At 42.7% G+C, this 56,911-nt stretch carries 57 protein-coding genes, 2 pseudogenes and 1 riboswitch (2 of these 60 cut by a window edge); of the genes and pseudogenes, 17 read left to right on the forward strand and 42 right to left on the reverse strand.

Annotated features, from left to right (window positions below):
- Positions 1–199: the start of an alpha-hydroxy-acid oxidizing protein gene (locus tag AC3ZVC_RS02360; protein ID WP_490066095.1), read on the reverse strand. It extends 911 nt beyond the left edge of the window; 199 of the gene's 1,110 nt are visible here — the first part of the coding sequence; its start codon is at positions 197–199; its stop codon lies off the left edge, out of view.
- 281 nt (positions 200–480) lie between these two features.
- Here AC3ZVC_RS02360 and AC3ZVC_RS02365 point away from each other — a divergent pair, with 281 nt between their 5' ends.
- Both AC3ZVC_RS02365 and AC3ZVC_RS02370 read left to right on the forward strand, forming a co-directional pair.
- A complete protein-coding gene (locus tag AC3ZVC_RS02365; RefSeq protein ID WP_490066096.1) occupies positions 481–852 on the forward strand; it encodes a PaaI family thioesterase in 372 nt (123 codons plus the stop codon).
- Between the two features lie 81 nt (positions 853–933).
- Complete coding sequence (locus AC3ZVC_RS02370; RefSeq protein ID WP_490068793.1) at positions 934–1,143, forward strand: DUF2512 family protein; 210 nt, start codon at positions 934–936, stop codon at positions 1,141–1,143.
- Here AC3ZVC_RS02370 and AC3ZVC_RS02375 read toward each other — a convergent pair.
- Together AC3ZVC_RS02375 and AC3ZVC_RS02380 are read right to left on the reverse strand one after the other, a co-directional pair.
- Positions 1,140–1,277, reverse strand: coding sequence for a hypothetical protein (locus tag AC3ZVC_RS02375; protein WP_490066097.1), 138 nt, complete (start codon positions 1,275–1,277; stop codon positions 1,140–1,142). The two genes, AC3ZVC_RS02370 and AC3ZVC_RS02375, sit on opposite strands and share 4 nt — an antisense overlap.
- Before the next feature lie 71 nt (positions 1,278–1,348).
- Entirely contained in the window at positions 1,349–1,768 is a 420-nt protein-coding gene (locus AC3ZVC_RS02380) for a CHRD domain-containing protein (RefSeq protein ID WP_490066098.1), read from the reverse strand.
- A 175-nt stretch (positions 1,769–1,943) separates the two neighbouring features.
- On the opposite strand from AC3ZVC_RS02380, the gene AC3ZVC_RS02385 reads away from it, so the two are divergent.
- Together AC3ZVC_RS02385 and AC3ZVC_RS02390 are read left to right on the forward strand one after the other, a co-directional pair.
- Entirely contained in the window at positions 1,944–2,345 is a 402-nt protein-coding gene (locus AC3ZVC_RS02385; RefSeq protein WP_490066099.1) for a VOC family protein, read from the forward strand.
- A gap of 217 nt (positions 2,346–2,562) precedes the next feature.
- Positions 2,563–2,982 (forward strand): DUF2269 domain-containing protein, encoded by a 420-nt coding sequence (locus AC3ZVC_RS02390; protein WP_490066100.1) that lies wholly within the window; start codon positions 2,563–2,565, stop codon positions 2,980–2,982.
- Between the two features lie 27 nt (positions 2,983–3,009).
- Here AC3ZVC_RS02390 and AC3ZVC_RS02395 read toward each other — a convergent pair whose 3' ends face one another.
- Positions 3,010–3,963, reverse strand: a complete 954-nt coding sequence (locus tag AC3ZVC_RS02395) for an alpha/beta hydrolase (RefSeq protein WP_490066101.1) — start codon at positions 3,961–3,963, stop codon at positions 3,010–3,012.
- Between the two features lie 172 nt (positions 3,964–4,135).
- Here AC3ZVC_RS02395 and AC3ZVC_RS02400 point away from each other — a divergent pair, with 172 nt between their 5' ends.
- A complete protein-coding gene (locus AC3ZVC_RS02400; protein ID WP_490066102.1) occupies positions 4,136–4,690 on the forward strand; it encodes a GNAT family N-acetyltransferase in 555 nt (184 codons plus the stop codon).
- A gap of 128 nt (positions 4,691–4,818) precedes the next feature.
- Here the strand turns inward: AC3ZVC_RS02400 and AC3ZVC_RS02405 are convergent, their stop codons facing one another.
- From AC3ZVC_RS02405 to AC3ZVC_RS02425, 5 genes are all read right to left on the reverse strand, one after another.
- Positions 4,819–5,601 (reverse strand): TerC family protein, encoded by a 783-nt coding sequence (locus tag AC3ZVC_RS02405; RefSeq protein WP_490066103.1) that lies wholly within the window; start codon positions 5,599–5,601, stop codon positions 4,819–4,821.
- A 14-nt stretch (positions 5,602–5,615) separates the two neighbouring features.
- Complete coding sequence (locus AC3ZVC_RS02410; RefSeq protein WP_214729187.1) at positions 5,616–5,741, reverse strand: FbpB family small basic protein; 126 nt, start codon at positions 5,739–5,741, stop codon at positions 5,616–5,618.
- A gap of 323 nt (positions 5,742–6,064) precedes the next feature.
- On the reverse strand, positions 6,065–7,060 hold the full coding sequence (locus AC3ZVC_RS02415) for a hypothetical protein (RefSeq protein ID WP_490066104.1): 996 nt from the start codon (positions 7,058–7,060) through the stop codon (positions 6,065–6,067).
- A 204-nt stretch (positions 7,061–7,264) separates the two neighbouring features.
- Entirely contained in the window at positions 7,265–7,471 is a 207-nt protein-coding gene (locus AC3ZVC_RS02420) for a twin-arginine translocase TatA/TatE family subunit (RefSeq protein WP_490066105.1), read from the reverse strand.
- A 16-nt stretch (positions 7,472–7,487) separates the two neighbouring features.
- Positions 7,488–9,242, reverse strand: a complete 1,755-nt coding sequence (locus AC3ZVC_RS02425; RefSeq protein ID WP_490066106.1) for an alkaline phosphatase D family protein — start codon at positions 9,240–9,242, stop codon at positions 7,488–7,490.
- A 312-nt stretch (positions 9,243–9,554) separates the two neighbouring features.
- Here AC3ZVC_RS02425 and AC3ZVC_RS02430 point away from each other — a divergent pair, with 312 nt between their 5' ends.
- Positions 9,555–9,875: a hypothetical protein gene (locus tag AC3ZVC_RS02430; protein ID WP_490066107.1), complete on the forward strand. Its 321-nt coding sequence runs from the start codon at positions 9,555–9,557 to the stop codon at positions 9,873–9,875.
- A gap of 360 nt (positions 9,876–10,235) precedes the next feature.
- Here AC3ZVC_RS02430 and AC3ZVC_RS02435 read toward each other — a convergent pair whose 3' ends face one another.
- The 9 genes from AC3ZVC_RS02435 to AC3ZVC_RS02475 form a co-directional block, all read right to left on the reverse strand.
- Positions 10,236–10,361 (reverse strand): FbpB family small basic protein, encoded by a 126-nt coding sequence (locus AC3ZVC_RS02435; protein WP_110067014.1) that lies wholly within the window; start codon positions 10,359–10,361, stop codon positions 10,236–10,238.
- Between the two features lie 87 nt (positions 10,362–10,448).
- A complete protein-coding gene (gene purU / locus AC3ZVC_RS02440) occupies positions 10,449–11,315 on the reverse strand; it encodes a formyltetrahydrofolate deformylase (RefSeq protein ID WP_490066108.1) in 867 nt (288 codons plus the stop codon).
- 150 nt (positions 11,316–11,465) lie between these two features.
- A riboswitch (glycine riboswitch) is annotated at positions 11,466–11,567 on the reverse strand.
- A 215-nt stretch (positions 11,568–11,782) separates the two neighbouring features.
- Positions 11,783–12,973: an MFS transporter gene (locus AC3ZVC_RS02445; RefSeq protein ID WP_490066109.1), complete on the reverse strand. Its 1,191-nt coding sequence runs from the start codon at positions 12,971–12,973 to the stop codon at positions 11,783–11,785.
- 136 nt (positions 12,974–13,109) lie between these two features.
- The gene (locus AC3ZVC_RS02450; RefSeq protein WP_490066110.1) at positions 13,110–13,748 is read right to left on the reverse strand and encodes a glycosyltransferase; all 639 of its coding nucleotides are present in this window, start codon (positions 13,746–13,748) and stop codon (positions 13,110–13,112) included.
- Between the two features lie 523 nt (positions 13,749–14,271).
- Positions 14,272–15,636 carry an aspartate kinase gene (locus AC3ZVC_RS02455; protein ID WP_490066111.1) on the reverse strand — a complete coding sequence of 455 codons (1,365 nt, stop codon included), beginning with the start codon at positions 15,634–15,636 and terminating at the stop codon, positions 14,272–14,274.
- Between the two features lie 259 nt (positions 15,637–15,895).
- Positions 15,896–18,643, reverse strand: coding sequence for a dynamin family protein (locus AC3ZVC_RS02460; protein ID WP_490066112.1), 2,748 nt, complete (start codon positions 18,641–18,643; stop codon positions 15,896–15,898).
- A gap of 289 nt (positions 18,644–18,932) precedes the next feature.
- Positions 18,933–20,084 (reverse strand): MFS transporter, encoded by a 1,152-nt coding sequence (locus AC3ZVC_RS02465; protein ID WP_490068794.1) that lies wholly within the window; start codon positions 20,082–20,084, stop codon positions 18,933–18,935.
- Positions 20,085–20,370: 286 nt separating this feature from the next.
- A complete protein-coding gene (locus AC3ZVC_RS02470; protein ID WP_490066113.1) occupies positions 20,371–20,655 on the reverse strand; it encodes a hypothetical protein in 285 nt (94 codons plus the stop codon).
- Positions 20,656–20,733: 78 nt separating this feature from the next.
- Entirely contained in the window at positions 20,734–21,498 is a 765-nt protein-coding gene (locus AC3ZVC_RS02475; protein ID WP_490066114.1) for an alpha/beta hydrolase, read from the reverse strand.
- A gap of 373 nt (positions 21,499–21,871) precedes the next feature.
- On the opposite strand from AC3ZVC_RS02475, the pseudogene AC3ZVC_RS02480 reads away from it, so the two are divergent.
- The 3 genes and pseudogenes from AC3ZVC_RS02480 (at position 21,872) to AC3ZVC_RS02490 (ending at position 24,998) form a co-directional block, all read left to right on the forward strand.
- Positions 21,872–23,562, forward strand: a pseudogene (locus AC3ZVC_RS02480) (glutamine--tRNA ligase/YqeY domain fusion protein).
- 635 nt (positions 23,563–24,197) lie between these two features.
- Positions 24,198–24,548, forward strand: a complete 351-nt coding sequence (locus AC3ZVC_RS02485; protein WP_214726090.1) for an ASCH domain-containing protein — start codon at positions 24,198–24,200, stop codon at positions 24,546–24,548.
- A gap of 9 nt (positions 24,549–24,557) precedes the next feature.
- Entirely contained in the window at positions 24,558–24,998 is a 441-nt protein-coding gene (locus AC3ZVC_RS02490; protein ID WP_490066115.1) for a hypothetical protein, read from the forward strand.
- A 237-nt stretch (positions 24,999–25,235) separates the two neighbouring features.
- On the opposite strand, the gene AC3ZVC_RS02495 is transcribed toward AC3ZVC_RS02490, so the two are convergent.
- On the reverse strand, positions 25,236–25,964 hold the full coding sequence (locus AC3ZVC_RS02495) for a glycerophosphodiester phosphodiesterase (protein WP_490066116.1): 729 nt from the start codon (positions 25,962–25,964) through the stop codon (positions 25,236–25,238).
- Between the two features lie 211 nt (positions 25,965–26,175).
- Between AC3ZVC_RS02495 and AC3ZVC_RS02500 the strand changes: the two genes are divergently transcribed.
- The 4 genes from AC3ZVC_RS02500 to AC3ZVC_RS02515 all read left to right on the forward strand — a co-directional run bounded on the left by AC3ZVC_RS02500 (position 26,176) and on the right by AC3ZVC_RS02515 (position 30,607).
- The gene (locus AC3ZVC_RS02500) at positions 26,176–27,618 is read left to right on the forward strand and encodes a TerD family protein (protein ID WP_490066117.1); all 1,443 of its coding nucleotides are present in this window, start codon (positions 26,176–26,178) and stop codon (positions 27,616–27,618) included.
- 257 nt (positions 27,619–27,875) lie between these two features.
- Positions 27,876–28,694, forward strand: a complete 819-nt coding sequence (locus AC3ZVC_RS02505; protein ID WP_490068797.1) for an MBL fold metallo-hydrolase — start codon at positions 27,876–27,878, stop codon at positions 28,692–28,694.
- A gap of 113 nt (positions 28,695–28,807) precedes the next feature.
- Positions 28,808–29,152: a hypothetical protein gene (locus AC3ZVC_RS02510; protein WP_214726085.1), complete on the forward strand. Its 345-nt coding sequence runs from the start codon at positions 28,808–28,810 to the stop codon at positions 29,150–29,152.
- A 492-nt stretch (positions 29,153–29,644) separates the two neighbouring features.
- Positions 29,645–30,607, forward strand: a complete 963-nt coding sequence (locus tag AC3ZVC_RS02515; RefSeq protein ID WP_490066118.1) for a D-2-hydroxyacid dehydrogenase — start codon at positions 29,645–29,647, stop codon at positions 30,605–30,607.
- A gap of 57 nt (positions 30,608–30,664) precedes the next feature.
- Here the strand turns inward: AC3ZVC_RS02515 and AC3ZVC_RS02520 are convergent, their stop codons facing one another.
- Positions 30,665–31,342, reverse strand: a complete 678-nt coding sequence (locus AC3ZVC_RS02520) for a DUF421 domain-containing protein (protein ID WP_490066119.1) — start codon at positions 31,340–31,342, stop codon at positions 30,665–30,667.
- A 118-nt stretch (positions 31,343–31,460) separates the two neighbouring features.
- Entirely contained in the window at positions 31,461–32,384 is a 924-nt protein-coding gene (locus AC3ZVC_RS02525; protein WP_490066120.1) for a DMT family transporter, read from the reverse strand.
- A gap of 169 nt (positions 32,385–32,553) precedes the next feature.
- Here AC3ZVC_RS02525 and AC3ZVC_RS02530 point away from each other — a divergent pair, with 169 nt between their 5' ends.
- Positions 32,554–33,123, forward strand: coding sequence for a CBO0543 family protein (locus AC3ZVC_RS02530; RefSeq protein ID WP_490066121.1), 570 nt, complete (start codon positions 32,554–32,556; stop codon positions 33,121–33,123).
- Positions 33,124–33,197: 74 nt separating this feature from the next.
- Positions 33,198–33,887 (forward strand): ribose-5-phosphate isomerase RpiA, encoded by a 690-nt coding sequence (rpiA, locus tag AC3ZVC_RS02535; RefSeq protein WP_490066122.1) that lies wholly within the window; start codon positions 33,198–33,200, stop codon positions 33,885–33,887.
- A 33-nt stretch (positions 33,888–33,920) separates the two neighbouring features.
- Here the strand turns inward: rpiA and AC3ZVC_RS02540 are convergent, their stop codons facing one another.
- The 10 genes from AC3ZVC_RS02540 to AC3ZVC_RS02585 form a co-directional block, all read right to left on the reverse strand.
- Positions 33,921–34,202 (reverse strand): cupin domain-containing protein, encoded by a 282-nt coding sequence (locus AC3ZVC_RS02540; RefSeq protein WP_490066123.1) that lies wholly within the window; start codon positions 34,200–34,202, stop codon positions 33,921–33,923.
- Positions 34,203–34,255: 53 nt separating this feature from the next.
- The gene (locus AC3ZVC_RS02545) at positions 34,256–35,545 is read right to left on the reverse strand and encodes a TRAP transporter large permease (RefSeq protein WP_490066124.1); all 1,290 of its coding nucleotides are present in this window, start codon (positions 35,543–35,545) and stop codon (positions 34,256–34,258) included.
- Positions 35,542–36,018: a TRAP transporter small permease gene (locus AC3ZVC_RS02550; RefSeq protein ID WP_490066125.1), complete on the reverse strand. Its 477-nt coding sequence runs from the start codon at positions 36,016–36,018 to the stop codon at positions 35,542–35,544. Before AC3ZVC_RS02550 ends, AC3ZVC_RS02545 begins: the two co-directional genes overlap by 4 nt.
- Before the next feature lie 78 nt (positions 36,019–36,096).
- Positions 36,097–37,125 carry a TRAP transporter substrate-binding protein gene (locus tag AC3ZVC_RS02555; protein WP_490066126.1) on the reverse strand — a complete coding sequence of 343 codons (1,029 nt, stop codon included), beginning with the start codon at positions 37,123–37,125 and terminating at the stop codon, positions 36,097–36,099.
- Positions 37,126–37,161: 36 nt separating this feature from the next.
- Positions 37,162–37,791, reverse strand: coding sequence for a bifunctional 4-hydroxy-2-oxoglutarate aldolase/2-dehydro-3-deoxy-phosphogluconate aldolase (locus AC3ZVC_RS02560; RefSeq protein ID WP_490066127.1), 630 nt, complete (start codon positions 37,789–37,791; stop codon positions 37,162–37,164).
- Between the two features lie 26 nt (positions 37,792–37,817).
- Positions 37,818–38,375, reverse strand: coding sequence for a 6-phospho-3-hexuloisomerase (gene hxlB, locus AC3ZVC_RS02565; protein ID WP_490066128.1), 558 nt, complete (start codon positions 38,373–38,375; stop codon positions 37,818–37,820).
- Positions 38,372–38,995, reverse strand: a complete 624-nt coding sequence (hxlA, locus tag AC3ZVC_RS02570; RefSeq protein WP_490066129.1) for a 3-hexulose-6-phosphate synthase — start codon at positions 38,993–38,995, stop codon at positions 38,372–38,374. Before hxlA ends, hxlB begins: the two co-directional genes overlap by 4 nt.
- Before the next feature lie 9 nt (positions 38,996–39,004).
- The gene (locus AC3ZVC_RS02575; protein WP_490066130.1) at positions 39,005–39,958 is read right to left on the reverse strand and encodes a sugar kinase; all 954 of its coding nucleotides are present in this window, start codon (positions 39,956–39,958) and stop codon (positions 39,005–39,007) included.
- A gap of 24 nt (positions 39,959–39,982) precedes the next feature.
- The gene (locus tag AC3ZVC_RS02580) at positions 39,983–40,984 is read right to left on the reverse strand and encodes a LacI family DNA-binding transcriptional regulator (RefSeq protein WP_490066131.1); all 1,002 of its coding nucleotides are present in this window, start codon (positions 40,982–40,984) and stop codon (positions 39,983–39,985) included.
- 375 nt (positions 40,985–41,359) lie between these two features.
- Entirely contained in the window at positions 41,360–41,590 is a 231-nt protein-coding gene (locus AC3ZVC_RS02585) for an excisionase family DNA-binding protein (RefSeq protein WP_490066132.1), read from the reverse strand.
- 221 nt (positions 41,591–41,811) lie between these two features.
- Here AC3ZVC_RS02585 and AC3ZVC_RS02590 point away from each other — a divergent pair, with 221 nt between their 5' ends.
- Positions 41,812–43,470 (forward strand): PAS domain-containing sensor histidine kinase, encoded by a 1,659-nt coding sequence (locus AC3ZVC_RS02590; RefSeq protein ID WP_490066133.1) that lies wholly within the window; start codon positions 41,812–41,814, stop codon positions 43,468–43,470.
- Between the two features lie 211 nt (positions 43,471–43,681).
- On the opposite strand, the gene AC3ZVC_RS02595 is transcribed toward AC3ZVC_RS02590, so the two are convergent.
- From AC3ZVC_RS02595 to AC3ZVC_RS02605, 3 genes are all read right to left on the reverse strand, one after another.
- Positions 43,682–44,857, reverse strand: a complete 1,176-nt coding sequence (locus tag AC3ZVC_RS02595; RefSeq protein WP_490066134.1) for a toxic anion resistance protein — start codon at positions 44,855–44,857, stop codon at positions 43,682–43,684.
- Positions 44,854–45,510 carry a 5-bromo-4-chloroindolyl phosphate hydrolysis family protein gene (locus tag AC3ZVC_RS02600; RefSeq protein WP_490066135.1) on the reverse strand — a complete coding sequence of 219 codons (657 nt, stop codon included), beginning with the start codon at positions 45,508–45,510 and terminating at the stop codon, positions 44,854–44,856. The genes AC3ZVC_RS02595 and AC3ZVC_RS02600 overlap by 4 nt, the downstream gene beginning before the upstream one ends.
- Positions 45,511–45,833: 323 nt before the next feature.
- Positions 45,834–46,937, reverse strand: a complete 1,104-nt coding sequence (locus AC3ZVC_RS02605) for an SH3 domain-containing protein (RefSeq protein WP_490066136.1) — start codon at positions 46,935–46,937, stop codon at positions 45,834–45,836.
- Positions 46,938–47,221: 284 nt separating this feature from the next.
- Here AC3ZVC_RS02605 and AC3ZVC_RS02610 point away from each other — a divergent pair, with 284 nt between their 5' ends.
- Positions 47,222–49,138: an alkaline phosphatase family protein gene (locus tag AC3ZVC_RS02610; RefSeq protein ID WP_490066137.1), complete on the forward strand. Its 1,917-nt coding sequence runs from the start codon at positions 47,222–47,224 to the stop codon at positions 49,136–49,138.
- 187 nt (positions 49,139–49,325) lie between these two features.
- On the opposite strand, the gene AC3ZVC_RS02615 is transcribed toward AC3ZVC_RS02610, so the two are convergent.
- The 8 genes and pseudogenes from AC3ZVC_RS02615 to AC3ZVC_RS02650 all read right to left on the reverse strand — a co-directional run.
- Positions 49,326–50,786, reverse strand: coding sequence for a PAS domain-containing sensor histidine kinase (locus AC3ZVC_RS02615; RefSeq protein WP_490066138.1), 1,461 nt, complete (start codon positions 50,784–50,786; stop codon positions 49,326–49,328).
- Between the two features lie 260 nt (positions 50,787–51,046).
- Positions 51,047–52,425, reverse strand: a pseudogene (gene rlmD / locus AC3ZVC_RS02620) (23S rRNA (uracil(1939)-C(5))-methyltransferase RlmD).
- A gap of 267 nt (positions 52,426–52,692) precedes the next feature.
- Positions 52,693–53,628: a diacylglycerol kinase gene (locus AC3ZVC_RS02625; RefSeq protein ID WP_490066139.1), complete on the reverse strand. Its 936-nt coding sequence runs from the start codon at positions 53,626–53,628 to the stop codon at positions 52,693–52,695.
- Positions 53,629–53,867: 239 nt separating this feature from the next.
- Positions 53,868–54,485 (reverse strand): TetR/AcrR family transcriptional regulator, encoded by a 618-nt coding sequence (locus AC3ZVC_RS02630; protein WP_490066140.1) that lies wholly within the window; start codon positions 54,483–54,485, stop codon positions 53,868–53,870.
- A 60-nt stretch (positions 54,486–54,545) separates the two neighbouring features.
- Positions 54,546–55,094, reverse strand: a complete 549-nt coding sequence (locus tag AC3ZVC_RS02635) for a GNAT family N-acetyltransferase (RefSeq protein WP_490066141.1) — start codon at positions 55,092–55,094, stop codon at positions 54,546–54,548.
- Between the two features lie 18 nt (positions 55,095–55,112).
- Entirely contained in the window at positions 55,113–55,376 is a 264-nt protein-coding gene (locus AC3ZVC_RS02640) for a hypothetical protein (protein WP_490066142.1), read from the reverse strand.
- 314 nt (positions 55,377–55,690) lie between these two features.
- A complete protein-coding gene (locus tag AC3ZVC_RS02645; RefSeq protein WP_490066143.1) occupies positions 55,691–56,077 on the reverse strand; it encodes an anti-sigma factor in 387 nt (128 codons plus the stop codon).
- Between the two features lie 238 nt (positions 56,078–56,315).
- A protein-coding gene (locus tag AC3ZVC_RS02650; RefSeq protein ID WP_490066144.1) for a class I SAM-dependent methyltransferase crosses the window boundary here: on the reverse strand, positions 56,316–56,911 show its 3' portion. It continues 196 nt past the right edge of the window; only the last 596 of its 792 coding nucleotides appear in the window; the start codon falls outside the window, past its right edge; the stop codon is at positions 56,316–56,318.

Genomic DNA, 56,911 nt, shown 5'->3' on the forward strand with positions numbered 1-56,911 from the left:
AAACATCCCTCAGCATTCTTGGTACAATCGAATATTTCGCGAATGATTCCGTATTTTTTCTCAGGGTTTCTTCCCCGCCCGCACCTGATTGGACATACCCAAATCCCCCAGCCGCCATCTTCTTCTCTGCTTCCTTCTCCAGCTCTGTGTAGGAGATCGGGAAATTCTCTGCGAAGCTAATATTCTCTACCTTTGCCATTTTTCCAGTCCTGCCTCTCGCTTAAAATTAGAATTTATTGAAAATAATATCATTTTTTCGGATTTATTGAAACCACGTTGGCGTTTCGCGATTATATTTTGAATATCGCGGATATATCCAATTTTTCGCGAATAAAATGAAATTTTCGCGAATATATCCAGATTTTGCGGATATACAGGTCTCCACGTACCTCAACAGCAAATGATTTTTTCAAAAAGCAGGGATTTCATCAAAAATTCGTGAATAAGTCAACATATCTTAACCATATTGGAGTGTACATAATGCTAATCAAACAGCCTTTTGATGAATTTTTAAAATTTCATTATGAAAGAGTCGATGAAACCCATATGAAAGTGACTTTGCCAATCCAGCCGCTTTTTATCAATAGCGCTGGACTTGTCCATGGCGGGATTATTTCCACACTGGCGGATGTGGCGATGGGGAATATTTTTAAACCGGATGAAAACAATATGCAAACCGTCGTAACTGCAGATTTAAAGGTTAGCTTTTTAAGGGGCGCTACCGGTGAGTTCCTAATTGCCGATGCCCATCTGGTAAAAAGAGGCCGGACACTGAATCACACAGATTGCCACATCTACAATAACCATAATCAGCTAGTTGCCAAAGCTTCCGGCATTTTCGCTTCTATCTGAGTTAAATTAAGTTCCACTTTTCTGGAAATCTATGGCATAGCCTATCGTCTGCAGGGTATAGATCCGTAAACAACGATAGGGATCAGCAACGTCCTTAGCTTTTTCGTCATCTTGCTTTTAGAGGAAATGATTGTGGCTGGAAAAGACAATCTTGCATTGTCAGCCCTTGTTTCCGCCCTTGTCATTGGTGCAGGAGAATGGTTCTTCCATGAAACCGGGTTTTCCATAATGATGATGCTCATGATTAAAAAAAGACTCCTCGTGCAGGAGTCTTTTTTGCAGGGTTCTTAATACTCAATCTCATCATAATCCTTAGGCTGCGGAATCGGCTGATTGCCCTCATGCTTGCCAAATTCATTGATGAGCTGCTGCTCTTCTGTAAGCGAATTTTGAGGCTTTTCTCTATTTTCATCCTGCTTTTTCAACGTTATGACCCCTTTCAAGTGTTCTAAAAATTAATATGCTCACTTTTCAAGGAATCAACCATTCATGCTTATTAGTCCCAATAAGGCTTGATTTGACCGCGAATCTCTCCGTCTGGGTTTTGGGCTGTATGCACGTTAACATATGTGTCCCCATCACTCATCAGGTCTATAAGAACGGATAAAGGTTTTCCTTCTAAAGGACCCACTAAATCCCTGGCTGTAATGATCCCTTCTACAACACCCTTATCTACACTAATGTCAGGATCGATTAAGCCAAAAAGAAAAACGACAACTGGACCGTTTACACCCCTTCTTCCTAAATGAATATGAGCTTGAGTAAAGTTGGAAAGATCATTAACTGTCAAACGGTAGCCCATTTTCCTCTTATCCTTGCTTACTTTAAATTTTGCCGTGCCAAAAGCATCGGTACGAACTGGCGGAACTTCTTCACTGCCTTTTAACCTGGCAAAAAAAAGTTCATTTCTGTCCATTATTATTCCTCCTGTTCATTACACAATTTAATGATATATTTTATGCCCTGGGTCAAAAGAATGATTGTACAAACACCGAGATAAATCGTTAAATTGGCGGTATGCTTATAGAAAGAAGGATTTTTCCCCCTTTCCGCCAAATAGTTATATAGCTAAATTCCAAAGGAGGGCAAACATGACCAACTATATTTCTCATATCGCAACAGTCGAGATTCCGGTATCCAAGCTGGATCGATCGGTTAATTTTTATGTAGATGTTCTTGGTGTTGAAGTAGAGTTCAAAGGTGAGAAAAATGCCATGCTAAGCTTTCAATCAAAGGGTGTGCCTACGATATTCCTGGTTGAAACCGCAGAGGGGAAATCCCTTTCATTCCCCAACTCGAATGATGGTGTCGAGCATAGTGTGATTGATTTTTATACACCTTCTTTAAAAGAGCTCCACCAATGGCTGCAGGAGAAAAACGTGGAAGTTGGGCCACTCAACCTCAACCAGGAGCACGGCCTTGGCGGATTCGGATTCAAAGATCCGGATGGCAACCTGCTCAGCGCCTGCAATGTGCTGCATAAAGGGCAATAAACCCGCTCACTAACGAGCGGGTTTTTTTTATACCAAAATAAGACTAGCGCCCTACTGCAAATTACGGCGGAGGCTGATATGGACATCCCCTTTCCCTTGCTACACTTATAAAGTGATTCAAAAAGGAGGGAAAAAGGTTGAAAAAATTAAGCACAAAAGCGACCAGGTGGCTGAAAATCCTTCATATCATTCTCGTTTCATTATTTTTCGGGGGATCATGAGCTCGCTCGCATTAAATTTCTCCATGGAAATGGCCGCCTATGGTCAAACCCTGGAAATGTACAAAAATGTGGTGACAATTAGTGATTATGTCGTTCGGATTGGTGCAATCGGTACGTTATTAGTTGGCTTTATTTATGGATTTTTTACAAACTGGGGATTTTTCAAGCACAGATGGGTTACCGTCAAATGGATTTTATTTATCATCCAAACCGTGGTCGGCATTAATATCGTCGATGAACTAATGATGGAAAATATGACTCTTCTTGAAGCGGAAGGCAGCAAGGCATTATCGAATCCTGTTTTTATTGATAATCATATAACCCGCCAATATGCCGTCTACTTTCAAGTCGCTGTTACCCTCTTCATCTTTGGCATTTCCGTATTAAGGCCCTGGAAAAAGAAAAAGCAAAAATAAAAATGGCAGTGATTCACTGCCATTTTTCTATTGTGCGGCATTAAGAAATTCCTTCAGTCTCTCCTGATATTCCTGCTCTGCCACCGTATATCCGTCTGTATGCCCTGCACCCGGCACGATCCACAGCTCTTTCTCGCCGCCGGCTTCCTCATAAATCTCATAGGCCATGTCAGTTGGCACCAGATCATCCTGATCACCATGAATGATGAACAGAGGAAGCTCATTTTGCTTCACCTGTTCGATAGCCGACGCTTCATTGAAAGAGTATCCGGCCCTGAATTTTGTAAAGACACTTGTAACCTGCATCAAAGGGAAGGATGGCAGATGGTAAATATGCTTCAGCTGGTGGGCCAGTTCTTCATGGACCGTCGTATAGCCGCTATCCGCAATAATCCCCTTCACTTCAGGCGGAAGATCTTCGCCGCTTGCCATCAATACGGTTGCAGCTCCCATTGAGAATCCATGCAGGAAAACCCTGTCGGCACCTTCTTCCTCCTTCAATAAATCAATCCATCCAAGATAGTCCTTGCGTTCATGCCAGCCATATCCAATATAATCGCCTTCGCTTTCCCCATGCCCTCTGGCATCAGGCTTCAGCACATCATATCCCAGTTCGTAATAAAACTTGGTAATGCCCGGCATCTGCTCACTATTTCCCTTATAGCCATGAGCCAGAATCACTGCTTTTCCGTTCGATTCCGGATTTTGTAAAAAGCGGGCTTTTAGCTTCAAGCCATCTTCTGAGGTGATCTCAAGCTGGTCAAAGGTTTGTTCCTCTGTCCACTCCATAACCTCCTCCAGCTTCGCCTGTGTCTCCTCCTCCAACGCAGCGCTGACAGTCTGCGCATTCCCTTTATATAAATCAACCGGATCATGGCTCCGATTGATGGCCACATTGTAAAAATAATTCCCTGCACCAAGCAATGCAGCCGATAATAAAATCAGCACACTGCCGGCTATCCAAATCATCTTCTTTTTCATCAATAAATCCCCTTTTCACATTCGCAATCACCCTCGTCTGCCAAGGTGCTGCAGCCATTCAATCAAACGTTTGATTAAATTGCTTTTTATACTCTTTTAAAGTGATAGAGTTATATTATTTATTATATATTTATAATAAGAGAAATAGATATATAAAGGAATGAGGGCCTCCATGATAAAATTAATTTTTTTTACAGAAGAAGACTTTAACCTGCTTAAAAGCTGGATCAAAACCCCTGAACTCATGGTTCAATGGAGCGGTGCCCATTTTAAGTTTCCACTAGACCAAGAGCAGCTGATCAAGTATAGTAGCTTTGCCAATCAAGAAAACAGCACGGAGTACATTTATAAAGTAATAGAAGCAGCGTCAGATGAAGTCATTGGCCATATCTCACTGAGCAGAATTGACCGCGTAAATGAAAGTGCCCGGATTGGAAAAGTCTTTATCAGCCCGGCTGCTCGCGGAAAAGGCTATGCATCCGAAATGATCCGGCAGATCCTCGCCATCGCTTTCAATGAGTTAAAATTAAATAGAGTCAGCCTTGGTGTGTTTGATTTTAATAGAAGCGCAATAAAAGTATACGAGAAAGCAGGCTTCCAAAAAGAAGGACTTCTCAGGCAAACAAATAAGGTGAGGGATGAATATTGGAACCTGATTGAAATGGGTATCCTCCGTTCCGAATGGCATGAGCAGACTGGGCCAGGCAAGATTCAATCAAACGTTTGATTGAAAAAAGAGCTCTTCCAGCTGAATGGCAGAGCTCCTTAAAATCTATTTATTATCGCCGGATTCGTGGACATTTTTTTCTTTTCCAATAAAAAAACAAGGCAGAGAGTTCTCCGCCTTGCTTTTTATTAGCTTGCTTTTTCCTCAATAGGTGCTTCCTGCTTTTCCTTCGATAAGAACCAGCCAGCCAATGCAATCCCAATTAAAACTGCGTAGAAAGTGATCTTCCATTCAGGCGATTTGGCGAAGCCTTCAGGAAGGATGGCCAATGCCGGATGAGACATCGTGTAGACAGCCAATTTGACGCCAACCCAGCCGACAATCCCGAAAGCAGCAATCTCGAGGCCTGGTCTCTTATGGAGCAGATCCACAAAGAAGTTTGCTGCAAAACGCATAATAATTAATCCGATCATTCCGCCGGCAAAGATCACCAAGAACTTTCCGCTATCAAGTCCGCCTATGTGCCCTAGACCTGTATCAGGGAGAGCCACAGCCAGCGCAACAGCTGCAAGAATGGAGTCAACCGCAAACGCAATATCCGCAAGCTCCACCTTAAAAACAGTCATCCAAAATCCGGATTTCTTTTTATCCTTATTCATTCCAGCTTCGTGCTCGCCCTTCTTGACGAGTGTTTTTCTAAAGATATGGTTAATGGCAATAAACAGAAGGTAAAGCGCACCGATCGCCTGTACCTGCCACACGTCTACAAGGAACGATATGGCAAAGAGGGAACCAAAACGGAAAATAAACGCTCCAGCCAATCCGTAAAATAATGCTTTCTTCCTCTGCTCTTCCGGAAGATGCTTCACCATTATGGCTAAAACAAGTGCGTTATCAGCAGCCAGCAGCCCTTCCAAGGCAATCAGCAGCAACAGTACCCAGCCGTACTCCAATAAAAGTGATAATTCCATTTAAACACCCTCCCTTAGTTCGCTTTTACGTGTTTTTCATCCAAACGTTTTTCAATCTTCGCAAGCTCTTCCCGATCTCTAAGGAGCTCTTCTTTGTTCTTTTTTATCAGCTCTGAAAACGACATCTTTTGCTTCTTCATCTTTCAGGTCTCCTTTCTTTTGATCTTTGAGTATGGATAGCTTCGCGCTGTTTCCTTGCAGTTATGTTATCTAAGGAATTTTGATTGCCAAGCTTTATAAGGCAATAAAAAAACCTCTACCAGCAAGCGGTAAAGGTTTTTTAAAAACAAAAAGACCTTTACCCGAAACAGGCAAAGGTCTTGCTAACAACGGTAAGGTTGCCAACAAAGCCGGGAGCTCTTAACTCCGAAATGACGACTCTGCTGTAAAAGCTACTCCCCTTTAGGAGAAACTATTCAACTATTAATCTAATCATATTATATTCTGCTTAAGCTGTCAATTGTTACGCAAATCGGTAATAAATTAAAATGAACGCTGCAAGCACAAAGATAAAGTTAAGGAATACAAACACAAATTGATCCGTCCTTGTTTTGTGCAGCTTAATCGGCGGGTTGTAGAATGATACCCCTTCAATGATGAAAATAATCAGCACAATATGGATCATAAAATGTCCGATGACCTCTGTCATTCCAAACAGCATTGTCGTGGTGATAAAAATAACTGTCACAACAAAGCCGACAACACGGTTTAAAATTCCGACAACCAATAAATAACCCACTACAAATTCAATGAATGCAGCCATCACCACAAACGCAGCCGGTGCAAATCCAAATGTCGGAACACCATGATTGGCCACAATATCAAGTGACATGCCTGGATACACCCATTTTTCAACAGCCACCCAGCAAAGGGATAAACCTGTACCTAAATACAGAAACGGAAAGCCAACCTTCTCAAGCTTTGTGCCGCCTACCAATAATACCCCGATAATTGCTACATAATAACCATAATCGAGCATATGGAAAATGCCATTATGAAGTGTTACGTACACAAATAATCCTAATAAAAGAACTGCCGCAATCTTCGTGGAGATATGATGAGGGATTAACAAAAATCCGATTGCAGCCCAGGTCAGAATCATAGCCGTCATATTACTTAAATGGAACTCTGGCGCAAACAACGTACCGTTCGCGACCTGAATCATTAAAGCCGCCGCGGTTCCGTACTTCAGAATATGTCTGCTGTACTTCCGGAAACCAGAGAGCCAGTCATCAAGCTTTTTGATCTTTGCCCATTCCGTTGTTTTCGGAATCACTAATGTTAATAGTGCCAGCACAACCGCAGCGGTTAATGCTAATCCCATAAATAAAGGTGATAATATATTTTCAATGGTTTCCTTTTGCGGAACCACATTTGTGAACCATTTCACATGAGCGCTCGTAAAAAAAGGCGTCATTACAAGTCCAATTATTAAAAGAAGCTGGAATAATTTTTTCATGATGTCATTGCCTCCTGATGGCATTAAATTTACATAAACAATATAAGTACAGTATTAATATATAATACTTTCCGGTGTAGGAGCTCGTTTAAAAATGAACATTATGTGAAAAGTTTCACACAATGTGTGATACAGTGTCCATTACGTTAAACTTTTTACCCCGAATAAAAAACAGGCGATCACCTCTCGCCTGTTTCAGCCTTACTAGTTTTCTTTTTTCACAGCCGCCAAAACCGGCTTTTTCTCTTCGATCTTTTCTTCGTCTCCCACTAAGTCCTTCGCTGCGCTTTTGAACTCTGTTAACGTCCGGCCAAATGCCCGGCCAATTTCAGGAAGCTTGGATGGCCCAAAGATAATCAATGCAATGACTAAAACAAGAATTAAGCCTGGTATTCCGATATTCGATATCATCTGCTCACCCCGCTTTTTAGTTTAAAACCTTTTTGCGTTTTTTCTCGAGCTGCTTCTCATGTGCACGGGCGTGGGCGCGATGACGATCTTCTTCCACCTCGGCAGTCATTTTCACACCCTGCGGTACTGCTGAAGTTGATACTTGCTTCAGGCCTTCCTGATCTTTTTCTAAAACAAAGGAAGCTCTTGTTGAGATATCCGCACCCGGTTCAGTTACATAAGGAAGCACCCGATAATCCGTACGCCACTGATCTGATGTCACCTCGCAGCGGACATAGCCACGGTAGTTATTAAAAAATTTAATATGGGGATTTTCTGCAAGCGTACGTTCCGTATCCGCTCTGACATCAGAACCATTTCCGCCTGAAGAAATCGATGTTCCGACAAACTCGGCTCCGATCAGTTTGGAATCCGTTTCATTATAATCAGCATGGAGATTGGAAGCCCAGCTCGCATGAACGTCACCAGTCAGTACAATCAGGTTTTCCATTCTTTTTGCTGCTGCAAAATCTGTCAGGCGCTGGCGGGCGGCCGGGTAGCCGTCCCAGGCATCCATGCTGAATCTCGGCGATGTGCTTGTCCCAAAATTCCGCTGTGCAAAAAACACCTGCTGAGCAAGCACGTTCCAATCGGTACCCGAGCTGGCGAGATTATTTTCAACCCATTGTTCCTGCTCTTGTCCAAGAAGAGTACGGCTCGGATCCAGCGACTCAGGCGTATGCGGTTTGCTGCCGTCACCATTTGCCTGGTCATCACGATACTGGCGGGAATCAAGCACTAGGAATGAGACAAGCTTGCCATAGGTGAATTCCCTGTATAGCTGCATACCCTCTCCATGCGGCATGGAAGATAAACGGAGCGGCATATGTTCATAGTAGGCCTGATATGCCGCTGCCCGGCGCTTGATAAATTCTTCAGCGGATTGCCCTTTTTCCGGGATACCGGCAGCATAGTTGTTTTCAACTTCATGATCATCCCATGTAACAATCCAAGGAAAGGCTGCATGGGCTTCTTTCAGGTGAATATCAGACTTGTACTGTCCATAGCGGTTCCGGTAATCTTCCAGCGTAATAATTTCCGGACCGCTATGATCACGGACATTTCCAGTTGGAGAAATGTATTCTTTTGGTCCATATTCATATATGTAATCGCCCAGATGGAAAACTAAATCCAGATTTTCTCTCGCCATATGCTGATAGGCAGTAAAGTAGCCATGCTCATATTGCTGGCAGGAAGCAAAAGCAAACGACAAGCTTGCCACGTCCTCACCGGCAGAAGGAAGCGTTTTTGTTTTGCCGATTGGGCTTAACTCATTGCCTGTTTTAAAACGATAAAAATAAATCGTGTTTGGCTTTAAGCCATCTGCTTCCACATGTACGGAATGGGCTAATTCCGGTACCGCAATTTCGGTTCCGCGCTTAACCAGTTTGCGGAAATGCTCATCTTCAGCAAGCTCCCAGCTGACGGGAACAGCATGATTAGGCATTCCTCCTCCATTAAGCGGATCCGGCGCAAGCCTAGTCCACAAAACCACACTATCTGAAAGAGGATCTCCTGAAGCAACGCCCAGCGTGAAAGGATACTTACTGAATTTAGGAGCAGCATCTACATTCAGATTTCCGACTCCAAGTGACTGTGCCATCGCCAGGGCAAGCGAAAACCCGGCAATCTTGCCTGCTCCCGAAAGAAAGCTGCGGCGGTCAATATCCTTCTTTACGCTTTCCTCATTGAATTTCCTGATTAACTCATCAATCGATCTCTCATTTCTCATTTCTTCACCTCTTTTATAATCTCGATTCACTTTTGATTATAAAAGGCTTGTTTTAAAGAAATATGAAGATATGTAAAGAGTAGCCGACGTATGTATGCCTAATTTAACAGGCCTTTTGTAAGAAATTGGATCTGTGGTGTTCCACAGATCCAGCACTCCCCTTCCAAATACCTGTAAGCCTCCGGGCCATTTGCCCCTTCTTTCTTAACAATTTTTTCATAGAATATTAACGAATATTGTCAGAATTTTTTAGTTTACTAATCTGGAAACCATGGTTATGATAAATACAATCTATTAAAAAGGGGTGAGGAGTTGAAAAAATCCAGATTCATGCCGTTTTTGCTGCTGTCCATTTTCTTATCCTTCCTCATCACCCAATACCCCGGCGTCCATTTTAACGGGATTCCTATGGACGAAAGCAAAGCCATAACCGTTTCCGAACTTGCGGAGAGCTTTCTTTTAAAGGATAATCCTAAGAAATATGTGTTCACACAGGATTCAGCCTCACTGGCACTCGGCAGTCTGGCGATCATCCTTCTCCTATACAGCGCGCTTCACATAATCGCGCGCAGGAAAAAAATCTTTTACACCCCCATTTTCTACGAGGCGAACTACATGATCCACACTCCTTAATTGTCCAAAAAACAATTAAAGGAGGAAAACGAAATGATGTGGATTCGATTCATAATGATTGGCTTGTTTTCATTAACAGCTTCCAGCCTGTTCTTTTATCAGGGAACGGAAATCTACCACGCCTTTGTGGAATACTTTAAACAAAAATAACATCAGTAGGCGCCCAGGGAATTCTCCGGGCGCTTTTTTGCTGCCTTAGACCGAAAGTGAGGGGAGTTGCCGATATATCGGAAAAGTTGATGATATATCCTTCATCTCCTCTTTTCTTTTCCCGCATACAATTGGATCCCTTCCACTAGAACCCACGCGCAATATAAAAAAAGCACCCAGCCTGTTCTCAACCAGGCTGGGCGCTCTTCCTTATTGGGCTTTTGCATATTTATCGTCAATCTTCTTTTCAATCTTCTCAAGCTGACGGCGGTCCTTCAAAAGCTCTTCTTTATTTTCCTTTATCATTTCAAGCATTGATAACTTTTTCTTTTTCATGTTTGCTCACCTTCTCTCATGATGTTATACAACTCTAAGGATGCTCTTCTGCATATTTTTCGACAAAATTCGGGTGGTACCTGGTACCTAAAACACAATCGTCTTATTCCCATGCACAATGACTCGATCTTCAACGTGCCATTCCACTGCCTGGGCGAGAACCCGCCTTTCGACGTGGCGGCCGGCGATTTTGAGATCCTGTGCGGTGTGGCGATGGTTGACTCGCTGCACATCCTGCTCGATGATTGGTCCCTCATCCAAATCATTTGTTACATAATGGGCTGTTGCCCCAATCAGCTTGACTCCGCGGTTAAACGCCCTTGCATAAGGATTGGCTCCCACGAAGGCAGGCAGGAAACTATGGTGGATGTTGATAATCTTATTCGGATACCTGGATATAAAGCTTGGCGAAAGAATTTGCATATATCTCGCCAAGACAATGAAATCGACTTTCCCATCCAGCAGCTTTACCGCTTTTTGCTCAGCTTCAGCTTTTGTATCAGGCGTAATCGGAATGTGATAATAAGGAATCCCATATCCCTCTACAACTTCCTTTAAATCAGGGTGATTGCTGATCACTAAAGGAATGTCCACCTCAAGCTCCTTTGACTTCCAGCGCCAAATCAGCTCCAGCAGGCAATGGTCCATTTTTGAAACAAAGATCGCCATCCGCTTGCGTTCACCCTTGCCGCTCAGCTTCCACTCCATTGAGTATTCCTTGGCCATCTCTGGCAAATCCTTTTTCAATTTTGGGAATGATTCATCAAAATCATTCATATCAAATTCAATCCGCATGAAAAAGATGCCTGCCAGCGGATCGGTTGTATGCTGGTCAAAATGGACAATATTCGCTTTATGCTCCAATAGGAAATTGGATACGGTTGAAATGATGCCTGGCCTTTCCGGACAGGAGATCAGCAAAGTCGCCCGGTTTGCATTAATATTCATATTCATATTGAGTTCCTCCATCCGCATTTCTGGAAACAAGCTGCCAAACACAAAAAGGACAGACAGGGGCAGCATTTTCCTCCCCCTTCTCTGTCCTTTTACCTGAGAGTTTAACCCCTTTGGTGTCGCATCATACATGCGCGCTCTCCAGAGATGCGTCCCGCTGCGGTTCTGTCTACCTGAGAGATTTGCTTCAAGGGTCTTTTTGAAGCTTGCTCCTTCGGTGGCCTCTTCGTTGCTCTCTCCCGCAGCCGTCATTCGCTCAATAATTTTTGTTATTTTCAGAATACTACGGTATTTTAAAAGTGTCAACCGATCTGCGTTTCTTTCACAAAATTGCCACAATTTAATATCTCTGGATTCGGTCCGGAATCTTTCTTATAGTGGCTAGTAAAATAACTTTATGCAATCTCTTTTACCTTTCCGTTCAACACACAAAAAGCCTGAAGACAAATGTCTTCAAGCTTTTTCATCTATACAGCCGCTTTAGGCTTAGGCGCCTTCTTCTGCCAGGCAACTGTGATAAATAAAGTAACTAACAATAAAGCTAACCCCAAAACAAACGGATACGAGATCCGGACATCATAAAGCACGCCGGCAATCGTTGGGCCAAGCACGTTTCCAATGCTCATATAAGCATTATTCATGCCCATCGCAAATCCCTGCTCATTACCGGCCATTTTTGAAATAAGCGTTGTTAAAACCGGACGCAGGATGGATGTCGCCAGGAAAATAATAAGCGAAATGACAAAGAAAATGGCATAGCTGCCTGCAAACAGCGACACAAGGAAGCCAAAAGCCGCGACTGCCAAAAAGATATTCAGCACCTTTCCCTCTCCATACTTGCTGACAACCCGATCCACGACAAAAAGCTGAACAATTACACTTATAATCCCTGTTGAGGTAACCATAATGGCAATCTCTTGCGGAGTAGCACCAAACTGGTTATCAAGATAAAGTCCCAGAACCGATTCATATGCCATCAGTCCGAAGCTCATCACCAATGTAATAACAAGCGGAATAAAGTAAGGCTTTCTAACAGACATTGCCAGCTTCTTGACCATTGGTTCCTCTTCAGGCATTTCGTCCGCAGAAGGCTGCTGCAATGTGCTGCTTTCTTCAAGGAGCACAATGGAAAAGATAACAGCCACTAAGGATACAAGCGCGGAAATCAAAAATGGCATTTTCAAGCCGAAGTCTGCCAAAAATCCGCCAATTCCAGGCCCAACTACAATACCAAGTGACATCGCAGCTGAGACAAGGCCATTCCCTTTTGCCCGCTGCTCCATGGTTGTAATATCAGCAATGTATGCAAAAATAGCAGGAATCAGCAAAGCCGCCCCAATTCCTCCGATTACACGTGAAAAGTAAAGCAGCCAAATCGAATCTACTGCATAAAAGACCAGCATGGATAATGTCAAACCTGCTAAACCGTATATAATCATCTTTCTGCGACCGTACTGGTCAGCCCATTTCCCAGCAATTGGAGAAAAAATCAGCTGGGCACCCGCAAAAATAGCAATCATCAAGCCAGCTGCCGTACCTCCCTGATTAATGGATTCCAAATAAGCAGGCAAAATCGGAATAATAATTCCAAAGCTTCCGATGGCAATAAACATATTAATCATTAGCATGTACATCTTTTTTCTTTGTTCTCCTGACATAGCGGATACCCCTCCCTCTATATATGAAAATTTTACAATTCAATTTTTGGCACGCTCTCTAGCTTATAATGGGACAGCCAGCTTTGTCAAAGGAAAAATAAGAGAAACTCCAGCATGTCACTGGAGTTCCTTTTCATCAGCTTTTAAATTTGTCTGGAAACTGCTTCACGATCGCGTCAGTAATGGCATCCGCCATGATAATAATATGTGAAACCCCTTCATCAATCGATACAATTCTTGCGTCCCAATCCTTTACCAGGCTTGCTGATAAATCATTTGTTACCAATTCCAAATGCATATACAGCAGCTTTTTCACGTCTTCATTTTTCAAATTAGGATTGGCGCCGCTAAGGAACGCTGCGATATCATCAGCATTCCGATGCCAGTCTTTGTTCAGCTGGTTTACCTTTGCTCCCTGCCCGCTCTTGGCTGCATCCACAATATCACCGGCAATGACGATATGCTCTTTGAGCAGCTCTGTCAGCTTATTCCCTGCAGCTTCTCCATAATAAGGCTTGATGGAATTTCCAATATCCTCCTGATTTTTCAGCAGCCGCGCCAGTACCTGCTTCTGATCCTCCGCACCTGCAGTTGTTGCACTTGTAATATAATTGCTTGTCCATAACACATGGTCAATCCAAAGTCTCCGGAACTCATTTTCAAACTTCACCTCTGATTGGCTGATACAAGGTTTCTGGGCTGCAGCACTGAGTGGCGATGCCACCATGTTTAACGGCAGCAGCAGCATTAATCCTATAATCCATAATTTCTTCATCACTTTACCCCTTCCAAAATTGAAAAAGTTTCCTTTTTATTTTGGATATTTGAGTCATTTTCATTCTTTTATTTTTAAAAAAATAATTCTCAATTTTTTCAATCAAACGTTTGATTTATTTAGCATAACCCTCTGGCCTTTCTATACTTTTCTGCAACGTGGCTTATTTGGACACTGATTCAGCTAAAAATACCCTATGCCAAAGGGGATAGAGAACTTCTAATTTGCAAGTTCAAGCTTTTATTTTCAGATTTCTAAATTTATTTGCAAATCCCTTTTTATTTGCAGATTCTTAATTTTATTTGCAGCTTGAAAACATTCTAATTCACCTTGATTTCAAGTTGTCCGTTTCCATCAAAAAAGGAGCACCCGTCTTCCGGCCGGGCACTCCTTTTTGCATTAGGCTCTATTCACCTACAGATCTCCACTTTTTAACGCTCCGAATTATCGCGGTGAATAAATTCGGTTCAATTTTTTCACTCCGCGTTTTGGCTGCTTTCTCTGCATCTATGCTGCCATAGCTTCAAACTGCCGCCACTGCAGCAAAAAACTCTTCATATAGCGCCTGTACAGCACGTTTCTCATCCACAGCCTTCACCCCGAACATCATGCTCACTTCAGAGGAACCCTGGTTAATCATTTCCATGTTCACCTTCGCTTTAGCGAGTGCTTTGGAGGCTCTGGCCATGGTTCCAATGTTTTGGCGCATGCCTTCGCCTACTACCATAATAAGCGACAGGCTGTGCTGCACTTTCACCTCATCAGCATGAAGCTCATTTTTTATGCGCCACAGAATGTCTTCCTCCATGCCATCCTTAAACTGATTTTCCCGCAGGATGATCGAGATGTCATCGATTCCTGATGGTGTATGTTCATAGCTGAGACCAAACTCTTCAAAAATCGTTAAAAGTTTGCGTCCGAATCCGACTTCGCGGTTCATCAAGTATTTGCCGACATAAATGCTGCAGAATCCCTGGTCACTGGCAATTCCAATAACAGGTCCGTTTGTGTTGTCCCGCTCGTTCACGATCCTTGATCCTGGCGCTGTTGGATTATTCGTGTTCTTAATTTGAACAGGGATTCCCGCCCGAAAAGCAGGTACAAGCGCTTCGTCATGCAATACTGTAAAGCCGGCATAGGAAAGCTCCCGCATTTCCCGGTAAGTCAGCTCTTTGATCTCCTTTGGATGCTCGACAATAAATGGATTAACGGAGTAAACCGCATCCACATCTGTAAAGTTTTCATACAGATCGGCCTTTGTGGCATTCGCCAGGATGGATCCGGTCACATCCGATCCGCTTCTCGAAAATGTGAATACTTCCCCATCCCGGCTGTAGCCAAAGAATCCTGGGAAAACTAAGACCCCATCCTGTTCCCGTAGCCTATAAAGGTTTTCATATGCTTCGGGAAGAACCTGTGCATTCCCCGGCTCAGGACTGACGAGCAGGCCGGCCTCTCTCGGGTTCACATACCTGGCTTCCACTCCCTGCTGCTGAAAATAAGCTGCCACCAGCTTGGCATGATTATCCTCACCGCTTGCTTTTACAAGGTCCATGAATACTTCAGGAGTGCTTTTATCACAATCGAACCTTTCAAATAGATCCTTCTTGATTATTTCTATAATATCAAAAGCCAGACCCAATTCGTCAGCAATTTGGCTGTACCGTTCCAGCACGGCCTCCGCCAATTCTCCTGCTTCTTCCCCCTGCAGCAGTTTTTCCGCACAAGCGATTAATAGATCTGTAACTTTATGATCCTCTGAAAATCGCTTCCCTGGAGCCGATACCACGACCACCTTCCGCTCTGGATCAGCATTCACTATGTTAAAAACCTTCTCGATTTGCTTTCCGGATGCTAAAGAGGATCCTCCAAACTTCACGACTTTCATCCTGACATCTCCTAATCTCTGAAAATTTAATCTTTATTTTACTCTTATCCTGAAAATAATCAAGAGGTTTTTCTACCTAAGGAGGACATTTGTTTTCTATAAAAATACACCATTTTATACCAATATATTAAACATTCACAATTAATACCTTTCCATAGCTAATTTTTACTTTTTTACAAAAATAATAGAAAACGCTTACATTTTAATCTTTTTTCATAAAAAAGAGGAAGATGCTCTCATCGCATCTTCCTCTCCAGTATTAACGATATTCCTTAACTCTTTCCCCTGCCGTTGTCATCCACTCAAACTGGCGGAGCTTCAGTTCAAACAGGGTAAGCGGATCGCGATAAATCTCAGGATTCTTGCGCATCTCGCTTAATGATTCTTTATTTCCTTCAATCTCTACATGTGTTTCTTCAACCGTTTTATTCAGCACATCGAATGGGTTCCGGAAGAACATCTTAATATCCCGTCCAATCGACTTCTCGAATAATTCGAATTGCTGCATAAACTTATCTGTAATCGATTCAGCGATCTCGCTGTAATCCTCATTCTCGATATACTGCTTGTATTTATTATGGAGCATTCCTTTATTCTGCGGAATTGCCCCAAGCAGCTTGCCTGCGCTTTTCAGCAGGAATTGCGATGGCGAGAAGCGATTCAGAATATTGACCTTTTCCAGCTGGACGCTTCCCCTTGTCATGCGGTCTGCGTCCCGGCGCCAGTCATCAAGCACCTTAAAGTCACAATCCAGCGCAATTTTTTCCTCACTGTACAGCTCATTAAAGCTTTCGCTCATTTCATTCAGATATGCCTGGCTATCCTTGAACTCGCCTTCGCTTTCCGCAATCCAATCCTGTATGGAAACATGGAAGTCCGGCAGCACCGTCTCTTCAATATAATCCTGGATTCGTTTATTCATTTCGTCATTAAGCTTATCATGAATTTTTCCAAAATCGCTGTCTTCGGTAACCAATTCAGAGCTATTCCGCAGCAGCTCAGGAATCTTTTTCTCCAAATCCAGTCTCATTTCATCTTTGATTTTGCTGTAAGACTTTTTAATAGTCCGTTCTTTCTCTTCTTCCATATCACTAAGCTGATTGATGGCTCCAGTAAGCTTGGTAACCATTTCTTCATTCCATTTGATCGTATCAATCAAGCTATTTTCCATTTCCACGCGCTTTTCAAGCAGGAACTTAATCGATTTCTTGATATAATACAGAACTTTGGCTGTACGTTCCTCTCTCAGATTTCTTCCGTCCATCATCGACCGGATAAAGGCAGATAACTCATTTAGCTGGCTTTTGCTCTCATAATGGGTAGAGAATGCGAACACCTTGGCATTCGGGAAGTACGTATTGATCCTTGAAGCGGTGTCCTCGACCAGTTCCATGGCATCCTGTCCGTTTGGAACCCGATCCATTTTGCTGAGAAGGAAATGGATTGGCAATTCCGGAGCCTGTTCCCTCATTCTCACGACCATATCAAGCTCTTTATCCGTCAGCGGCGAATCCGCATTCAGGACAAACAGCATGCTGTCTGCCAAGTGCAGATATTGAAACGCACCATTTCGGAATTTACTCTGCCCAGCCAGTCCCGGAGTGTCAATGAGGGCTAGCCTATTTTCCTGTAAAAAGGAGATCGGCATTTTGCAGCGAATGAGCGTATGCTGGCTCTTTTCCGCGCTTTGCCTAAAATCCTCCAAATCGGAAATGCTCCTTACATCTTCATCTGTTATCGCATGGATTTCCGCTTCATCGGCATCCTTGAAAAGCACTGATGCTGCGGTCGCATCGCCCATTAGCTCTTCGCCAAGCAGGGTGTTTACAAATGAAGACTTTCCATTTGAAGCTGCACCTGCAATCAGCAGGTGGTTGGCATCCAAGTCCAAAAGCTCACGGACCATCCATTCGAACCGTTCGCCCATTAAGACGCCTTTCGCCTTCGCCCACTTCATAACCGTTTCAAATAGCTTAAATCCTTCCTCCATTCCATCCTGATAACGGACAGACTTGCTTACAAGGCTTTCCGCCTCACTGACAGCAGAAGCCTCAATATTGGAAGGGAAAATCTCGCTCCACGCGAGCACAGCTGCTGCAGAAATCAGCGTGTGTGACGGCGATGCAATTTTTACCCAGTTAGATAAATGGTTCGGTATCAAATGGGATAATTCTCTGATTAAATGCTTGCCGTTTATTAATTCGAAATAAGTATCTTTATAGAGTTCTGAAAGCTGCTGCCATGTATGGGAACGTCCCGGCTCCATATTCAGCAGCAAATGATTGAACTCCTTAAGCCATGAAAAATATAAATTATTTTGCTTATAGCTATTCCACAATGCTGCTGATAGGCTTTCAAAGCGTGCCTGGTCTGCTTTAAACAAAGTCACCAATGCTTCGCTGAAATAGTTCGGCTCTATTTTAGCCGTACGCCCCTGCTCCACATAGGAATACAGAACCTCAAACCAGGACAGTGATTCTGTGCGGATTGCTTCGTTAACAGCCAGCTCAACCGCATTGCCCCAATCGCTGTGCTCTTCAAAGAAGCCTCGCGCCATATCGGTCACATCCGGATAATCCGGATTTAAATGAACCGCATTTTTAATGGAATCAACCGCCATTTCAAGCTTGCCGCGCTGTATGTACAATGAAAACAGCTGCAGAAGCACTTCCGTTTTTAACACATCAGATTCCGTTTCAATTGCTTTATAAAAGTCCTCTGCATTTGAAAGCAGATCCAGCTCAAAGTAGGCATCCGCCATGTTCTTCTGTGCCCAAGGCCCCAATTCATTCGGGATGTTTTCCCATTTAAAAATAGCCGCTTCATAGTCTTTGTTAAGGAAATAAACCTCTCCCTGTGCAAAGCGGATATACGTTAAATCGGGCACTTCGTTCTGCTGCTCAGCCACATACATCTCACCCAAAACCCTGATTGGATGCACATTTTCATTGCCTTCCATGAAGGTCTGATAATAGGATTTATTGATTAGCTGCTTCTCTAATGTCATCTTGATCCCCCGCAGTGCTATTTTAAAAGTGTGCCTACCGGCAGCCAGCTTTTAAAAGATTTTTTATTAAAAAAACGCAGAATGCGCCAATTTTCACTATTTATCCTTATATTGTAACAAAAATCTTTCTGCAAAAAATTTCATTTTCCTATCATTTTTGATACATTCTTGTATTTCTGTGTAACATCTTTAATAGTCAAAAGATATCTTCCTATTTAAATACCACTCTATAAAAAATAAAAACTGGCTGACAGAAATATATATTCCTGCCTGCCAGTTTTCATTCTAATTATGATACTTGCTGTGGCCGGATGGCTGCCCGCCTTCTGCCATGGAGAATGGTAACAATCATTCCTATAATCAAGAACACACTAGAAATTTGGAAAAGCGCTGCTGTTTCCACAAATTGTGCCAGAACACCAAATACAAGCCCGCTCAAGCCAATCCCAAGGTCAATCGATGAAAAGAACATCCCATTCGCCACCCCGCGGCGGTTAGGCGGCGTCATGGAAAGTGTCCAAGACTGAAGAGTTGGGATAAGGGAACCAAAGCCGACCCCAAACAAGATTCCGCTAATGATGATAAACAAATTCGAATGGGCAAACGAAAGCACCCACATGCCGATGAAAGTCAGGAACGTACAAAGCAGCACGAGCCCTTTAGCTCCCCGCTGATCGAACCACTTACCGGCAACAGGGCGCGACAGCGAAGCCATTATCGCGTTGAATAAGTAAAATAGAAAAATCTGATCAATGCCCCGTTCTTCTCCAAAAATCACAATGAATGTCACAATCGATCCATAGCCAAACGTCACAATAATTGTTATGAAAGCAGGAAACCAGCTTGATTTTTCCACTAAAGATCCTAAGTAAGAAAATTTAAGATCCTCTTTACGCGTCTTCTGCACAGCTTCAGGTGTATGGTATTGGACAATTGCCAGGAGCACAATTGCGATCACGCCAAGAACACTCGAGATGTAAATAAGATTCGTAAACGAGGTAATCTGGTACAAATAAATCCCAAGGCTTGGTGCAATAATCATCCCGATTGTAACAGACAGGCCATAATAGCCCATCCCCTCGCCAAGTCGGGAATTTGGCACCACATCAACGGCAGCCGTTCCATTAACCGTTGTCGACCAGCCCCATGCCAGCCCGTGAATGAACCGGAACATCAGGAAAATCACAACAACACTCGACAGCGGATAAACGATTGTAATCGCCAGCAGCGCGACTGCACCGATCAGGACGAGCGGCTTCCTCGCTCTATACTCCAGCATGAACCCGATAAACGGCCGGCTCAAAACCGCGCCAATCGAAAATAACGCCGTCACCAGCCCAATCTCAAGGCCCGAAGCCCCGATCGACTTAATATATGGAGGCAAAGTCGGAATCAGCATCTGAAACGACATAAACACAAACAAATTCCCAACCATCAGCATAACAAAAGACTTCGTCCACAAAGTCTCCTTTACTGCCTTATTCAAATGAAATCCCTTCTTTCCTTTATTCGTAAAAAAATTCTGGATGAGAAGATTTTAGCACATTGATATTTCGCATCACTAAATGCTAACACACCTGGCATGAAAAAGGAACGGGATTTGTCAAGCTGGCAGATTCGTTGATATATTTAATTTTTCGTTGATATATCGAGGAAATTCGTTGATATATTCATATTTTCGTTGATAAAATTAGGGTTTCTTATTATTTGCTCATAAAATCCCTTTTTCATCCCTTAACAAAATTCATAGACAAAGGAAGTGCCCTCGCCATGAAAGACTTTCTCTCCAGCATTCTGCTGATCTGCGGCTGGTTTTTGCTATTTTTGTTCATTTTTACTTCATTTGCTTCCCTTGGCTGGGCGACCGGCTTTCTTTTTGCCGCCGCCTTTCTCGCAGCTGGAACCGGATGTATACTACTATCCAAAAAACTAGACAAGGAATGACCAAGATGCCGGAACAAGAACTGATACCTGCTTTTTTGGGCGCTGTCAAAAATGTTTAGCAGTCCCATCAAAATTCTCCCTCGCCCTCACTGTTTAACTCCGCTTCCGCCAAAAGAAAAAGGGAGCTGAGTGCGCCCCCTTCGCCATCATCCCTGAAAACTGCTTGTTTCCAGTGCTCTCTGCAAGAATTGCAGTGTTCTTTGTATAATAAGCTCCTGATCGTTATCAAGGGTCGCCACGTGATAGCTGTTCTCCATCGTTACCAGCTCTTTGGCGCCAGATTTGATGCCGCTATAAATAACCTGTGAATTGGACGGCGGCACGACATGGTCCTCTTTTGATACAAAAATAAGCGCCGGGCAAGTAATTTTGCTTAAATCAGCTTTCACCTTGCTCATTAGGACTGTGATTTCCCCAAGCGATTTTACCGGTGTTTTTTCATAAGCCAGTTCTTTTACATCGGGATTTTTAATATCAGAGCCTATAGCATCAAGGAATCTAACATCCTTTAAATTCGCTGCTGCAGCCATATCCGGAATCTCGATTGCGGCATTAATCGGGATGATCCCCTTAATCTCAGGATATTTCTCTGCCATATACAATGTCAGTGTTCCTCCCATCGACAAGCCGGTCACAAAAATCATGCTGCATCGCTTCTTCAGCCACTCATATCCTTCTTCAACCGAATCAATCCAGTCCTGGAAAGTCGTCGTTTCCATTTCCTCATAATGGGTGCCATGCCCCTTCAGCCTTGGTCCGCAAACCGTATACCCTTCCTTTGCATAGGCTTCGCCAAGCGGGCGCATACTCTGGGTTGAACCGGTAAAGCCATGGGATACTAAAATCCCAATTTCATTTCCTTCAAAATAAAAAGGCTCTGCCCCTTCTAAAACCGGATACTTTTCCGCCATGCTCCTACCTCCATCCAATAAAGTTATTTCCTTTTAATAGATATTCTTTTCACAGCAAGCATCACCTGCTTTTTTGAAAGAATTTAACATTTTCGTAAAACTTCGCGCCGTGATGTGAGAAAAACTTTTTTTCCGGCAACGTCTTGTTTATAATAGATAGAATGAATAAGGCATTGGATAGTTTTGGCTCAGAACCGCTTTTTAAGGGAATAACTTTCTATAAAAGAGGATTCAGATTATCGATCTGCAGCGTCTGCGCGCAAACGTAAACCACTCCGCGGAAAACCGTCACTAAGGGAAGTTTCGCTTTATTTTCCTTCCCAATATTATTAAAATAAGTACTAACTACATAAACAGAAAGGCTGATAACGGTTTGGAACAAAATTCAAATTTTATTCGAACGATTATTAAAGAGGACCTGGAGTCGGGAAAACATAAAGAAATCACTACCCGCTTCCCGCCTGAGCCGAACGGTTACCTTCATATCGGACATGCCAAATCGATTGTCATCAACTTCGGCCTGGCAGATGATTTTAACGGCAAAACGAATCTGCGCTTTGATGATACGAACCCGTTAAAGGAAGATCAGGAATACGTTGACGCAATTAAAGAGGATGTTAAATGGCTTGGCTATGAATGGGAAGAGCTTCGCTATGCTTCCAACTACTTCGAAGAAATGTATAACCGCGCTGTTCTATTAATCAAAAAAGGAAAAGCCTATGTGGATGACTTGAGCCAGGAGGAGATCCGCCAATACCGCGGAACGCTGACAGAGCCAGGAAAAGAAAGCCCATACCGCAGTCGTTCAGTTGAGGAAAACCTTGATTTATTTGATCGCATGCGGGGAGGCGAATTCGAAAACGGAGCGAAGGTTCTTAGAGCCAAGATTGATATGTCATCACCTAACCTGAATATGCGTGACCCGGTTATTTACCGAGTGTCACATGCGACTCACCATAATACAGGAGATACGTGGTGCATATACCCAATGTATGCTTTTGCGCACCCGCTTGAGGATGCAATCGAAGGTGTAACCCACTCTTTATGTACGACTGAATTTGAAGATCAGCGCCCTCTATACAACTGGGTTGTCGCTGAGTGCGAAATGGAAAACACTCCGCAGCAAATCGAATTCGGCCGCCTTAACATTACGAATACGGTTATGAGTAAAAGAAAGCTTAAGCAGCTTGTGGACGAGAAATACGTTGATGGCTGGGATGACCCGCGTATGCCGACGATTTCCGGCTTAAGACGCAAAGGCTACACACCTGAAGCGATTCGCGAGTTTGTTAAAGAAACAGGCGTTTCGAAAGGATCCGGCGTTGTAGACGAAGCAATGCTAGAGCATTTTGTCCGCGAAGACCTTAAGCTAAAGGCACCGCGTACAATGGGTGTGCTTCGTCCGCTAAAGGTTGTTATCACAAACTATCCTGAGGACCAGACGGAATTGCTTGATGCCGAAATCAATCCTGAGAATCCGGAAATGGGCACACGCCAAATCCCGTTTTCCAGAGAAATCTATGTAGAGCAGGATGACTTCATGGAGATCCGCCGAAGAAATACTTCCGCCTCTTCCCTGGAAACGAAGTACGCTTAAAGCATGCTTACTTCATCAAATGCAATGATGTGATCAAGGATGAAGAAGGAAATGTCGTTGAGCTTCATTGTACGTATGATCCCGAAACAAAGAGCGGAACGGGCTTTACCGGCCGCAAAGTTAAAGGAACGCTTCACTGGGTGGATGCCAAAAGCGCCATTCCGGCTGATTTCCGTTTATATGAGCCATTAATTCTTGACGAAGATGCGGATAAAAACGCTGAAGCAGATACAGATGCCGCAGCTGAAAACGAAGACGAAGGAAAGACATTCCTCGACTACGTAAATCCAAATTCACTTGAAATTGTCCAAGGCTTCATTGAGCCAAACATGAAGGACGTCAAGCCGCAGGATAAATTCCAATTTTTCCGCCACGGCTACTTCAACGTCGATCCAAAACACACAACACCGGATAAGCCAGTCTTCAACCGGATTGTGTCGCTGAAGAGCTCTTTTAAATTGAAATAATAAGAAAAGCTTGAGGAAATATTCCCTCAAGCTTTTTTACTTAAGGCTGTTTTCTAAAAGATTGTTGTTTTTAATACATTTTGTAAAAAAACATTGCTAAATAAGGTTGGTTGATTGGAGCGTAAGGTGCGATCCTCGAAAATGCATCCGCATTTCCTTCGTGCGGTGATGATTCGAGGATGCTTATTCAAAGTCCAGCGGGAGGAGTGGGACAGGTGAGACCCCGCAGGCGCTGAGCGCCGAGGAGGCTCAACGCCCGCCCCGCGGAAAGCGAGCATCCTGGAGCGGAAATCAACCTCTTCTCGCTACTTGTTTGAAAAGCAAAGTTTGCGAAAACAGCCTTACTTAAAAAGCAGCCTCTTCTTTAGGAACGGATACATGGATTGTATACCACACCCTGCCAGTATCCTGGTCAAAAACCGGACCAATGGATTCTATTTCTTTTGTACCCCCTCGCCCTTATCATATTTTCGCACCGATCCAAAATAAGTTTATATCCATTTTCCCCCATTCATCCTCCCTTCTTTATACGGTTAACCCTTTCTTGGTTTCAGATTTTCACCCCGAAACTACCTTCCCGATTAAAAATATGTTAATGTTTTAAAGTAAGCATTTACATAAGGAGGAATTACATAATGTCAAATCAGCATGATCCAAATACATTACCGCCAAAAACATGTTCAGTTGACCGTATGATTACGGTTAAAGAGGATGTTGAAAAGGTACTTGCAGGAAAGAAAACCGCTACACGCCGCAATGGCAGATATGCCGATGTCGGGGAAATCATGACGCTTGAAGGCCAGGACTTTGTCGTTGAAAACGTCTATTCCCAGTCACTTGGAGAATTAACCGACGAACACGCTCGCCAGGAAGGCTTTGAAAGCTTGGAGGACTACAAGCAATCCATTTTATCCATGCACCCTGGTATGCCTTGGATGCCGCAAATGCGTGTATGGGTTCATGAATTTAGCCCTGTGAAGAAGTAACCTTACGGGATGGAATTTCTTTACCGCGTGCTGCTGTACATCCATGTCAGCAGCGCCATTCTCTCTGTTGGCCCGTTCTTTGTCCTGATTCCGATCGTCACAAAACTGGAATCAGCTCAGCCCGGAGTCCAGCAGGCATATATAGGCATATTCAGGACATCCGTCCGCCTCGTCAAGCATGCAGGACATGTGCTGGTCGGCTCGGGTGTCCTTCTTATCGTAAACAGCCACTGGGCATGGACGACATCCTGGATCGTCGCAACCCTGATGGTAATGGGGGGATCTGTTTTTTTTCTCGCACGGGCCTTTACACCTGTCCTGAAAAAATTCGATGAGCCAGGAGCGGACCAGCACTTTCTGGTTAAAAAACTCACCCGCTCCGTCTGGATCTACCTTTTTCTATTAATGCTCATGCTCTGGTTCATGGTGGCCAAGCCTGTGCTTTGGTAGGAGTTTATGAAACAAGCGCAGAATGACTGTGCTTGTTTTTTTGTATAAGATTGAAATTTAGCATGTGCCATTACTATTGTGATAGTTGACATCTGCATGTCATTTAATAGTTTGCATTCACCATTCAGATTGTTGCTTACAAAATCGGGCAACCTGCAACAAATGGGATTGCGTTAATAAAACTGCGGATACATATCTGGTTTCGAGGTAATAATTGATTTTCCGCGGTTAAATGTTTTAATCCTTCAAAAATCTCTCCGGAAAATCAGTCATAATCACTTCAACTCCCGCTTTGGCCAGGAAATCTCTGCGCGTTTCATCATTTACGGTATAAACCCTCAACGGAAAGCCAGCTTCCCTAGCTTCTCTGCCGTATTCAGATAGCGCAAAGGCTTCTTCGCAATGAATGCTGTCAGCACCAATCTTTTTCGCAATCATCATTGCATCTTCCGGCACACCTGTAATCAAATAGCCAGTCTTCAAGGTTGGATGCACCTCCCGCACTCTTCTCAAACTCTCCGCATTAAAAGAAGATAGAATAACCCTATCCTCCAATCCATAGCGCTCGATCAGCTCAATTACTTTTTCTTCCAGCCCCTGATATTCAATCAGATCATTTTTCAATTCAACATTGATCATCAACCCATTGCCATCCCTGATAGCCCATTGAAAAACTGTTTCAAGTTCCGGAATGGTTTCGCCGGCGTTAGCAGCAGCGAACCAGCCGCCTGCATCAAGCTGCATAATCTCATCATAAGTTAAATCCTTTATGTAGCCAGTTCCATTTGTAGTCCGGTCTACCGTTTCATCATGAATAATCACCAGCTTCCCGTCCTTTGCTAGCTGTACATCCAGTTCTATACCATCCGCCCCCGCTTCCAATGCAGCTTGGAAAGCAACCATCGTATTTTCAGGATAATGGCCGCTTACACCCCGATGGGCAAAAACCTTTGCATTATTCTTCAATTGAGTTCCTCCTCTGCCAGCATGGTCATGCTATTTCTAGTATTATTCTATTCCCCTATAAAAAAACCATTTTTTGAGGGTGCAAAAAGTCCCTCAAGTTTCACTTCCGCGCCGATTCCCTTATAATGAAAACTATGAAACTTCTAACTGCTCAGGACGTATAACACTATAACGATACATAGTTGCCAATTATAAAAAAGGAGTGAAATCTATGGGAGTTCGATTAAGCAAGGGACAAAAAGTGGATTTAACAAAGACCAATCCCGGTTTGCAGGTTGTTGCGGCAGGGTTGGGCTGGGATGTCAGCCACAATCAATCCCAATATGACCTGGATGCTTCAGCATTTTTAACTGACGCATCCGGAAAAGTCCAAAGCGATAGTGATTTTGTTTTCTATAATAACCCCTCAGGCGGGAACGGGTCGATTTTGTACAGCAGCGATAACCGGACTGGTGCTGGAGCTGGGGATGACGAACAAATCCGGATTGAATTAAATAAGGTTCCGCAGCATATTCACCGCATTGCTTTTACCATCACCATCCATGATGCCCAGGCAAAAGGCCAAAACTTTGGACAAGTATCCAATGCCTATGTGAGAGTGTTTAATGCTCTTACAAATGAAGAACTGCTGCGCTTCGACCTTGGCCGTGATTTTACCGTTGAAACAGCCATTGTGGCCGCAGAGCTGTACCGCCATAATGGCGAGTGGAAATTCAATGCCATCGCAAGCGGATTCCAGGGCGGATTGGCTGCTCTTTGCCGCAACTTTGGGGTTTCTGTTGATGATGAACCTGCTCCAAACCCGCAGCCGGCATACAGTCAAAACCAATATCAGCAGCCGGGCAGCTTTGGTCAGCCTTCTCAAGGATACAGCTCTCCTCAGAGCCAGCCAAGTCCTTCGTACAGCCAGCCGGCACAGACAGGTTACAATCAGCCAGCCTATAATAGCCCTGCACCCCAGCCGTCATCGTTTGGCGGCCAATCTGGATTCGGACAGCCAGTGCAAGCTCAATCCTACACAGATGGCAACATCTCCTGCACCCGCTGCGGATCTACTAACATCCGCACGGGACAGAAAGGATTCGGACTAGGAAAAGCAGCTATTGGCGGACTTATTCTCGGACCGGTCGGCCTTCTTGGCGGCTTTATTGGAAAAAATCAGCTTAAGCTTACCTGCAATGCCTGCGGCAATTCCTGGTCACCCAACCAGACAGACTATATGCAATGGGCCAATGACCAGAAACGCAGAGCTCAGGAACTGTTCACGCGCTTCAAGAGCCAGGATGTCCTTGATGCTGTTGTCGCCTCATGTGCACTTGTTGGCATGGCCGATGGGAGACTTGATCCTTCTGAACGCGAAAAAATGATTGAGTTTGTTAACAGCAGCCAGGAATTAAAAGTATTTGATACACAAAAAGTCATCCAGCAATTCAATATGTTCGTGCAGCGGATTGAAATGGATCCGATCATCGGCCGGGCAGAAGCCTTTAAAGCTGTTGGCCGGGTTAGAAACAAGCCTGAAATTGCCCGTTTGGTTGCCCGTTACTGTATCGCAATCGGCTATGCGGACGGCCACTTTGATCAAAACGAAAAGCAGGCCGTCACTGAAATCTGCATGGAACTCGGTTTGAACCCGCAGGAATTCTTATCTTAAAAAGTTACTAGCCAGCCAAGCTCTGCCGGAAATCGGCAGGGCCTTTTTGCAATTATTCCCTCTTCCTCCTAGATATGCCGCATACAAACTCCATATGCGGGTATACTCAAAAAGATAAAACCAATAACGCCTTTTCCAGCCTCAGCAAGAACATTCGGGTTGCAGAAGCCCGAAAACCCTCTTACTTAAAAGGGCCAATACTTAAAGCTATAAAGGAGGTAATATCCTTGAAGGAAAGCTCATCAACTGAACGTTATATGCCAATGACTTCCTCCACAAGCGGAATGATTGTCAATGAAGCAGACGGAGTCTATTGCCTGACAGTGCAGATTGTAAATGTTTGTTTTGTTAGGGTGTCCGAGGAGCCCGGTGATTGGGTACTCATCGATGCCGGCATGCCAAAGTCAGCTGATAAAATAATAGAAGCAGCCGAGGAGCTTTACGGTGAAAATGCAAAACCGCGAGCCATCCTATTAACGCATGGTCATTTTGATCATGTCGGTGCGATAATTGACTTAGTCGAGCGCTGGCAGGTTCCTGTTTACGCCCACCCGCTCGAGTTGCCATTCTTAACCGGACAGCAAGATTATCCCAAGCCGGATGCCAGTGTAGAAGGCGGGCTGGTTGCTAAAATGTCCCCCGCTTTTCCGCATGAAGGCATTGACCTGGGCACCCATGTTCAATCTTTGCCGGAGGACGGAAGCGTTCCGCATATGGAAGGATGGAAATGGATCCATACACCGGGTCATACTCCAGGCCATGTTTCCTTGTTCAGAGAGGCCGATCGCGTGCTGATTGCAGGCGATGCTTTTGTAACGGTGAAGCAGGAATCACTATACAGCGTACTGACACAGGAACAGGAAATCAGCGGCCCGCCACGTTACTTAACAACTGACTGGGAATCAGCCCGCACCTCTGTCCAGAAACTTGAGGCACTGCAGCCGACCGTTGCAATCACAGGCCATGGCGTGCCAATGGCTGCCGGTACATTAAGAGAAAACCTCTCCAAGCTGGTTAATGAATTTGACGAAATCGCCATCCCGGACCACGGAAAATATGTAGACGGCGAACGTTAAAAGAAGCAAGGTTCACTTTGAGGAGTGGACCTTGTTTTTTTATGATGTTTAAAAGCATCAAAAAAAGGAAGAGTATAGGAAAAAGATATTTTAATAGTTCAGGAGGTTAGAGTATGTATCTGGAAAACTTTAAAGACCAGAAAATTCAAATAAAATTCAAAAATTTTCCCAATGACCTGGTAGGTCCCACTACCGGCATTTTCCAGCCTGATGAATGGTACATCGTCAAACTGATCAAAACGGAAAACATGGGCATCTGGGTTGAAAATCCGTGCTTTAAACGTACAAAAATCCAGGAAGAAGACGGTACAGACATCCCTGAGGAAGAGCAAAAAGAGGAAGATTGTGTCACCCACTTCCTCATCCGCTGGGACTATATCAGCTCTGTCATCGCGTTTCCGGATGTTAAAACTCTTGGCGTCGATAAAAAAGCTAAGCTAATAGGTTTCCAGCCTTAATATAACATCGAGTCCCCGGGTCGTACCGGGGACTTATTTTGGGTTGGCCGATAAAAATGGCGGTTCGTTGATATAGTTAATTTTTCGTTGATAAATATGGTTGCCTATCCATTCCCGGCAACGAAACCGTGTACGCTGGAATATATCTGCTAATTTAACCTGCTTTTTCTACTGTAAGGTATGATTCTCTAACAATATCCTATTCCAGCCATCATTTGCAGTAAATATTTAAGACCTGGATGCCTTTCCTTTTAAGACACAGCTTTTTGCCTGCCAGCAGTAGTTCTTCGTTAACCCAGCGTCAACGTTTATCCGCCTAGAACACAGCACCTGCTCGTTAATTCTGCCGGTTTTTGCGCTGTATTCATCCTCCGGGCTATCCAATTCATCGCTTTTTCCCCTTTCATTCGTAAATTCCCAATTACAGCTCTTCCCATTTTTGCTATGATATATTTACCGACTTTTCTAAAAATAATTAATGGAGGCTTGACCATGACAAAAAGAACCTGCATCATCACACATGAGCTTGAACAATCCCAGCTTGAAAAAATAAAAGAAATTATTCCTGATTGGCAGCTGCTCACCGGAAAAGATCCAGTAAACTGGCTGAATTACGTCAAAGAAGCTGAAGTAATCGCTGGCTGGAAAAAGGAGCTCAAAGAATTTGTACAAGAAGGAAATACCAATATGCGCTGGTTCCAATCCTGGAGTGCCGGAGTCGACTCCCTGCCTCTAGCTAAAATGGAAGCCAATGGCATCCAAATCACGAGCGCAAACGGCGTTCATGCCAATCCGATTTCGGAAACAATTTTTGCCCTAATGCTTGCGTTAACCCGAAAAATCCATACATATGTTAAAAATCAGCAATCCAAAACATGGCATCATGCCAGCATGAAGCTTGAAATTCACAATAAAACCATCGGCATCATTGGTGTGGGTGCCATTGGCAAAGAAACGGCCAAAATCGCCAAAGCCTTTGGCATGAAAGTTGTGGGCGTCCGTCACTCCGGAAAAGCGGAAGAATACGTAGATGAAATGTATACATCCAGTCAGCTGAACGAAGTGCTTCCGCAATGCGATTATGTTGCTGTCACCCTGCCGCTTACAAAAGAAACAAGGCAATTATTCGGAGCCGAACAATTCTCGCTAATGAAGGAATCTGCCTTTTTCATCAATATCGGCCGCGGCGAGATCGTCGTTGAAAACGACCTGATTGCCGCACTGCAGGCCGGCAAAATTGCCGGTGCCGGCCTTGATGTTTTTGAAAAAGAACCGCTGGGAGAGGACAGCCCGCTTTGGGAGCTTGAAAATGTAATTGTAACCCCTCACACAGCAGGGTCTACAGAGCACTATAATCAGCGTGTGATTGAGGACATTTTTATTCCCAATTTAAAAAACTATATAAATGGGAAGACTCCTGCCATTAACTTGGTCGATTACCAAAAAGGTTATTAAAATAGGCTGTTTGAAAACAGCTTTACAATAAAAGGCCTTGCAGAGCTGCAAGGCCTTTTATTTTTTATATGTCACGATATAAAACCCTTCTTCCTCTGACCACTCGGCACAGAAAATGTCCTTAATGTCGTTAAACCCTTCCTTCCTGATCGATTCCTTTAGCCATTCCCCATCTTTTCCAACCATCTTAAGGCCAGATCCCACGACTTCCCCTTCATCAATCAATAAGATGGAAGGCTCTTTATCTTCCACTTCCATCTCCATCATTTCAGGTGTAACAGGATCCTCCTTTCGGTACCTCATGACACTTAAGCCGCCATTTGTCTCAAGATAGGCATACTTCACTTCATTCATGCTGAAAATTCCTTTTTGCCTCAGCATTGTCCTCAGCTGTTCCATTTCAAGATGGTTCCTCTGCATTTCCTTCACATTCAGCTTGCCATTTTTAACGATTATAGACTCGCTTCCTTTTAAAATGGATCTGAAAAAATTCTTCTTTTTCGCCAGGATTTCTATAATATAAATAAGCCCACCCCACAGTAAAGCCGAATAGGCAACTTCAAGCGGAGTTACTTTATCATCATAAATGGTTTCCTCAATGATCCCTCCAAGGACAACCGCATAGACGAAATCAAAGGGAGTAACCTGTGAAAGCTCCTTTTTCCCAAGAAGACGTGTTACAGTTAATAGTGAAACTAATCCAACTACCATTTTTATTGTTATAGATAAGTACATAAAAGCTCCTCCTCTCTTTATAGCCTTCCTATTCCCCTTTTTCCCCCTCTCATACATAATTCCGAGTGCCACTTTTTTCAAAAATAAAAAAGCAAAGGCGCGAGCCCTTGCTTTTCCTTTACATATGATGGGAATGGCGTTTCCGGCGTTGTCTTATAACCAATTCCTCCAAAGCCCCCGATCCGAATAAAACACCGGCAACGATCAGGATAAGGCCCAGCATATGGTTGACGGTGATGACCTCGCCAAGAATCAGTGCAGAACCTGCTAATGAGAAAAAAGTATTCAGGTTCAGAAAAATGCTCGCTTCCGCTGGTCCGATTTTACTGATCGCTGTGTTGTAAACCATATGGCCAACAGCTGTTGCCACTACAGCAGATGCTGCAAAAGCAGCCCATACTGATAATGGAGCTTCGGACATGCCCTTCACCCCGCCAGGTTCCATAAAGTTTCCAAGCACAAACAAAATCACTCCGCCAAATACCAGCATATAGCCGGTCAGCAGCCGCGGATCCAATGTTTTCGTAGCCTTGCTTATCACAATAAAACTAAGGGCTTGTGAAAGAATCGATAAGAACACATAAAAATCTCCATGCGATAAGTTCGATACTCCTCTATTGCCTGAAAGCACAATGAACGTAACACCCGCTCCTCCGAGCAGGAATCCAAGCACCTGAATACCCGTGGGTTTATTGCGGAGCAGGACCGAGGACAAAATTGCCGTCAAAAGCGGGCCGGCACCTAAAATAAGCCCTCCATTTACTGCACTCGTCTCAGTCAGCCCAATTGCCAATAGAAGGTGATGGCTGACGACGCTAAGAACTCCTCCGAACACAATAAATATCATTTCCCTGAAACTCGGCTTTCTCACTTTTCCCATAACGCCCAATATGATAAATACACTTAAACCAGCTGCCAGTATTCGCAAGGATGTGATCGTCACTGGCGGAAAATAACTGACAAGAATTTTAATAATGCTGACATTCAATCCCCATGTGGCCATAATCAAAGTGAGAATAAAATAAGTTTGCAGGTTTTTCACTTTCGATCCTTCTTTCTGTAAAATCCGCGTTTATAATTTGACTTCCATTTTATCACAATTCAAATTACTTTTGCCTTTTAAAGCTCCAAAGAGATTTATATTAGCTCGCATCAAAAAATATCCCAAGGGACAAAATAAACTTCAGCAGATTTGCAGGGAGGGATCTTTTTTGACACCCAAGCAGGAAAAATTTTTTCAGAAGCTCGTATCTTTGCAAGAGGAACTGGCATCGCAGAGTATCGAGTATTGGGAAATATATTCGCACCTTGGCACCTGGCAGTTTTGGACCGTAGCCGTTCTGCTGATTGGCCCCTTAATCCTTGTTTATTTTAAAATTGATCGCAAGCATATTTTTCAAATCGGTTTTTTTGGATTTGCTGTTCACATTTTATTTGCCTATGTTGATGCAGCGGGAATCCGCTTTGGCCTATGGGGCTACCCTTATCAGCTTCTTCCCTTTATACCCAGCTTTTCTTTGGATGCTGCCATTATCCCTGTCTTCATTATGCTTGTCTATCAATGGACCCTGAAACACAAGAAAAATTATTATCTCTATGCCTTCCTGACAGCACTTGGATTTGGCTTTGGCTTTAAGCCGTTATTAGTTGCTCATGGTTTATTTGAGAAATATAAGTGGGTTAATTACATTTATATTTTTTTCATTTATATTATTCTGTTCCTGCTGGCTTATTGGCTGACCAGGATTTTTCAGTGGATGCATAAAAAAGGCGAAGAATAAATTTTTATTCCAACCTTTGGATAACCCCTCCTAATCATTTGTTATAATGGCTAAAAATGATATGTGAGGTGAATATGGTGCTGGATACTAGGGCTATACAGAAAAAAACGGCTGGAGAAAAAGCTGCCGAATTTGTAAAAAACGGAATGACCATCGGCTTAGGTTCAGGATCTACGGTTTATTGGATGTTAAAGAAACTTGGTGAACAGGTGGAGCAGGGCTTGAATATTAGAGGAATTCCTTCTTCTTTAAGGACTGAGGGATGGGCGAAGGAATTTAACATTCCGCTGACTGATTTTTCCCAGGTGCAGAGACTCGATCTTGCTATTGATGGGGCTGATGAAGTTGACCCTGAGTTTAATCTGATAAAAGGCGGAGGGGGATCGCTTCTCCGGGAAAAACTCGTTGATGTCAATTCCGACAGGCTTATAATCATTGTAGATGAGTCCAAGATGGTCCATCAATTAGGTAAGTTCCCCCTTCCTGTAGAGGTCGTACCTTTCGGATGGGAAGTCACCGCACAAAGAATTGCAGATCTTGGCGCTATTCCTGAACTCAGAAAAAAAGACGGTGAAATTTTCATTTCAAACAATGGAAACTACATATTAGATTGCAAATTCAAACAGATTTTGAATCCTAGTGAGCTTCATAATCAGCTTAAACAGTTATTAGGGGTGGTAGAGACCGGGTTATTTATTGGAATGACAGATTTAGTCATCGTTGGCAGCGGAGATTCAGTAAAGCTATTAGAAAAAAAGCAATGAAAAAGGAGAGGATTTCCCCTCTCCTTTTCTGCATTAAACTGGAAGCAAATCCTTTCGAATCGGTGTGAATACATCCATAATGACACATTCCTCTATCACTCTTACCTGATGTTTTACATTGGAAGGAATGTATTGAATGTCTCCCTTGTTGAGGATTCTTTTTTCTCCATTTACTTCAAATTCTACTTTTCCTTTTTCAATATAGCTAATCTGCTCCTCGGGATGCTGGTCAATGTCTCCCAGAAAGCCTTGTTGCAATTCTACTTTTACAAGCATTAATGCGCCATCACTGTTTAATATTTCTCTTTTAACCATGGTGTCTTCCTTTCCGTAGACAATTTTCACTGTACAAACTTTAGAATAACTAGTTAAAATAAGCCTGGATTAATTAACTTCGGAATATAAAAGGCAATATCCGGGAAAAAGGCCACAAAGATCAATACTGCTAATACAATCAATATATATGGCGTTACAGCCGATAATGATCGTTCAATGCTCAGGTTACCAATTTTAGCTGCCAATAATAAACACAATCCATAAGGCGGAGTAACCAGTCCAATAGCAAGAGTCATTACAACAATAAGGCCTAAATGAACGGGGTCCATGCCAAATTGAGTAGCAGTCGGCAAAATTACCGGAACAAATAGGATCATTGCTGGAATGGCATCCATAAAAGTTCCTACAAATAGGAAGAACGCTATGATAATCAATATGAATACCCATTTTGCTCCAACGTTATTAACAAAAAACTCCTGCGCCATGGTAGACAATTGATAGTAACTCATAAGCTCCCCCAGTGCGCTTGCAGCAGCAAGGGCAAATAGGGACAATGAACTTAATGCAAGAGTATCCATTAATATTTTAGGCAAATCCGATATCTTTAATGTTTTATAAAAAAACATGCTGATTAAAAGTGTATAAAGGGATGCAACAGCAGCTGCTTCAGTCGCTGTAAAGAATCCGGAGATAATTCCGCCAATGATAATGATCGGTGTAATCAGGGCAGGAACTGTCTCATACACCAGCTTTAAAAACTGCTGGACTGTTGCTCTATCAGCCCTTGGATAGCCTTTTTTCAAGGCCATAATATAGACGAAAAGCATCATGCCTAACCCTACTAAGACACCTGGGACAATTCCGCCCAGGAACAAAGCACCAACAGAGGCATTTGTTAAACCGGCAAAGATAATCATTGGGATACTTGGCGGAATAATAACACCTATTGTTGAGGATGCAGCCGTAACTCCCACTGCTGTTTCTGTGTCATAGCCTTGCTTTTTCATGTTTGGAATCAAGATTTTCCCTACCCCGGCTGTATCTGCCTGGGCAGCACCTGATACACCTGCGAAGATCATAGACACCAGAATATTGGCGTGTGCCAGCCCGCCTCGAATATGCCCTACAACAGCAAGGGAAAGGTCGATTAGCTTTTGTGATATTTTTCCGCTATTCATTAAGTTAGCTGCCAGGATAAACAAAGGAACGGCAAGCAAAACAAAGGAATCAATGCCATTTAGCATTTTCATAGGAACAGTTACTTCTGGAATATAAGGAACACTAAATATTCCAAGAAGAGCTACAATTCCTATTACAAAAGCTATCGGAACCCCTATGAGCATTAGAATCAGGAATAATCCTACCAGAATAATGCCAATCATATATTAGCCTCCCTTCCCTTTAGTTGTTTAAAATTATTAATCAGGTGGCTTACAGAATAGATGGACATTGTAAGCCCCATGATCGGAATGGAAATCCAGACATAACCCATTTTCATAGCTGGAAGTGAGGCCCAATTATAATTCCAGAAGTTCTGCACAGCCTGGATTCCATAATAAAATAAAGCCAGAGCAAACAATAATACAATAAAATCAATAACGATTAAAAGACCGGCTTTGGATTTGCCCTGAAGCTTTTGTTCTAAAAAGTCAAAGCTAAAATGTTCTTTTTTATTCACCATAACAGAGGCACCCATAAAAACTGACCAGATGAATGAATAGTTAGCTACTTCCTCTGTCCAAATAACCGGTATTCCCAAATGTCTTGTGACTATTTGAATAATAATCGCAATAAAAAATATCGATAAGCTTATAACACCGATGGCCATTTGAATCTTCTCAAGAATCTTAATCATGCTTATCGTCTTCCCTCCTATTAAGGATTAAAGGGAAGACCGCACTGACACTCTTCCCTTTAACACATTCGTTTCAGATTATTTAAGATCTTTAATTTTCTTCAGTAATTCTTCTGCACCCATGTCCTTAGCAGCTTTTTCCTGCAATGGTTCAGCCAGTTCAATAAATGGCGTACGATCAATTTCGTTTACTGCAGCACCTTCATCGATGGCTTTTTTCTTATACTCTTCTTCTTGAGCATAAACTGCTTCTCTTTCAGCTTGTACTGATGCTTCCGCCGCTTCTAAAATAATATCCTGCTGTTCTTTTGTATAAGAGTCGAACTTTTTGCCGTTTACTAATAAGAATCTTGTTGTAAAGTCGTGTCCTGTTTCAGTAATGTACTTTCCGTTGTCTGTTTTGTGATGATTTTGCTGGATAAAGTATGGATAGGAGTTTTCAGATGAATCTACAACATTTTGCTGCAATGCCTGGTATAATTCTCCCCATGCAATAGAAGTTGGGATTGCGCCTGTTTGCTTCCAATAGTCAGCGATTACACCTGAAGTTTGTGTTCTGAATGTCATGCCTTTTAAGTCTTCCATCTTTTCGATTGGCTTTTTGCCATAGTAATGTCTAACACCAGCAGACCAATAGCCAACTAATTTAAAGTCATTATTTGATTTTTCATTAACAAGCTTCGCCATTTCTTCGCCAACTTCTCCATCAACAACCTTTTCCCAATGCTCATAGCTGTCAAATAGATATGGTAAAGCTAATAAATCGATTTCCTTAATGCCTGTTTGAGTCATAAAACCTGGTGATACTAAAACAACATCTGCTGCACCTAACTTAAGCTTTTCAACTAATTCTGATTCTTCCGTACCAATGGTTCCTGCATGTACTTCAACTTCGATATCGCCGTTTGACTTGCTTTCTGCGACTTCTTTAAATTTTAATAATCCGGTTTGATATGGATTATCAGGAGATGTTTGATTATGTGCTGCTACAATTTTTATCTTTTTGGAACCTGCTTCTCCGCCTGCCTCTTCTTTGCTGCTGCAGCCTGCTAAAACAGCTGATAAAGTTAAAAGTAAAACAAAAGAAATTGACAATAACTTTCTCATTTTTATTTCCCCCTTATTTTTCATTGAATTGAAAAATTATTGATTAAGTACTGCTGTATATTCAAGCGCCTTTTTAGTAAGCGTCATGAAATCTTCATCACTGTTTAAGCTCGCAGGATTGACCAGGTTGCTTCCAACCCCTGCCGCCAAAGCACCACCTCCGATATATTCCTTAATATTCCCTGCATTAATTCCGCCTGTTACCATTAGCGGGATATGCGGGAATGGGCCGTGAATGTTTTTAATGTATCCCGGACCGAATACATTAGCCGGAAAAACCTTTATCATATCCGCACCATGCTCATAGGCCGTCAAGATTTCTGTAGGAGTTAAAGCGCCAGGGATACTTGCTATTCCGTACCGTTTAGCCATTTTAATAGTTTCAGTATTCAGTGATGGAGAAACAATAAATTGGCTGCCTGCCATAATGGCTGCTCTGGCGGTTTCAGGATCCAAAACGGTGCCTGCCCCGATGAGCACTTTGTCCCCCATTTCCGTTCTTACTTTTTCAATCATCGCCATAACTCCGGGAGTTTCCGCGGTTACCTCAAGCACCTTTACTCCACCTTCGTTAAGAGCATGTGCAATTGGTACAATATTTTCTAATGTTGCTTCACGAATGACAGCAACAATGACCTGCTCTTTAATAAAATCTACTGCCTGCATTTGCCTTACCTGCCCTTCGCTTGTTTCTATTCTAGATTGGTATGTCTTTTTGTCATTTCTTCATATGCTGACTCTTGGTTTCCAGCCTGCAATGCTCCAATGATAATCGAATCAAGAACAAGGTGCACTGATTGGTCAAATTGATTGCCGAGGGGCTGAATAGTGGCTGGTTCATCGGGTCTGCGATATTTGGTTGCAGCCGGAATAACAAGAATTCCGTCACAAATGGATGCAATCTTGGAGTCCCTATTCGTTGTTACCAGAAACACCCTTGCACCGATATCTTTTGACTTTGATGCAAATTGCAGGATGGCGCCAGTTGATCCGGAGCCTGATATAGCAACTAATAAATCCCCTGCCTCAATACTTGGAGTGACCGTCTCGCCTATCACATAAACCGGAAATCCACCATGCATCAGGCGCATCGCAAACGCTTTTCCCATTAGTCCCGAACGCCCTTCTCCATAGACAAAAATCCGTTTTGCTTCCCTAAGATGCTTGGAAAGATGAATCGCTTCTTCTTCATTTATACCAGCCAGAACAGCTGAGACTTCATCAGCTACGGTTTTTATAATAGATTTCATTGATTTAACAATCCTTTCATGGCTCTAGCAGCTTCATAAGGATTATCGGATTTGGTGATAGCGCTGCCAACTATGATCGTATTAGATCTTCTCTCTATGATTCCCGGCAAAGTGTCAAGATTAATGCCGCCGGCAACCGCTACCTCCAACCCGGAAATACCTTGAGTCAGAGAGAAAAGATCTGTTCCCATTTGCCCCTCGGACTGCATATCCTTGCCAAAATGCAAACTGACTAAATCCACTCCTAGGGCTTGCAATTCTGCAACACGGCTTTGCTCCGAAACACCCAGCAAATCGACCATTATCCTTTTCTCATGTTTCTCTGCCACTTTTAGCGTATCGGTAATCGTCTTATCTGCCGAGAAGGCCATAACGGTTGTGATGTCAGCCCCTGCCTCGAAAGCCTGTGCAGCTTCGTGTTTGCCGGCATCGCATGTCTTCATGTCGGCAACAACGGTTTTGTGTGGATATATTTGCTTGATCTCGCGTACAATGGACATGCCATATTCCTTAATAACGCCAGTGCCTACTTCAATCCAATCCACAAATTTCTCTGTTTCTTTTAAAATCTTAAAACATTCTTCCCTCGTAAGGCGGTCAAGGGCTATTTGAAGATTCATACTCTCACCCTATCTTTCTACGAATTCTCTTTCTCCGAGTTGAACGAGAACATCTTCCAGATACGGAAGGCCTTCGTTATCTCCTGAAACACTGACAACCATCGAACCTATGACATTTGCAAATTTCAATGTCTTCTCCAGCGGCCATTGGTTTAAAAGTCCGTAGATAAATCCGGAGTCAAACCCATCTCCAGCACCTACTGTATCCACAACTTTACTTGTTTTAAATGCCGGAGCCTCGATGTACTCGCCATCACGGTATCCGATAGAGCCTTTTTCTCCTTGCTTAATGGCGATATGGCTAATGCCGAAAGCTTTGCTTTTTTCTATGATCTCACTTGGATCGCTTGTACCCAGCAGCAGTTCAGCCTCTTCTTCACCAGTTAAGAAAATATCAACAAATGGAAGAAATTCTCTTAACACTCTTCTCGCTTCTTCCTTGCTCCAAAGTTTCAGCCTGATATTTGGATCAAACGAAACAAGAACGCCATGCTTCTTGGCTAGAGAAATCGCATGTTTTATAAGATCAATGTTTTTCTCCTTATCTACTGCAGGAAATACCCCTGTTATATGAAGAACTTTTGAATTTTTAATATAATCTTCATCAAGTGTATCAACTGTTAATGCGGCAGTTGGAGAGTTGGTTCGGTAATAAAAGGTTCTGACGCTCCCATCGCCCATTATCTCCTTGAAATTTAGAGAAGTCGGATACCCGTCTACAAGTTCTAATTGTGAGACGTCAATTCCCTCTCCCCGTACTGTATTAAAAATATGTCTGCCAAATTCATCATTCCCAAGACGGCTAATCCAGCCTGTCTTTAAACCTAGACGGGAGCAGCCGATGGCAACATTCAATTCCGCCCCGCCAATTGTTCGTTCAAAGGTCGAAACAAACCTCATTGGACCAGTTGCAGAGGGATTGAAGGTAATCATGGCATCCCCGATTGTAATTACATCATTCATGGCTTAACATCCTTTTCGATTCTTTTAACATGATTCTCTTATAATAAGTTTTGGCTCAAATCGATAAACCAGCCTTTCCTCTGGTGTTGTTCTTTTTTGTATTTTATTTAACAAGTGTTCAGCAGCTTTATTTCCTATCTCAAATGCCGGCTGCGCCACTATAGTCAGGCCTGGCTCGTAAAAACTCGCAAAAGAGACATCATCAATCCCAATAACAGCCAGATCTCCCGGTATGCTTAAATTTTTTTCTTTTACATATTTAAGGATCTCTATTAGAGTTAGATCATTTCCAGCAAGAATGGCTTCCGGGGGATTTTCAAGGGATAGCATTTCCCTTAGCCCATTTTTAATCTCGCTGACTTCCAGGCTCTTAATATAATCTTCCTTAATTGATAAGCCGTTTAACTGTAATGTTTTTTTATATCCGTTTAGTCGTTCCATCCTTGGTGTTACATTTCTGATTACATTGGTGATAATGCCGATTTTTTTGTAACCTTTATTAATTAAGTGCTGTACGCCCAGGCCAGCCGCTTTTTCATTATCAAGCAGCATAGAGGGTATATCTACATCAGGAACTGTACGGTCAACGAACACTATTGGATATTTTTCCTTTAACATGTCATTATAAAGATCTTTATTATCGCCAGTTGGAAGCAGGATAATCCCGTCTACCTGTTTAGCACGAAGCATTTCAATATATTTCTTCTCTTTTATGGGATCATCATCAGCGTTACAGACAATAGTGTGAAAATCAGATTCATGACACATATCTTCAATTGCTCTAATTACCTGGGTCGAGAAAGAGTGAAGAATATTTGCTACAATTACACCAATCGTTGTTGTTGATTTTTGCTTTAAACTTCTTGCCAAAATATTTGGCCTGTAGCCCAGCTCTTTGATGGCTTCTTCTATTCGCTTCTTTGTACCTTCCCCCATATAATCAAACCTTTTGTTTAAATATTGGGAGACTGTACTTTTTGATACATTTGCATGCTGAGCAACATCAGCTATAGTAACCGTTTTCATAAACTCTTCTCCGAATCCATTCATTTTTCCATTTTGTCTAAACCGATTTACTAAACCGGTTTACTAAATCGATTTATCGTAATTATAAAAAAACTGAAAGCGCTTTACAATACTTTTTTAAAAATTTATAAAATATTTTTTTTAATTCTAAATAAAGCTTTCCCAGTAATAAATAAAAAAAGAGCAGCCGCCCCCAGAAGGAGACGCCTGCTCTTTTTATTATTTTACGTCCTGCTCATGAACCATATCTGGTGAAGCTTTTACTTTAGGAGTCTTTTTTGGCTTGGGACCCATACTAAACTTTATCTACCTTAAAGTTTATTTAAAATAATAATAATTGTAAAATAATGTGTTTTTAGATAAAATTGTCCATATTCAATCTTCGTCCTTAATATCACGATCCTCCGGAATAGGTTCATTTAAAATCTCTTCAACAAGATCCTTATATTTCTCCATTTGCTTTAAATGGGCGTTAAACTGATCCTTATATATCAAAAATTGCTCCCCGTCATGAATTGCACGGATCTTTTTTTGCTGAATCAGGCTCTCTACATATGCTTCCGGATAGGATAAATACTCTGCGGTTTCTTTAATGGTAAGGTACATGTTAATCATTCCTTCTTTATTTTCGGTCTATTATTTTCATCTTCCAATTTACTGGCACTAGATGACTCTACTAAAATCCGATAGAATAGTAAATGTTAATACGATTTCACGCATTTTATGCACTTTTATTATACAGCTATTATGGAGGAATAAAAAAATACTTATTTGACTGAATTCCAGCCCTCTTTTCAGCCAAATTGAGAACAGGAGGAAAACAAGCTATGGATAAAAAAAGGCTATTGGTCTTATATATCGTCATCAGCCTTATCTGGGTATTTGGAACTAATTATCTCTTAGACATGCTTGAACCTTCTTCTCTTGCTTATTACCTTAAAAGGGGTAAAGAATTTCTGTACATTCTGGTTACAGGATGGCTGCTCTATTACTTTATGAGCAAAAGAGAAGAACTTAGTGCTTCAAGGGAAGATGAAAAGCGGCTGTCCACTTTAATCAATTCCATGGTGGACTTTGTAAATTTCAAAGATGGAGAAGGCCGCTGGATTGAATCCAATGAATTTGGCCTGAAGTTATTCAACCTTGAGAAGGTTGACTATAAAGGAAAAAAGGACTCGGAATTGGCTGAGTATACAGATTTTTACGCTGACGCACTTCGGTACTGTGAAGCGTCAGATGAAGAGGCATGGAAAAACGGGAAAATCACCCGCCTGGAAGAAGTCATTCCCTTGCCCGATGGGACAGTAAAGACCTTTGACACGATTAAGGTTCCCCTTTTCCATTCAGACGGAACAAGGAAAGGCCTCGTGATTATCGGACGTGATATCACGGAAAGAAAACGAGTGGAAAAATTGCTCGAAGAAAGCCAGCAGCAATACAAATCATTGTTTGAATACAATACAGAAATTGTTTATATGACCGACCTTGATGGAACTATTATGAAGGTGAATCCTCAATTTAAGGCTGTGACAGGCTATAGCCCTGAGGAAACGCTTGGAAAGAATATTTATGATATTTCACCTGACCGTTATAAAGGGAAAGTGAAAGAAGACTTCACATCCATCCTCCAATATAAAAAGCCAAGAACATGTGAATTTGAATTTATGCATAAGAACGGCGGCCAAATAACGTTACAATGCACTGCCCTGCCGATTATCGTTAACGGGCAAATTGCAGGAATAATCGGCTATGGAAAGGATGTGACAAAGCTCCGGCAGGCAGAGGAAAGATTGCGCCGGACTGAAAAACTTTCCGTTGTTGGCGAGCTGTCTGCAAGTGTTGCCCATGAAATCAGAAACCCGCTGACATCCTTAAAAGGCTTTGTACAGCTGATGCAGCTGGAAGATGAAAAGCATCAATTCTATTATCAGATCATGCAGGAAGAGCTGGATCGGATTAACCATATCGTCGGCGAGCTGCTGCTGCTGGCTAAGCCGCAGGATATTTGCTTTACAAAAGCAGACATCCAGACCATTCTGTTTAATGTTATTTCACTTCTAAAAACAGAAGCCAGCATGCATAGCGTTGAAATTGAATTTTTGTTAAAATCCGATGTATTCATGATTGAATGCGAACCAAACCAGTTAAAACAGCTCTTTATAAATATTATTAAAAATGCTATTGAAGCTTCTAATGAAGGCGGCAAGGTGGTCATAACCCTTATGTCTGATGATGACCAGGTTACCATTCTTGTAAAGGACGATGGATGCGGCATGTCAGAAGAACGGCTTAACCGAATCGGTGAACCTTTCTACTCCTCCAAGGAAAAAGGAACCGGACTCGGTCTTACTGTCAGCTTCAAAATTGTTGAATCCCACAACGGCTCCATTCATTTCAATAGTGAAAAAAGCAAAGGAACCGAAGCAGTCATTAAGCTGCCTGTCAAAAAGCAAACTCCCATTGCGGAAGCAGAATTGACAATCTAGACATGAAAAGAGCGGTTTCAATCAAACGTTTGATTGAAATCGCTCTTTTTAATATCTATGAAGCTTAAATGGTTGATGACGTTAGCTTTAACAAGGGAAATCCGCGATGTAATCAGAGGGAAATTCCATTTTATCAACGAAAAAATCAATATATCAACGAAAGTGGACGGTATATCAACGAATCGTAAAATTGCCACCCTGGCTGCAGCCGCTAGTTCCCCTTAATCTCCAGCAGCTTCTGCCTTAAATCGCTTTCCATGTTGGCGAGATCATGCTCAGCCTGGCGGCGTTTGTTCCGGCCTTCTTCCTGAATCCTCAAAGTCTCTTCAAGAGTGGAAATGAGGTTCTCCTGTGTTTTCTTTAATGTTTCAATATCGACAATGCCGCGTTCATTTTCACGCGCCGTCTCAATTGTATTCATTTTCAGCATTTCAGCATTTTTCAAAAGAAGGTCATTCGTTGTTTTTGAAACCTTCTTCTGGGCTTCTACCGCATGGCGCTGCCGGAGCAGTGTCAATGCGATCGCCACCTGGTTCTTCCAAAGCGGAATGGACGTCATGATCGAGGATTGAATCTTTTCCACCAATGCCTGGTTCGTGTTCTGGATCAGGCGGATTTGCGGAGCACTTTGAATCGTGATTTCACGGCTTAGCTTCAAGTCATAAAGACGCTTATCCAGGCGGTCGGCAAACTGAATCATATCGTTTACTTCCTGGAACTTCATTTGGTCTTTTGTTTCCTCTGCCTTTTTCTTAAGCTCCGGAATCGTTTTTTCATGGAGTTCTTCAAGCTTGAGCTCCCCTGCCGCAATATACACATTCAAAGCATGGAAATACTCTTTATTATTTTCATAGAGCTTATCAAGCATGACTATATCGGAAAGCAAAAGATTCTTGCTGCGCTCAAGCTTCACGCTGATCCGGTCAATCTGGGCTCCTGTTTTCTGGTACTTGGAAAGCACTTCCTGAACAGAGCCAGAAAGCTTTCCAAACATCCGTGCAAAAAAAGAGGCTTTCTCTGGCTTTAGTTCGTCAGGGTTTACATCATTAAATTTCTTCATTAGATCATTAATAATTTCCCCCACTTCGCCGACGTCCTTTTTTTGAACATGCTCCAGCATTGTATGGGAAAAAGATAATAGCTTTGACTGGGCCGGCGTTCCATAAGAAATCATCGCCTGATGATTGGCCGGGTCTATTTGCCTGGCAAGCTGAAACGCCTTTTCCCGATTTTCTTCTGGTATTACATCAATCAGCCTTGTCCGCTTTTCCTCCCGGGAAGGGGCTGAGGCAAGCTCCTGCTTTTCCCCAAATGGGTCAGCCAGCAGGTCATCCACCAAGTTCGCCTTATTTGTATTTTTTAACAGGGGAGAATTTTCTTCAGTCATTTTAATCTCCTGCTTTCATCGTGAATTCTCGAATCTTTTATCTTTTCAATAGAATTCTTGGCAACATCAATTTCAAAGTTAAGCTGATCAATATCTTCCTCTATAACCCGATGAAGGTCCTCCTCCACATGATGGGTCAGCGCATCAAGTGTACGGCGGGTTTCCTCAAGCGACTGATTCAATTCACGTGTCTTTTTAGGCTGAGACGACAGAAAGACATATTTTTCTGCCAATTCCACCGCGGAATCAAGATGTGAAAAATAAAACTGCTCCGCCTGGTAAAAGCGCTTCGGTTCCTTTCTTGTCAGCCTATAAATCCTTCTCGTTACCCTCATGAACTCCATCCGCTGCTTAAGCGTTGGAAAATGGCGAATCGAAAACATCGCCTTATGCAAACGGGTTAACTTTCGCTTCGCTTCATCAAGGTTTCTCTTTATATATTGGTATTCCCTTCTCGTCAATCCATGCTTTTTTAAAAATCGGTGCCGCTGAATCACTCCGCCTGCCCAATACGTTAGCAGTCCGGTTCCAACACCATATACACCCGACAAGAGAAAGGTTTGATCAAAAGCAAAATAACTTACCAGCCAAACACTGACCGACAACGGAAGCGCCGTCAGCATGCGGAAAGCAAAGGCTAAAAAAGAATTCATCTCTATCGACTCCTGACTCATAGTCCTACTTATTTATACGTTCCTCGCAAACATAAAGTTTCATCCACAGACATAATTACAGCATATTTCACAAAAATCAGGCACCCGCCCTTAAACCTATTAAAACACTTTTTAAAAACTTCTCAAGTATAAAGATACAAAAAACCCCGCCTCCCCGCCATAGACCACGTAAGTAAAGACATCTAAGACCTGAGACGTATTTAATTCGTTTTTCCTGAATATAAAAAAGCATTTGCCCTGAATCCCGCAAATGCTTTTATAGCTATATAAGATTTTATCCATGAATTTGAGCAGCTGCCTTGCTATTTGACTGCCAATGCGCGCTTGCCCATAGCATTATAAATTTTAATAAACTTGTCTTTTGGCATTTTCACATCTTTTTTGACTGCTTCGCTATCATTAAAATAAACATAGTCAGCATCCACTCCTGTTACAACAATACAGTGCAATGGAGTCGGGGCACTAATGGTTTTTCCCGCAGGCGTTTTCCAGCTTCTTTTATTAGGCATTTCATGGCTAATCGTAAACCATGCCAGCACGGGGCTGCCTTGAGAAACATGCTTTTCTATTTCCGAAAAATCTTTTCCTGTCAAATTCACTCCGCCTGGACGGTACTGATCCAGTAATTTTTTCAGTGGTCCCGGGTTTATCGTGTGGCCATTCCCAAAAGGAGTTCCAACAAACCCGATATCCGGATCTCCCCAAGTTTTAATAGATCCGTCTGTATTTCTCACTAGCTCAGTTGAATCATAAGGCATTTGTTTCGCAAGGGTAGTTTTCCTGATATTTACACCGTAATATTTTAACGCCATGGCAAGTGACGTCACTTCACAGCCGCTTGGCAATTCAGGCCGCTGTGCAATAAGCGGGACATTTAGCTTGGCTACTCGGGAGTCACTAATAGTCACATATTCGCCGCTCACATAGCCTGAAGTGCCATTATATGATATTTTATACCAGCCATTGCTTTCCTTATGTATAACGCTCAATATCGATCCATTCTTCAAGAGGCCGATTTTACTGTAATTCAATCCTGGACCCTTGCGGACATTCAAAGCGGTTGCATCCACCCGGTAGAGCTTATCATTCGTTTTCACGAATTGGCCGCTGACATAGCCTGTTTGGCCTTTGTATGTAATCTTGTACCAGCCGTTATCCAGCCTCTGTATTACCTGAATACTGCTGCCTTGAGACAAGCTTCCTACCCGTTCATAATCTGTTCCGGGTCCCAAACGGACATTAAGATTGGTTGCATCAACGATGTAAGATGAAGAAGCTGCTTCTGCCATGCTTTGATTAGAACTTAAAGGAGCCAATGGTGAAAACACACCTCCTGTCAAAATAGCAGCAGCAACTGATCCCTTTAATAGTGCCCTTTTTCCAGGCGGACCTTTCAATCTATTCATATTCTCTCCTCCAAACAATGTCGAATTTACGAACTATTATAAAAATATAGATTAAGATACAGCTAGTCTACCTCTTTGGGACTGGAAAAATTTTATTGAATCTAAAGGATTAACTAGTTTCATAAATGCAGGAAAATCGGCATCCGAAGATACACCCTATTTATTCAAAAAAATTGAAATATGATGTGCATAGATGAAAGGGATCATTCAACCTTTGTTTAAATGGGAGATTAATAGGGAATACACTTTTGTACCAATTTTCATACACCACGGAGGAAAACATAATGAAAAAGCACTATTTTTATATAATCATTTTATTGGTTGGTTCTATTGTTTCTCCAACTTCAGGTTATGCGTCACAAACTAAGGAGCAGGATAACAAGGTTATTTTGATTTCATTCGATGGAATGCGCAACGATCTGACAAAGGAGTATGTGAAGGGCGGCAACCTCCCTCATATCGAGTCTCTTATGAAAAATGGAGTAGCTGCCAAGGATTCCAAGACTGTTACCCCATCACTAACTGCTCCCTCCCATGCGGCGATTGCAACGGGTGCAGATCCTTCCGAAACCGGCATGGTCAGCAATAAGTGGCAGGACCCACACAAGGAATTGGCAAACGGAGAGAGTGCCTTTCACCAGCCTCTTGATAAGAGCCCGCTTTGGAAGGAAGCCAAAAAGAACGGCAAAACAACAGCTACAGTCCTGTTTCCCGGGTCAAACCCTAATGCCGGTTCGCAGGCAGATTACGCTGTCTATTACGGTGAAACTTGGGCAGAAAGCTCATTGGACAAGCTAACCTTCAAAACTGCTGGCGGCGGGAAACACACTGAAAAAAGCTTTAGTCCTTTAAAAGAAGCGAAAATGAAGCTGCCCCTGCAAAAAGCCAAAAATAGAGAAATCAATATTTTGGCAATGGACACAACAGATGATGGCAAAACAAATTATGACCGTTTTATTTTTTCACATAATCGTTCTGCTGCTCAGGATGATTCCGTAGTAAAAGCCAATGAATGGGGTTCCTTCCCTGTGGAGGTGGATCGCAAATCGGCAGGCTTCTGGTTTAAACTGAAGGCAGATCCAGCTCTCGAAAAGGCAAGCATTTACCGGACGGCTGTCACTTCAGCCCTCATTAAAGGACCAGTAGGCTTCAAAGAAGAAATCAACTCGGAATACGGTTTCTTTCCTGTTCAGGATGACACAAGGGCTTTTAAGAAAGGCTGGATTTCAAGAGAGGAATATGAAGAAATCAGTTCCCGCTTTGTCAGCTGGACGACAGATGTTTCTCTTCATATAAAAGAAAAATACCAGCCCGACTTGCTGATGTTCTACGCACCGCAAATTGACCATGAATCACACCATTTCCTGCTGACAGATCCAAGACAGCCAGAATATACAGAGGAAAGGTCAAAGAAGCATATGAAATATATTGAATGGTCCTATAAGCTTGCTGATGACGTGGTCGGGAGAACAATGGACAGCTTAAATAAAAATGACCATCTGCTGATTGTTTCAGATCACGGAATGGAGCCAGTACACACCCTCCTGGCCCCAAACACGTTATTAAAAAAAGCAGGCTACTTGAAGACCGATAAGGAAGGAAAGGTTGATGCAGAGAAATCAAAAGCTATTGCTGTTGCCAGCGGATCCGCTGCACAGATTTATATTAATCAAGACCTATCAGAACCAAAAAAGGAAAAGGTATCCAGGGGAGTTGAAAATCTTTTTAGCACGTATCAAATAAAACCTGAATTTAAAAAAGCAGCACTCAAGCAGTATTTTGGTGAAATGGGCGATACCCTCCCGCAGAAGCACTTTAGCGACTTTGACCAAAAAACAAAGCAATTTTTCCATTATTTATTGCGCAAAAAGGAACATCCCTATCAAGTTGCCGATGGAAGTGAACAAGAAAAAGACCATCCCAACGAAGGCGAAATCCTCCTGCTTGGAGCCAAGGGCTTTATGATGGGCAGCGGGCTAACAAAAGCCGAACTTCCTGTAATAGAGCTTGGCAGCCACGGAGGCGACCCTGATCGAAAAGAGCTTAAAGCGGTATTCATCGCCCAAGGTCCTTCGTTTAAAAAGGGCGAAAAAACCGGTTCGATTACTACACTTGATATCGCCCCAACTGTGTATAAAATTTTAGGCATTCCTCGCCCTGACTTTCTTGAAGGTGAAGTGCCCGAGGATACTCTTAAATAAGGAAAAGGCCTTGCGGAGATGCAGGGCCTTTTTGTTTATTTTCTTAAAATGTACATTTTAATCATTTAGATGCCGGACTCTTCTTTTGTCCGCTGGGTCCCTCTCTTTACACGCAGCTTCCATCTTTTACTCGGTTCCCATTCTTCATAAAATAACCCATCCTACAAAGAGATAAGACACATCATAACTATATGCTATCGAGCTCCACCAGCACAGTGGTGCCTTCCCCAATTTGGCTTTCTATTCTCATCGAGCCATGGTGCTCCTGGATGATTTTATTGCTGACCGTGAGCCCTAGACCGATTCCCTTATCTTTTGTCGTGTAAAAAGGTGTTCCGAGGTAGCTTAATAAATCTGCATTAATCCCTGGTCCTTCATCTGAAAAAGCAACTCTCACACGCTTATGATCTGTTCTTTCAACGCCAATACGGACATTTCCGCCATTAGGCATGGCTTCAATCGCGTTTTTCAGGAAGTTGACAAACACCTGCTTCAGCTGGTGAGGGGAACATAGTAACACGATGTTATCTTCATCATAGTCAAGCTGGATTTGAACATTATGGAGCAAGGCCTGCGGGTGCAGGACATTAATAGTGCTTTCCAGGATGGATATTAGATTTCCCTTCTCAAACTCGATCGCCTGAGGCTTAGCCAGCGACATAAATTCATTTACAATCATGTCGATTCTCTCGAGCTCTTCCATAATAATAGACAAGTAGTCATCCTGCTTTTCCTGGTTAACACTTGACTGGAGAAGTTTTGAAAACCCTTTCAATGAAGTAAGCGGATTTCGGATTTCATGGGCAACGCCCGCAGCCAGCTGGCCAATAATGGAAAGGCGATCCAGATTCCGAAGCGCAGCATCGTTATTGACCCTGTCAGTAATGTTTCTGCCTACGGCCACGAATAACTCATTTTCCCCTTGTTCATTTAAAATCGGAGAAATACTCGTCTCGACAAAAACAGTTTCGCCGCCGGATGTAAATAATTTCGTTTCGATCAGCTGAGGCTCACCGGTTTCCAATAGATTTTGAAACATCCAGTGAAATTTTTCTTTTTCCTCTGGCGGCATGACGTCACAGCAGTTTTTGCCAACGAGCTCCCTTGGAGAATAGCCCAAAACCTTTTCATGTGAAGGGGATGCATAAATAAGTGTTTGGTCCTTTTTAAAAACCTTAATCATATCTGTCGTATTTTTCGTAATTAAGTCATAGAGCTCCCTCGTTTTCCTTAACTCTCTTTCCATGCTTTTTAAATCAGTCATATCCCGGAAAATAGCGAGGACCGCTATGATTTTGCCCTTTGAGTTCCGGAAAGGAGAATAGGACACTGAAATATCCAAAACCGAGCCGTCCTGATGATAGCGCTGCGTCATTACATTGCTGTATACTTTTCCAAGCTTGACCAATTTTATAATATCCTTAACCTCGTTAGGATTTTGAAATTCTGTAAACTTTTTTCCGATAACTTCTTTTTCGGTATAGCCAAAAATCACCGTGTACATATGGTTTACTCTTATAAAACGGTTTTCCATATCAATTATGGCAACCCCATCTGCCGTACAATTCAGGAACAAATCTATTAATTCATCAGGATTGGAATAGATTGAATCACCATCATTCCCTAGAATCGGGAAACCTTTTATCAATGAGCTCACCCCATTTTCCGACTTTATTAAATCTATTTTACAGAATTTTACGATAAAAAACATAAAAATTGTCGGAAAAACCTACATTTTTAAGAAGCCTAGGTTACTTAAGGAAAAAACTCTGTGAAAATTGGAAGAGGTTAGGAGTAGGGAGCAGAAAACAAAGAATCAAACTAGAAATCAGGACTATTCAACTACTTCTATACCCATTACCTTAAGACTTTTTGCTATGCACAGTAAAAAAGGCAACTCCCCTAGGGTTAGCTGCCTTCTCTCCACTCAATTTTCGCAACCGCCTCACAATGCATAGTCTGCGGAAACATATCAACCGGCTGCACTTCAACAGTCTTGTATCCGCCGTCCTCCAGGATGCGCAATCCCTCGCAAGCGTTCCGGGGTTGCAGGACACATAGACGACCTTCTTTGGCTTCATACTTAGGATGGTTTGCAAAAGGGCTTCGTCACAGCCTTTTCGCGGCGGGTCCACAACAAGTACATCCGCTGTGTTGCCCTTTTTATACCAGTCGGGAATGACCTCTTCAGCTTTCCCAACTGCGAACCCGGCATTAGTAATTCCGTTTAGGGCTGCATTCCGCTTGGCATCCTCAATTGCTTCAGGTACAATCTCAACACCGAAAACCTCTTTTGCTTTCTGTGCCAAGAAAAGGGAAATCGTCCCGATTCCGCAATACGCATCGATTACCTTTTCTTCTCCGCTCAAGTTCGCATACTCCAGCGCTTTATCATATAATACCTTCGTTTGCTCAGGATTCACCTGATAAAAAGAGCGTGCAGAAATGGCAAATTTAATATTCCCGATGAAGTCATAGATGACTTCTTCTCCCCACAAGAGCCTAGTAACATCGCCCATGATTACGTTCGTCTTTTTTGTATTCACATTATGGACAACTGATTTAACACCTTGAACACTTCCGACAATCTCTTCCACGATCTTCTGCTTATGCGGCAGCTCGTTCGTTCTCGTGACCAGCACAATCATCACTTCACCAGTAACTAGCCCGTAGCGCGCCATGACATGGCGGAGTTCACCTTTGTGCCTGCCTTCATCATAAGCACGCACACCGTATCGGCTGCAAATTTCCTTTACCTTCTGGACCACCTCATCATTTTTTTCCTGCTGGATGAGGCATTCTTTCATATCAATGATTTGGTGAGTACGCTGCTGGTAAAATCCTCCGATCAGCCCGCCTTCCTGCTCACCAATCGGCACCTGTGCTTTATTGCGGTAGCGCCACGGATCCTTCATGCCTAGGACTGGATGAACCTTTATATTCTCAAGCTTGCCAATCCTAGTCAGCACATCCCTGACCTGCTTTTCTTTTGTAAGAAGCTGCCCCTCATAACTCAAATGCTGAAGCTGGCAGCCCCCGCATTCTTTATAGATCGGACATGGAGCCTCAACCCGGTATGGACTTTCTTCGTACGTTTCAATTAAACGGGCGAATCCGTACCCTTTGTTGACTTTAATAACCTTTACCTTTGCCTTTTCGCCGGGAAGCCCGTTTGGCACAAACAGCGGGTAGCCATCTACTTTGGCAACCCCCGCTCCCTCATGGGTCAAATCCTCAAAAATAACATCTATATAATCATTTTTTTGAACTGGTAATGTTCTGTTCATTGTTTTCTTCCTTTTCAGCTTAATTCCGTGACCTTTTTGACTAGAGAGATTGTATCACAAAACAGGGGTAATTACGAAATTAGATACTGGCTGCAGTTTTAACGGGCTAATATATTGCTCTATCCAAAATTTTTTCAAAGCAAAATAATAGGCAGTCAAAACAGGGCTGGAAAGCGAAGCAGCCAAAGAAGCAAAGAATTCAATCAAACGTTTGATTGAATGGGGATATTCATAAAAAAAAGCCCGCTCCAAAGAGCGGACTTCTTCTTATTCATGCGGACTTTCCCAATCTGTCGGGCGGTCTTCTTCCCGGATCTGGTCAATTGGCACAAAAACTTCCAGATGCCTGTAGAGGTTGACGAATTCGGCTGGAAGCAGCCCGCCAAATTCGCCGTCCAGGTTAAGCTGGACTTTTTCCTTGGCTTGGACCTTAATCCGGTTTGCCTGAGTATAGATCACGTTCGGATCTTTGACATGCTCTCCGCGGACTGCCAGTGTAGCAATCCGAATAAAGTCGGCTAGATTGGTTTTCTTTAATATCAGCAAGGAGAACATCCCGTCATTGATGCTGGAATCAGGAGCAAGCTTTTCAAAGCCGCCTACTGAATTTGTTAGCCCCACAAGGAAAAGCATAACTTCCCCTTCAAACATTTTTCCGTCAAACTCGATGCTCACTTCAGTTGAACGGATGGAAGGAAGCATTTCAATCCCTTTTAAATAGTAAGCAAGCTGGCCAATCATTGTTTTTAGCTTGCTTGGCACTTCATAGGTCAGCTCTGTCAGCCTTCCGCCCCCGGCAATATTAATAAAATATTTTTCATTAATTCGGCCTATATCAACTGGGATTGTATCCCCTTTGACAATGATATCAGCCGCCGCTTCTACATCCCTTGGTATATGAAGCGCCCGTGCAAAATCATTTGTGGTCCCGGTCGGGATAATCCCAAGGCGCGGACGGTAATCCTGCTCGGCCAGCCCGTTTACAACTTCATTGATTGTACCGTCGCCGCCGGCTGCAATCACCAAATCAAAGCGGCGCTCAACAGCTGCCCGTGCTGCTTTTATCGCGTCCCCCTCGCAAGTTGTAGCATGGCAGGAGGTTTCATAGCCTGCCCCCTCCAGCTTTTGCAGAACCTCTGCCAAATGCCTTTTAAAAATTTCACGGCCCGAGGTTGGATTATAAATAATTCTTGCTCTTTTCATAGCCCATCATCCTATTATTTAATCAACTTTGTCTTAATCCGTTTATATAATTCCATCTTTTTACATCATAGCGAATAGACATGTACTTAGCAATTTTTACGTTGCACTTCCGGTTTCTATTCTATTCACTTCCGCATGTTTTCACAAGTAGCAGATGGCACAAAAGAATTATACCCTCATCCGGCAAAAAAGTATCCTGATTAAGCATTATTTTTCAAAAGAGTAATAGGCTATGCCCTTTAGACTTGTCTCAGATCCTTCAGGACAAGGCTTTTTACATAATCGATGACTGTTCTATATGGATATTCTTTATTTAAAACGCTATGAAGCATTGCACCATCCATTATGGTCCAAAACATGCCGGCTACGTAATTCGGGTCTGCATCCGGGCGGAATTCACAGGAAGCCTGCCCTTCTTCCATAATATCGGTGATGAGCTTTAAAAAGAACTTCTTTCCTCTTTCATTCAAAATCCGGTTTAAATTTTCATCCCTGGACGAATGTAATGTAAATTCCAGATGAACCACAATTTTATCCTTGCGTTCCTGGCTAAACGGACTCATTTCCCTGTATAAATCAAAAAGATACTCAAGCTTTTCTTCAGCTGTAGATAGAATGGAAATTCTCTCTACAAGCCTGGCATTCGTTGCTTCTGTCTGCTCGTTCATAAGCTCAAGATAAATTTCTTCTTTGCTTTTAAAATAATTATAGATGGCGCCTTTGCTTATTCCCGAATAGGCAACAATGTCATCAATCGTAGCAGCTTGAAAGCCCTTCTTGGCAAAGCAGGCAAGCGCGCCGGCAAGAATCTCTTTTTTCTTTTTCCGCTTATATTCCTCGGATACGATAGGCGCCAAATTAGTCCCTCCGTTGTAATTAAGTTAACTTTTTTTAGTTTATCATTCTCTTGTGTATGCTTACCTAAAGCTTTTAAATTCATGGCGCAGAATGCTCATTATGTAATTGTCATAGTATTCCCCATCATATAAAAGCTCTCCGCGGAATGCACCCTCACGGACAAACCCAGCCTTTTCGTATGCCTTAATGGCCCGCTTATTATATTCATAAACGTTTAAGGCGACTCTATATAGACTGAGGACCTCAAAGGCGTATTCAAGAATTAGCCTGACAGCTTCCGTTCCAAGCCCTTTCCCATAATGCTCTTCTTTGTAAAGTGCAATTCGAATGTTAGCATTTCGGTTCAGATAGTCAATTTCGTTCAGTGCCAAGTCCCCGATAACCTCTCCTGTTTCACTTAAAGTAATCACCAGGTCCATACGGCTTTTATCATTTTTAAAATTTTCATATGCTTTCTCTATCGATTCCATTGTTAAAAAATGCTGGGTTCCTGTCAGCTTGCGAAAATCAGGATCCAGTAATGCATAATAAATATTCTCGTGATCCCCCTGCTGAAACGGCCTTAAATGAACTCTTTCACCATATAAAAATTTTTTTGTCTGAGACATTTTTTTCTCCTTCATTTCTCATCCACAGAAACATTTTTTGTTAAAGGAACCCTCTTTTAGGATTTCTTTTATATAAAGGTCGGCATGCTCCTTAGTAATTGCGGAATCTTCTTTTACCAAACCCGCTTCCAGCAAATCTTCTTTTATTTTATCGAGAAACAAATCCCTGATTGCTGCTGATCGGCAAGGCTGCATTTGGGCTGCCAAGTCCCAAATCCACTGCTCCAGATGGACGCTTTTGCTCTTTTTCTGCATTTCATACGGAACCTGCTTTCTTCCCACATTCCTCACTCCTCAAGACTATTATTTTAAAATAAACTGGTTGGTCTTTTTTATTGTAAAATAATTATCTTGAATTTTCAAACATTTTAGAAGACGGCTCTGTTAAATTTGCCTGTTGATTTCCGCTCCAGGAGCTCAGCGAACGGCGGAAATTCCGGGCCTCCCCGCCACACTCGTGTCTGCGGGGTCTCCCTTTGACACACTTCTCCAATGCAATCTCCCGCTTTCCGCCCCAATCTACAGGGTGCCAAAATCAACAATAAGCATTTACACAGCCCCCAAAAAAAGAAAACTCCTAATTACTTATTAAGAGTTTAATCTTGTTCAAGCTTTTCTGCTTTGCTTTTAGTGCCCTCAAGCATCTTCACTAGCCCGCCAATGAGCAGCAGGCAGGTAAATGCAATTGGAAAGCAGCGTTCAAACCAGGTTCCCTGGGCAAATGCTTCTTTTTGTTCTTCTGCCACATTCAGCACAGGGGCTTCTTTTACTTTATCAGCTGTAATTTGTGCCATGACAAGATTAGTAAATTCGTCTTCTCGCGGCATTGCCGGCAGAACATGTTCCTCTTCTTCCATCGCCTCAAGGTAAACTTCCAAACAATGGTCGCAAATATAGAGATGATCTTCATAGGCTTTGCGGTCAGCATCTCCCAGCTCATTTTTAACATATTTATGCCATTCTTCTCGTGAGTAATGATCCATGAAAAATCATCTCCTTTCAATTTTTTTAAAGCGACGTACACCGGCAATGCTCCCTTTATATCCGGCTGGGTATTTAATAGCTCATTCGCGTGCCAATCTTTTTTACAGCAAGTAAAGGTTATTCTATTTATAACTTCGAATTCAAATTTTTCTTTTTGAGTGCCGAAATAATCATAATCTAGAGAATCATACAATTCAACACTTTTTAAGACAAAAAAATACCCTCAAAAATTGAGGGTTAAAGTGTTTCCAAAATACAAACATGGCAAGCATGCGGAATGGTATGAGATTCATTTGCTCCAAATTGGGTGTGCAGCTTTTTTAATAAAACTGAAGAAATTTCTTCTCTTTTCTCCGCTGGAGCACATGCAAGATTGGATAGCGACATAATCCGATCCACCCACTCCTCGTTGCTGAACACTACTTCATAGTTCAGTTTGTAAAAGTCTCTAAGTTCAAATCCGTTCTCCTGCCATTCAGGGAACCACTCAACAGGAAACCCGTTAATCCACTGTCTTGACTCTGCCTTCGAGCCAGCTGGCAATAGAGGTTTCCCTAAATGGCCTTCCAGTACTTCAATTGCCGCTTCAGCCGCCAGGCTGTCTGGCAAAAATTCGGAATCAGCCACTATCAATTTTCCCATTGGCTTCAATATCCGCCTTATTTCCTTTAATGCCGCTTCCCGATCGAACCAGTGCCAAGCTCTGAAAACAGTCACCATATCAAAGTGATTCGGCTCTAACCCTGTATCCTCCGCAGTTCCGTGCAAATAAGGGATATTTTCATATCTTGCCAAATTGATCCGTACAGCTTCATCAAGCATTTCCCCCGAAG

The organism is Cytobacillus sp. C11.1 (assembly GCF_058145115.1).

Bases quoted from the DNA above. Each gene is read 5' to 3' on its own strand.
- AC3ZVC_RS02365 (WP_490066096.1), top strand. From the start codon at position 481: ATGCTAATCAAACAGCCTTTTGATGAATTTTTAAAATTTCATTATGAA.
- AC3ZVC_RS02380 (WP_490066098.1), bottom strand. From the start codon at position 1,768: ATGGACAGAAATGAACTTTTTTTTGCCAGGTTAAAAGGCAGTGAAGAA.
- AC3ZVC_RS02385 (WP_490066099.1), top strand. From the start codon at position 1,944: ATGACCAACTATATTTCTCATATCGCAACAGTCGAGATTCCGGTATCC.
- AC3ZVC_RS02390 (WP_490066100.1), top strand. From the start codon at position 2,563: ATGAGCTCGCTCGCATTAAATTTCTCCATGGAAATGGCCGCCTATGGT.
- AC3ZVC_RS02395 (WP_490066101.1), bottom strand. From the start codon at position 3,963: ATGAAAAAGAAGATGATTTGGATAGCCGGCAGTGTGCTGATTTTATTA.
- AC3ZVC_RS02400 (WP_490066102.1), top strand. From the start codon at position 4,136: ATGATAAAATTAATTTTTTTTACAGAAGAAGACTTTAACCTGCTTAAA.
- AC3ZVC_RS02405 (WP_490066103.1), bottom strand. From the start codon at position 5,601: ATGGAATTATCACTTTTATTGGAGTACGGCTGGGTACTGTTGCTGCTG.
- AC3ZVC_RS02410 (WP_214729187.1), bottom strand. From the start codon at position 5,741: ATGAAGAAGCAAAAGATGTCGTTTTCAGAGCTGATAAAAAAGAACAAA.
- AC3ZVC_RS02415 (WP_490066104.1), bottom strand. From the start codon at position 7,060: ATGAAAAAATTATTCCAGCTTCTTTTAATAATTGGACTTGTAATGACG.
- AC3ZVC_RS02420 (WP_490066105.1), bottom strand. From the start codon at position 7,471: ATGATATCGAATATCGGAATACCAGGCTTAATTCTTGTTTTAGTCATT.
- AC3ZVC_RS02425 (WP_490066106.1), bottom strand. From the start codon at position 9,242: ATGAGAAATGAGAGATCGATTGATGAGTTAATCAGGAAATTCAATGAG.
- AC3ZVC_RS02435 (WP_110067014.1), bottom strand. From the start codon at position 10,361: ATGAAAAAGAAAAAGTTATCAATGCTTGAAATGATAAAGGAAAATAAA.
- purU (WP_490066108.1), bottom strand. From the start codon at position 11,315: ATGAATATGAATATTAATGCAAACCGGGCGACTTTGCTGATCTCCTGT.
- AC3ZVC_RS02445 (WP_490066109.1), bottom strand. From the start codon at position 12,973: ATGTCAGGAGAACAAAGAAAAAAGATGTACATGCTAATGATTAATATG.
- AC3ZVC_RS02450 (WP_490066110.1), bottom strand. From the start codon at position 13,748: ATGAAGAAATTATGGATTATAGGATTAATGCTGCTGCTGCCGTTAAAC.
- AC3ZVC_RS02455 (WP_490066111.1), bottom strand. From the start codon at position 15,636: ATGAAAGTCGTGAAGTTTGGAGGATCCTCTTTAGCATCCGGAAAGCAA.
- AC3ZVC_RS02460 (WP_490066112.1), bottom strand. From the start codon at position 18,643: ATGACATTAGAGAAGCAGCTAATCAATAAATCCTATTATCAGACCTTC.
- AC3ZVC_RS02465 (WP_490068794.1), bottom strand. From the start codon at position 20,084: ATGCTGATGGTTGGGAATTTGTTTGTGTTTATGTCGTTTCAGATGCTG.
- AC3ZVC_RS02470 (WP_490066113.1), bottom strand. From the start codon at position 20,655: ATGGGACTGCTAAACATTTTTGACAGCGCCCAAAAAAGCAGGTATCAG.
- AC3ZVC_RS02475 (WP_490066114.1), bottom strand. From the start codon at position 21,498: ATGGCGGAAAAGTATCCGGTTTTAGAAGGGGCAGAGCCTTTTTATTTT.
- AC3ZVC_RS02485 (WP_214726090.1), top strand. From the start codon at position 24,198: ATGTCAAATCAGCATGATCCAAATACATTACCGCCAAAAACATGTTCA.
- AC3ZVC_RS02490 (WP_490066115.1), top strand. From the start codon at position 24,558: ATGGAATTTCTTTACCGCGTGCTGCTGTACATCCATGTCAGCAGCGCC.
- AC3ZVC_RS02500 (WP_490066117.1), top strand. From the start codon at position 26,176: ATGGGAGTTCGATTAAGCAAGGGACAAAAAGTGGATTTAACAAAGACC.
- AC3ZVC_RS02505 (WP_490068797.1), top strand. From the start codon at position 27,876: ATGCCAATGACTTCCTCCACAAGCGGAATGATTGTCAATGAAGCAGAC.
- AC3ZVC_RS02510 (WP_214726085.1), top strand. From the start codon at position 28,808: ATGTATCTGGAAAACTTTAAAGACCAGAAAATTCAAATAAAATTCAAA.
- AC3ZVC_RS02515 (WP_490066118.1), top strand. From the start codon at position 29,645: ATGACAAAAAGAACCTGCATCATCACACATGAGCTTGAACAATCCCAG.
- AC3ZVC_RS02520 (WP_490066119.1), bottom strand. From the start codon at position 31,342: ATGTACTTATCTATAACAATAAAAATGGTAGTTGGATTAGTTTCACTA.
- rpiA (WP_490066122.1), top strand. From the start codon at position 33,198: ATGGTGCTGGATACTAGGGCTATACAGAAAAAAACGGCTGGAGAAAAA.
- AC3ZVC_RS02540 (WP_490066123.1), bottom strand. From the start codon at position 34,202: ATGGTTAAAAGAGAAATATTAAACAGTGATGGCGCATTAATGCTTGTA.
- AC3ZVC_RS02545 (WP_490066124.1), bottom strand. From the start codon at position 35,545: ATGATTGGCATTATTCTGGTAGGATTATTCCTGATTCTAATGCTCATA.
- AC3ZVC_RS02550 (WP_490066125.1), bottom strand. From the start codon at position 36,018: ATGATTAAGATTCTTGAGAAGATTCAAATGGCCATCGGTGTTATAAGC.
- AC3ZVC_RS02555 (WP_490066126.1), bottom strand. From the start codon at position 37,125: ATGAGAAAGTTATTGTCAATTTCTTTTGTTTTACTTTTAACTTTATCA.
- AC3ZVC_RS02560 (WP_490066127.1), bottom strand. From the start codon at position 37,791: ATGCAGGCAGTAGATTTTATTAAAGAGCAGGTCATTGTTGCTGTCATT.
- hxlB (WP_490066128.1), bottom strand. From the start codon at position 38,375: ATGAAATCTATTATAAAAACCGTAGCTGATGAAGTCTCAGCTGTTCTG.
- hxlA (WP_490066129.1), bottom strand. From the start codon at position 38,995: ATGAATCTTCAAATAGCCCTTGACCGCCTTACGAGGGAAGAATGTTTT.
- AC3ZVC_RS02575 (WP_490066130.1), bottom strand. From the start codon at position 39,958: ATGAATGATGTAATTACAATCGGGGATGCCATGATTACCTTCAATCCC.
- AC3ZVC_RS02580 (WP_490066131.1), bottom strand. From the start codon at position 40,984: ATGAAAACGGTTACTATAGCTGATGTTGCTCAGCATGCAAATGTATCA.
- AC3ZVC_RS02585 (WP_490066132.1), bottom strand. From the start codon at position 41,590: ATGTACCTTACCATTAAAGAAACCGCAGAGTATTTATCCTATCCGGAA.
- AC3ZVC_RS02590 (WP_490066133.1), top strand. From the start codon at position 41,812: ATGGATAAAAAAAGGCTATTGGTCTTATATATCGTCATCAGCCTTATC.
- AC3ZVC_RS02595 (WP_490066134.1), bottom strand. From the start codon at position 44,857: ATGACTGAAGAAAATTCTCCCCTGTTAAAAAATACAAATAAGGCGAAC.
- AC3ZVC_RS02600 (WP_490066135.1), bottom strand. From the start codon at position 45,510: ATGAATTCTTTTTTAGCCTTTGCTTTCCGCATGCTGACGGCGCTTCCG.
- AC3ZVC_RS02605 (WP_490066136.1), bottom strand. From the start codon at position 46,937: ATGAATAGATTGAAAGGTCCGCCTGGAAAAAGGGCACTATTAAAGGGA.
- AC3ZVC_RS02610 (WP_490066137.1), top strand. From the start codon at position 47,222: ATGAAAAAGCACTATTTTTATATAATCATTTTATTGGTTGGTTCTATT.
- AC3ZVC_RS02625 (WP_490066139.1), bottom strand. From the start codon at position 53,628: ATGAAAAGAGCAAGAATTATTTATAATCCAACCTCGGGCCGTGAAATT.
- AC3ZVC_RS02635 (WP_490066141.1), bottom strand. From the start codon at position 55,094: ATGTCTCAGACAAAAAAATTTTTATATGGTGAAAGAGTTCATTTAAGG.
- AC3ZVC_RS02645 (WP_490066143.1), bottom strand. From the start codon at position 56,077: ATGGATCATTACTCACGAGAAGAATGGCATAAATATGTTAAAAATGAG.